Consider the following 57501-nt stretch of genomic DNA (forward strand, 5'->3'; position numbering starts at 1 on the left):
CATTGTTCCATCAGACCTAGCCAGAAGATCGGCATCGATACCCCCACCAAAGCAATGACCATACAGCAATAATCAAACCAGGAGTTGTGCTTCCATGCACTGACAATCCCGGCATTCACCCCAATAATGACAGCAAACAACATACTTGCCATCGTTAATTCAAGGGTTGCTGTCAGATAAGGCACAATTTCCTGGGCAATAGGCACCTTGGTGCGGATGGATGTTCCCAGGTCGCCTTTGAGCAAATCGCCCAAGTAGGCGAAATATTGCTGGGACCAGGGTTTATCTAGTCCGAGCTGATCACGAAGCGCTTGCTTGGATTGTTCGGTTGCCTTTTGCCCAAGTATGGTCTCGGCCGGGTCACCCGGAATGGCGTGGATGATGGAAAAGACAATCAGGGTCATGCCCAGCAGTACGGGCAGCAACACAAGCACACGTTTGACAATATAGCTGTTCAATCCTGTTCACCTGCCTTCGACATATCGTGCAAAATAAAAAGCGCCGGCAGAAACGCATGCTTTGGATAGTTACGTCCGGATGTGGGTTCTGCCAAGCATTGCGTCTCACCAGCGCTTTGAGAGAAAGAATTAAAACGTAATCACTCCGAACTGTAGTGCCATCTTCAGATCGCAGTTATCCTGATATGGATAAGTTCAGCTTACAGCTTACTCGAAATAAGCACCGGCATAGGATTCGGTGCCCAGTGGAGAAGGGACGAACCCTTTCAGGTTGGCTTTCCCCGCCAGAATTGGCGTCGTGTGTACCAGAGGAATCCATGGTGCGTCTTCCTTGATCATCGCCTGCGCTTGTTTGTACAGTTCAGCACGCTTCTCCTGATCGGTTTCTTTCTGTGCACCCGTCAGCAAAGTGTGTAATTCTTCGTTTACATAATAACTGCGGTTGTTGCTTGGAATGGCATCTTTATCCAGCAGTGTATACAGGAAGTTATCTGGGTCACCATTGTCACCTGTCCAGCCGAGCATGTAAATGTCGTCCTTCTCCCCGGCCTTTGTATCTTCGAGATACGTTGCCCACTCCGGTGATTCGATGGTGACGGTCACTCCGATTTTCTCAAAATCGGCCTGGATTGCTTCCGCTACCTTCTTGCCATCAGGCATATACGGACGGGATACTGGCATCGCATAGAAGGTTACCGGATCAGGCAAACCGTCAGGGAAGCCAGCTTCGGCTAGTAAAGCTTTTGCTTTTTCCAAATCATATGGGTAATCCTCAATGGTATCGTTGTATCCCCACAGCGTTGGTGGCATCGGGTTCACAGCAGGTTCAGCTTGTCCAGCAAAGAACGCATCAATGAGGGCCTGTTTGTTCACCGCATGGTTGAGGGCTTGTCTGACTTTGACATTATCAAATGGTTTCTTCTTGAAGTTAAAGCCGATATATGCCACGTTGAACGGTGGACGCTCGATCTTCTGTAGCTCGCTGTTGCCTTCAAGAATGGACAGATCGTCCGGGTTCAGGTCTTCCATGACATCAATCTCGCCGTTTTGCAAGGCATTGAAGCGAGCGGTATTATCCGGAATGGAACGCACGATTACTTTGTTCAGCTTCGGTAGTCCTTCTTTCCAGTAGTCCTCGTTTTTCTCTAGGGTGATGGAGTCGTTACGCTTCCACTCTTTGAATACAAATGGGCCGGTGCCCACAGGCTCGCTCTTGAAGTTTTCTTTTTTCTCCTGAATCGCGGTTGGGCTGGCAATGCCAAATGGCGTCATCGCAATATTTTGCAGGAAAGGCGCTTGTGGCTGGTTCAATGTGAACTCCACCGTAGTCTCGTCCGTCGCCTTCACTTCCTTGATCACACGTCCATCCTCTGGACCAAACATGGAATCGTAATAATCGAAGGAATCTCCCTCGAATTTATATTCACTCGCCGGATCGCCCCAGCGGTTGAAGTTGAACACAACAGCCTCCGCGTTGAAGTCAGTTCCATCATGGAATTTCACACCGGACTTCAGCTTAAACACATACTTGAGTCCATCCGCCGAAATCTCCCAGCTCTCTGCTAGTCCAGGAACGACCTCTGTTCCGCCTTCCTTGTAGTCCAGCAACGAATCAAATACCTGATGTCCAATCTTCAGTGACTCCCCATCTGTCACAATCGCCGGGTCGAGTGCAACGGAATCCCCACCACGTCCCATAATCATCGTATCCTGGGCTACCGTTTCGGTTGGAGGGTCGGTTCCTTCTGCCGGAGCAGGCGTAGTCTCCCCACTTTCATTACTGGAGCAACCGGACAACACCAATACGGTACTTAAGGCCATCGTTAGAACACCGGACATCCATTTTTTTCTCATTCGCATACGTACAACACCCTTCCCTGTCTCATAATGTGTGTGATGCTGGCATGAAAGATCTCCAATGTTGGCAATCGGTTTGGTGCTATGTATCATATAAAAGGCTTTAAATGCCTGTGATACCTGAATTAAAGTTCTGGGAAAAATAAAGCATGTATATGAAATGTAAACACAGCATGGGATACAGGTAAATAATGAGTATAAGTAAATATCAGATCATCGTGCACATGGATTAAGGATCTCGATTGATTACTTTTATAGAAAAAGAAAAAGGTTCAACAACGTATCTTGTGAGATGAATTTATGAAATTGAATGAGATTATTGCGTTTTATTTGAACTTAGGTCAATAAGCAACAGCGAGTGGGTATGGACTGGTAAGAGCAAGTTTAAATTGGTAGATTAAAAATACTGATGGGCATATGGATACTACGCTGCTGGCTATGCTATAAAGTCTGCTCCTTGAGCGGGTCGCGGATCATTTTGAGTATGGAATATGGAGTGTGGGAGCTGGACTAGGTATCGTTTGCAATACGGACGAAAGAAACTCAACATAGGCTAGGTTGTTTGATGAATCGTGTAAGTTGTTTAAGGTGGTGGCTTTCTCTTGCAGATTGGATGTGTAAAATGTATGAACGAGTCATCTTGAGATGTTGGATTGTACAACAGGGAGACATTACAATAACGTCATATGTTATGGTTTTGTCATGATGAGGAGGATTGTGTAAATAAACTGTGGTGAAAAACAATTTCGTGTAACTTACTTTACATCACATTAATCAATTAGACAAGAGATTTACAGACATAAGTCTTCAACTTTATTATATGCGTTAATATTACTTACACAAAACACAAAAAAGGAACACAGTTCGACAAAAGGCGTCTCGTGTTCCTTCTCCACTCAATCCACATTTATATAAAATCAACATTCTACTTTGCTAAGAATCAGCTCACTTTTTAAACAAACCTCTGCGATGCATCACGGTAATAAAACGGTAAAAATCATAACTCGCCCCATTATCGATGCTGAACAATGGATTTTTGGTGTCATATGCCAGTGCTGCATCCACAGCTGCTTTCGCCCATACTGGAACTTCCATCTGCTGACGCGCCTGCAGTTTGTCGACCTGGGATTTGAGCGCATCAAACGCTGCTTTCTCTTCGGCTGTCATCGGTTCGCCCCCTTTCGGTGGTTCAGTTGGTGGATTCGGATGACTTGGATTCGTCGGATTGGATGGCTCCGGTGGTTTCGGAGTTGCTGCTGCGTATCTTGCTCTGAGCTGTGCCGCTGTTCCCTCGAATTCATTCATATCCACGTTGCCACTAATGCCATTCACCTTGCCTGAATCCGTATACTGCCAGAACGTCCAACGCTTCCATGCCGGCTGGTCATCCGGTACACGGGTGTTGCTGTAACGCGCGATCCACAGATCGTATGAGCTGAGTGATGTGTCAAAATTCCTGGCAAATGAGTTGCCCGTGTATATAATCGGTTTTACACCTGTCAGACGTTGTAATTCGGTTAAAAAAGCTTTGGCAACTGTATTCATCTGCGCTTTGCTCAGGTTGCCGGGGTTGTTCTCGTAGTCCATAACGGGTGGCAGTTGTAAGGCCTTTGCGCCTCCAACTTTGTTAAGTGTGTTGGCATAATGTGCCGCTTCTGCCTTGGCACCATCGGTAGATGTCGCGCGGAAGAAATGGTACGTTCCCACCAGCATGCCCGCCGCCAGTGCACCTGTTACATTTTTCTGGTAATTTGGATCGGTATATGTCTGTCCCTCAGTTGCCTTGATGAATACAAATGTCATGCCACTTGCCTTCACTTTGGCCCAGTCAATATTGCCCTGATATCGGGAGACGTCAATGCCCTGTGTGTTGCCCGAACTTCTCGTTTGCATGTTTCTCACACCCTTTATGCGGCAATTTGCCGTTTGTATATATTTAATGCGGTTGAGTTAGGGGTTGCTTGTGTGCGTGTCCCTGATGTGTTGGATATGAACTGAGCCTTGTTCACACGGACACTCCGATGACAGAATAACCTTCCAATCGCTGTTATCCCCGGATTTTTTTGATTCTCTTTATAAAGGGGAAAATCCGGGGGATAAAGGCGACCGCTTCGCTTTTTCAGGTTTTTTCTGTCCTCTCCGTTATTGTGTGAAAATGTTAAGTTCAATCTGTATAGATGTATAGTTCAAAAAAACTACACTTGCGGTGTTCAGCAACGGTATAGTAAAGAAGACACTAAAAATATTTCAAACTATTTAACGTTATCTTGAGTTTCAGAAGGTTCAACATCCTCTGTTTCTGGATTGGAAAAAGAATTTTTGCCCTTCGGGGAGAAGTTACCGGGGAGTTCCCCGGTTCCCCCTTTGCCCTTGAGCACTTCAATGGCTTGCCGAATCACAGGCGGAATCGGAGCGCCCAACTTGCCCCCATTCTCGATAATGGACAACAATTCATTTGCGATATAAAAAAAGGCGACCGCATCCCTGAACAAATGTCCGTCTCCCAGAACACCGTCCACCAGATGAGCCACCGATACCATTGCAAATATAAATACCTTTCGTGCGATACCGAACATCCCAACATTACTTTCTAACTTGCCACTCATGCCCGCCGCCGCGATGCCAGTAAGGTAGTCGAGGATGACGAATACGAGCAATACGCCCAGCACGCCTGACCAACCTCCGAAGAAGTAGGTTACCGAGCTGCTCATGAGTGCAATTCCCCATTTCCATAGGGTATCCCATCGTTCCATGGTTTCACCTCCTTTGGTTTTTAAATACCAGCTGCTCCACAGGGCATAAAAATAGCGCACCACGTAGGTACGCTTGTTAAACTCCTTCGGTTTTTGACAAAATGTAATTCTCAACGGCTTGACGGTAATCGTCATTGGTGATGTCATCAAGCAGGTATACTTGGCTGGTCTTTGGATTAAGTCCTTTATTCAAGATTCTTTCTGCTGCAATACGTACCACAACTTCATTTACCATCACAAGATCCCTCCTGTATTTTCATTGGCTAACAACAAAATCTGTTCTTCCAATTCTTTTATTTTCTGCTGTTCTGGTGTTTCGACAATGGGAAGCTCCTCTAAAACTGGTTGTTTCGTAGCAGGATCGATACTGACAATTCGATGAGTGTGATAATCGATTGCCCCATACTCCAAATCGATGTAATGTAGTTCAGTGATTTCCTTCCTCGGAAGTACATCACCTTGTATTTCACCAGCTCGATAGATGATCTCACCGTCTTGATCGTATATAATTCTAATCCCAATATTCATTATTCGTATGCCCTCCAATAAAATGGACTTGATGTCAATTCAAAATATGGCAACGGTACCTGAAATCCACCGTTTGTGATATAAGTTCTGCCAGCGCTTTTGTCCTCTACTCGGAAATCAACCCACATTGTTCCTGTGCTTGTCCATCTATACCCGTTGTACACAGGATAGCCGTTATCTATTCTTTTGGAATTATAACCCAATATAAAATCCTCATCATCATGAAAAGTGATAATGATTTGCGATGGTAAAAAATCCAGATTGGTAACACTTATATATCCGCAGGTAAATGCAGTTCCATCTGAGTAAAGAAATCTTTTATTACCTAAGTTATATCCAAACCCTGAAGCAAACTTCCTTCCCTTATCTGGACCATCCAACCTATAATTATTCAATGAGTAACTATCAAGTGTCGGCATTATTACACATCCTTTGTTACAACATGGACCACAAGTTGTTGATTAGATGCTACTTGTGTAACGATTAACGTCTCGTTACTATCAATTACTGCATCCATGAACGGAACAATGATTGTTTGATACGGCAAGATTTTATAGAACGTTGCCAGGTCATTGTTGAAGGTGTATCCGCTCGAATAATCTCCGACCATAATCCGCACTTCCGGTGTTTCCCCGGACAAATTACAAATGACCATAGATTTAAGGATTCTCTTTTTTCCTGGACTTGAAAAAACTTTGTACGTGTTGTTTGTGAATTGTCTCGAAACCCTCAACCCCAAACCACTCAATAATCCTTCTGTTTCGATTCCGCTTATACGCATGGTTACATTGTTCACCAATCCGCTGTCGCATCTCACTTGTATTGTTTCTCCAGGCAAAACAACTTGGTCAACTACCGGAATTACTAAAGAACCAGAACCGGGGATAGTAGCAGCCCAAGTGATAGGGTAATTTCCACTGTAAATGGTGAACTTCATCGGACCGCTATTATTATTGGATACAATGATTGACTTGATAGTGAAGACCTTGCCTACCTTGCCTGTATAGACGGTGGTTAAACTAGTGGTTAGTCCCCCGGCGAATGCTACGACTGGTGTTCCCTTCATCTATAACGCCCCCCATAGGTTAGATTCATCCACATAAGCTACTATTGCGTTGTAGTCATCCACATCAAGAACTCGTTCGAACGGTTGCCATGATGTGTTGCTGTCACGTTTGTTACGCTTGTAATGCTTGTTGTTAGTCTGATTAGCCGGATCGGTGCCAGAATACATCTCTGTATATGTCTGATAGCCCCCTGTGCCTACCTTTACAGTTTCGACATACCCAAAAGATTCGTTTGCCCCCGTTGCTGTCTTCCAAGCCAACCCTTGCCCACCTGCACCTCCACCAACATAAAATACAGATATCCCCTCAGGGTATAATGTAATTGCTGCCTCAGGTGTAGCAAAGTTATTGACAAGCTTAATAGCGTTTTGTTTCTCATTTGCCAAATCATAAGCTTGCTTAATTGCATTTGGTGTGGCGGCTTTATCTGTCGAAGTATCATTAATTGCATCGGATAGTTGAACCTTACCTTTTACCGTAAGGGATGCATCCGGTATGTCCATCTCGCTCATCATTTGGCGTAACGCTTCGACTTCATCATGTGTCGCCACACCTGCATCAATCTTTTCAAAAATCCCGTTAATACTCTCCCGGGTCACATTCTCGTTCCCCAAGGGAAGAGGTAATTTCAGTCGATCTGTTTCTTTTGGCATTACGCCCACACCTCCAGTTCATTCCACGTCAAGGACGCGGCGTCGAGTTCGTCCCATGTCATCTGTTTGTCGTCCAGATCATCCCAGACCAGATAACGATATTTATATTCCACGGTCATATGGGCCGGTTTCAATTCTTCAATCGCCCGTTTGAGATCATCGATATTGGGCGGGATGCCCATCGTATCCACAAAGCTCACCGTAAAACTCCACGCTTCCGGCTGAAAAGTTACATCCACCTTGCCCCCGGCATACGCCTCAGCCACGTTCGCCACCAGCCTGCCAGAAAACTTCCCGGCCCCACGTAGCTTTGACTCCACCACGGCACGCCTCTGCTCCACAGGTTTGAGACGATCCGTCTCAATGCCGAGCTCCTGCTCCCAGAAGTCCAGCCCCCACGTCGCCGTCCGCACAAAAAACTGCTCCAACGTCTCATCTAACGCCTGATACAGCAGATCCATCTCGGTTCCTTTGGTCTGCATATCGGCCTGCATCACACGCGAAGTCTCGTAATACCTTGGCAAATACGAGAACAACTCCCGCCCTTTCTCACTCGTCAGTCCAACATCTACAATAGAAGGAGCAATCATGCCCTGTCCCCTCCCTTCCTTGCACATCGTCTTGGAGCATCTCGCTCACCAGCTTCAATCCGGATCGGCGTTCTCCCGATTTTCCTTGGTCTCCGCACTCCAAAATCGCTTGCTCGTCCACCATGTGCCCAACACTACTCATGCACATCCACCGTCCCCAGCACGGCCACCTGACTCGCGGTCATCTCAATATTCTGGTCACTTACACCGTTCACGGTAAGCTCCGAATAGTCGATAATGGGCGGAATGTCCAGCAGAATCGCGGCAATGCGAGTGTAACGAACGAGTGGATCGGCAAAAGCCAACTGTTTCAGATACGCGGTCACTCCGCGTTCGATCAACGCTCGTACATCGGCGAGTGTCGCATCACTTGCCAGCGTCAACTTCACCTGAATGTTCATTGGCACTTCCTCGGCGGGCATCACGGATACCACTGGCCCCGCAGGCGCAACACCTTCACCTTGCCCATCTTGCGTGGGATCAACGTATTTTTGTACCGCTGCCACCAGATCAGTACCTGCGGCACGTTTGTCCGTGTCCAGCAAATACATTCCCACCGTGCCTGGCCCCTGCCATAACGGAATGACACGCGTTGCACCTACACCTGGTACTTCACTGGCCCATTGCACATATTGTGATTTGTTGCCGCTTGTCCCTTGGTTGCGGACTTTGGCATAAAAGCGTTCCAGCAACGCCGTATCGGCCTCAATATCTGCACCGCCTTTGATCACATCAACGTTCGTGACAGAAGTCACGCCACTTACAGGTGTAGACAGCACAGTTACCGTGCCCGCAGGCACATTACTCTCTTTTCCGGCAACAAGCGCTCGCACGCCTACCACCCCGGAACCATCTGCATCCAGTTCCAAACGTCCCACTGTCTCATATTCGAGCGAAGCTTCAGCAGATACTTCATCCGCGAGTGTAGCCACGACCGTGCCCACAGGCACAACTTTCCCCGGCGTACCCATGAACCTCACTGCACCTTGTGCCGCCACAGCAGCCCGCCGCGTGATGCCGTGCTCTCCTGCCCGCAGATCGAGCTCTTCCGAACGAAAATTCGGATCACTGCTCGCCGCAGTACTAGCAAACCCTCGCCGAAGTAATTCCTGCGCCCACAATGCCGCTTCAGACAGCATAAACGCAACCGGAGCCTCCGCATCCCACAGAAACGATCCTTCCGACTTATCCAGATCCGCGGGCAGACGATCCAGCATACGCTGCATAATCTGTTCCTCCGTCTGGTCCTCCAAATAACGCGGAATCTCAGCCATCCCGTCAGATCACCTCACTTTCCAGAATAAACATCTCTTCCTGCACACTCGCCACCCGACACGAGAACATGCACTGTTCCCGATTCCAATCGAACGCAAATTGGTCTACCGAATCCGTGCGTGGATCAGCCAGCAACGTCTCCGTCACCATCCGAGTAATCTCACTTTCCATCACACCCCGGCTGTCACCCTGACCCACCAGATCCTCCAGCTCCGAACCGTAGTTTCGGGAATAGATCACATGTCTGTATCTTGGCGTTTTGACGGCCTTAATGCACCACTGTACCCAGGCTTCATGCCCACCAGCCGCAGCTACTTTGCCACTTGGGGTCAATACAAAATCCCCTGCATCATAATCGAATCGCCAGCTCCGCCCAAAGCGCACCTCTTCCGAAGCCGCCCCCGACAGATCCTCCTCATCCCCCCATACCACTCCCGTTTCCGGGAATAAACTAGGCATGCGCACTCACCACCTTACACAGCACCACAATGTCGTTACCGCCATTCACTCGCATCGCTAGTACGCGATCTCCGGCTTTCAGACCTTTGCCAAGAGACAACACCGTTTCTTCCACTTCCTCTTCTTGCAAAAGAAACCGTCCCGTGCCCGTCGTCCCGCCGTATGCCACGTCAGATATACCCGAGATCGCGCCAGCAGCCTCGCGCTCCGGCAGTCCAAGCGTGCCCGGTAACTCGGCCACGAGATAATCCTGCACTTCGTGCTTGAAATCATCCAGCTTCACGCCGGACGAGGTCATCGTCCCCAATACCGCGCCCATCCCGCTCACAGCCTGACGAGAATGGGTGCTCATCGCACCCCGCATGACGTCGGCAAAATGCCCATACGGATCATCTTTATTCAAGGTAATACCTCCTTTTCACCATCTCAGCTGTACCCAGTTCCAACGTCATCGTTCCAGGCCCAGCGGACAGATCACGGCTGACCGACATGACGATTAGCTTCAGTCCTTTTAACAACACCGCGTCCCCAGCACGAATCGTATTCACATCCGGTGCTGATATCGTAAAGGTCTCCTGAATACCCGTCAGATGACTTTTCGCCAGTTTTTTCGCGGCAGTTGTCGATTTCACCTGATCGTCCTCGACCAGTTTTTGCAATGTACCCAGTTCTTCCACATTATCCTGCTCAATCGCGAGCACTTTGGAAGGAACTTCTTTGCCATTGCCAGACTCCGACGCTGCCATCACTTTAACTTTGGTGACCGCTCCTTCGAGCGTACGCATCTGGGTCAGATCAATCAGTCGATCCAGCTCATACACCTTTGCATTACTTCCGACCTTGAAGAGCTGCAACCCGCCGGGTGTCATCCTTGGATGGTACATGTCCCCGCCGGACTTCGCCGTTTCTTTCAGATCGGCAAACATCATCGAGAAGATCGTCTGTGACCGATACACGGCTTTGCCCAGCTTTGTCTTGGTATCCGGCAGTGTAGCGTAAGGAATCTTCCACTCTTTGGCGTAGGTTTTAAGTCGTTGCGTAGCAGTCTGATCCTTCGGCAGCAGGAACTCGTCCTCCGATTTTTCCAGATAAATCATCCGGTCGTACACCGTGAGAGACAGCCGCTTGGTGCCGCTGTTCGAGCTTTCCACCTCCCAGATGACCGCAGGATGCAACAGATGAACCATGGATTTTTCGCCAAAAGGAACCCCGCTAATCCGCACTACCATGCCCGGTGAGATCGAAGGCAGACCGGAAGACGCAGACACCGCCAGCCGGATGTTGGCCTGATAAGAAATCTGGTCGAGCGAGTCCTTCAGTGTAATCGTCTCCACCAGCTTGGTGATGTCATATTTGTCGTCGACAATGACCTTGTAGGTCATGGCATCACCAGCTTTTGCCCGGGCTTGATCCGGTTTGGATCACTCCCGATGATCCTTGCGTTGAGCTTGTAGATCTCGTTCCATTTGGAACTGCTACCCAGCTCCAGCTTTGCTATTTTGGACAGGGAGTCGCCAGATTTGACGGTGTAGGTCTTGCTACTCTTTTTCAAATCGGTACGAGAACCTGACTTGCCCCCGGATGCCGCAGAACCGACCTTCTCCACTTTGGAATCCCGCCAGGTTCGCAGGGTAAGGTCGAAATAAATATCTCCCGTCTCCCCGCCGCGAAAGCTCGAATTAAGCGAAACAAGAAATACAGGAACGTTCACTCCGGTTTCGGAGATGATGAAACGCAGTGGCTTTTTGGAGATGAGAAAAGTGTTCAACACATTCATCGCCACGCGTGGATCCAGAAAATATTTTTCATCCATGCAATAGGACGGATCATATCGTTTCGGAAAAAAAGAAGAGAAGGTGATCTCCTTCACCTTCTCCCCTTGTGCAAAATCAAACTCGCCATGCTCCAACATATTGACCGTTTCATATCCCTTAGACCTGGAAATATTAACTTCTTCAGGGTTCACTGGGAATTGAAATGGAGTGTTGCCGTCCTTCAACGTAAATGACATTTTGTTAGGACCAACTTTATCTTCAAGTACTGACATATCTGCGGCCTCCTTTCTGCTTAGGCCATAATTGTTTTGCGATTTTGCATCGCACGGCGGAACTCGTTAGAGATACGTTGCCCCACCTGGTGAGAAACTGCGTCATAATCAATAGCGTTCTCCCGAACGGTCACTTGTACCGTACCCGGTGCAATATTCACAGCAATCTGGTTCGTCGTTTCCGTTTTGAAATCCTTAAGGTAACCTGCCAGACTGCTCATCTGTTCTTCGGAAATACGCACTGTGAGCGGCGAAGCTTTCTCATTGGGTTGACCCGCGTTATTCATTGCTACCGCTTGGGATTGCATCACACTTGTTCCCATAAGACCCGCAGCCGTCGGTGAACCAAATCGATTGTTCATGTAGGCTTCTGGACCGGTGATCGATAGAACTGCCGGCCTGTATGGAGGCGGCATCTGAGGTGCTATCGGTGGAGGGGGTGTTGTCTGCGTTGCTACAGGTGTTGAGGGTGACGTTATGACCGCTGCGGCTGGGGCGGTCTGCTCTTCCTTTTTAGAACCGAAACCAAAAAAACCTGCAACCCCATTGAACAAATTCGTCGTTTTCTCCGCCACGTAACTCGCTCCCTCAGAAGCAAATTTTGCTACTTTTGAGATGTCTTCCGCGTTGTTTTTTAGGAATCCACCTACCTTGTCACCCAGCCAACCGCCTGCCTTTTCACCCAGCCAACCGCCTATTGAACCGCCCAGCATGTTCCCAACTACCGGAATCGGAATCACACTGCCAAGAATACCACCAATCGTAGTCCCTACTGCATTACCAGCAACAGAACCGATCGCACGAGCACGATCCTCAGGTGGGGCGCTTGCAAGTTCTTTAATATTGTTATACATACGGAGTGGTGCGAACAATTTTCCCGCTCCTTTAACGAGGTTGCCACCAAGCTTGCTTATGATGCCAGACCCACCACTGCCTCCTGCCCCACTTCCGCTTCCGCTTCCACCAAAGAGACCTTTTACATCGCCCCACAATCCGTCGAATCCACCGATCAAATCGGACCCTGCGGACGAGAAATCATTCACAAACTTTGCCCCACGTTTTGTAACCTTGAACGCCTTTTTCAATTTATTCCCCGGTGTGGCAGGTGTTGTGATTTCTTTCCATAGCTTCTTCCCACTATTTCTTGCATCAAAGACTTTCCCCACACCAGATGAGATTGATTTCCCACGATCAAACATACCTTTCATCTTCTGCAAAAAAGTTTTCGGTTTCGCTTCGGCCGCTGGTGCCGCTCCAATATTGATAGAGTCTAGCTTGGTACTCAGCATATTAATAGATTGGGTATTTGTATTCAAAGCATCGATCAATGGCTGAGAATTTACATTAACGGATACTCCTGAGATTTGATGTCTGACTTTAAACTGTACTTTGGCTGTAGCGTGCAACAGCTTAGAACGAATCTGTTTCATTTTCCCAATCAAACCATGGAGTACTGGAGTAGCTTGATCATTAAGACCAATCGTTGGTGTGATTCTCAATCGACTCAAGCGTACAGCGGTACTATAGATACTTTCCAGTCTGCGCCCAGTCATTCTCAGTTCATTGTTCACCTTAATCAGGCTCTGATAACGAACTCTGCCCAGACGTTCGGTTGAGCGTTGGATCTGATCCAGATAACGAAGGGTTGTCCGCATTTCCGCATTGGACTTGGATAAACCTACAATCATTTCTGCCATTTTTTCACCTCCTGCCTTATATCGTTATCGATTCATTTGCGAGGTTATCGCTGTCATTTCCTCTTCAGAAAATGCAATCAACAGCGAGCGCTCCCCGCGTGGCAAAGACCAGAACTCTCCGGGCCGGAGATGATGACGCACCCACATGTGATACAGGAACGTGGTCATCCCGCCGGAGTGAATCAGTTTTTTAGGTCTTCAATCTCCACACCGAAGCCGGACAGCTCCAGTACTTTATCACCTACAGCATCCAATTCACCAGCCAGCAACATACGACGTACCGCCTGTTCGCCACCAGATAGCTTCATACGGCCAGTAATACGGGTATCCCCCCAGCCGGACAATTCCAGGCTGCGGACTTTTAATTTCACCGTTGCTTCAGAAATGAGCAGCGCGTTAAACGTTTCGGTATCCACCTTTTCCTCGGTGCGGCCTTTGGTCGTTTTTCGAATCGTACAGCGTTCGCGAATGTGATCCACTTTGGAAGACGTCAGTCCACGCAAGGTCAACAGCAGATCCAGACGCTGAATGCGCACATTCTCCTCGGGCAAACGTTCTGCTGCTTCAAACAACTGATCCAAAATCTGTTCTTCGGACATATTTTCATTCATACTCATCGGGCGTTATCTCCTTCTTGTTCACATTTGGTAATCATAATGTTACACTAGCCACTCCGATGACAGAATAACCTTCCGATCGCTGTTATCCCCAGATTTTTTTGATTCCCCTCTTCAAGGGAAAATCCGGGGATAAAGGCGAACGCTCCGCTTCTTCACGTTATTTCTGTCCTCTCCGTTATCGTGTAGATACTAAATTTGCTTTAAGTAGACAACAAAGAGACCGAGATCATCTCGGCCTCCATTAAAGTCCTTTTTAGTTCGCCACAATCGGATTCAGCAATTCAAATCCTTCAAACGTAAAGCCCGTTTCCTCCGGTACTTCCTCACCCGCTGTCCAGTTGGCAAGCTGAATTTTATCCACCATGCAACCTTTCAGCAATACACTCTCATGTCCATACGATTCAGGGTCGTTCAGCTTGGAAATAATCTCGAATTTGGTGAAGCCGCGCTGGATCATATCCGAAGTGACTTTGTAGCCCGTCATCGTGCCTGTTCCTTTTTTTGCGCCGTTTTTGTGCACCTTCCAGTCGTTACCGACCAGGTTCAACTCACGCTTTTCAATCTCTACACTCGCTTCCAACTTGTTAATGTTTGTCTGCCACACACCATCGATATGCAACTGACCATGGGTACCGAGAATTACTCTTGACGCATCCAACATATATTTTCCTCCTTGGGTTCGTTGAACTAATAAGTATTACACCGTATAACTCCGAAGCCAGAACAATCTTCCGATCGCTGTTATCCCCAGATTTTTTTGATTCCTTTTCATAATAAAGGGAAAATCCGGTGGATAAAGGCGAGCGCTTCGCTTCTTCAGATTTTTTCTGCCCTCTCCGTTATCGTGTAAACCATCAGTTCAACGTATAGTATTTATTCAAGAAAACGCTTCTTTCCTTTCACACAACCTTATTGCACGTAAAATGTACCAAACAACTGCTCCATCACATCCGTCAGCTTTACATTCCATTGCAGGAATACCTGATCTGCTTCCGGTTTGAGAACTGGTGCAGCACCATAATAAGCCGGGTCGAGAATGACATCATAACCGTCAGCTTCAATCACATTGCTCTGCGCGAGCAATGCCAAATAGGCCTTCATGGCACTAATCAGTGCCTGACGACCCTCTTCGGTATTGTTTACTTTACCGATATACGTATCTTCCGCGGAACGTTGCAGATCCGTGTTGATCGCGTCCAACACACGAATGGATCGGATTTTTTTCCACGCATTATTCTGTCCAGCTTCCGGAGTTACAAGTGTATTTACACCGCGAAGTGCTTTCACCTGACGTCCATCATGGAAGAAAATAAATACGCCATTTTGTACCGCCTGCTCCTGTTCTGCGCGCGTCCAGCGACGTGTCACATCATCGAACGGAGTAGCTGCATAGGTTGTGGATTGGTTCAGACGTTGTCCGGCGATCAGTCCTGCAACATAAGCAGACGTTTCCGCCGAGGTGTAGAATGCATCTCCAAGGCGCACGCCTGTACCAACATTAATCACACCTTCATGGTTGAGCGTAAGCGAACGTGCTGCCGCTTTTTGTGCTGCTGTAGCAGAAGTGTCATCCGCTGCGGAACCGCCAAATACAGCCACCACCGGTTTACCTTCACTACGTACACGTTTCACCCATGCCGCAAAACTCGCAAGCAGAGGTGCATCTGCCGCCTGATCCAAAGCCAAGACGTCGAATTGCTCCCCTTCCAGCGCGCCCTGTACAGCAATGTATTCTGCATTGGTCAGGTCATCGTTGCCACTTACGCCACCTTTGAATGCCGCACCCGCAATTGTTGCAACTACACCTGCACCATCGCCAATCGCCTGAGCCGTTACCCAGACATTTTGTTCATCCGCATTAATCTCTTTTGCCAGAGAAGCTGCTGAAATATTCGCAGTCAGGAGCGCATACAACATCCGGTTACCTTCAAAAAGGCGCACTTCATGTTTCGTATTGTCAATCACACCTGGCTGGATGGTGACGTAGAATCCATTTGCACGATCCCCCGGATACTTCGCATCCAGTTGCAGCACATTGGCATCACTGCTGTCCTTCAAAGTAAGCGTAGCGGCTTTGGCGGTAGCACTTGCTACCCGATAAGCGAGTAACTTCTTCGGCCCACCCAACAGGGCGAGCTTCAAAGACGTATAAGCCGTACCGTTGTCCAGCACATTCGCCGCATAGATACGTTCAATCGCCGCTTCGCTCCCTACTTCAACAAAAGTTCCTACCGGTCCCCAGTTGGCCTTAATTGGCACAACGACCGTTCCCCGTGTACCTGCCTGAATGGCTGAGGATGCTGCCGCCTGAAAATTCATATATAAGCCCGGAAGGACCGGACGATTTGTTTGCTCCCAAGTTCCACCTGCCATTATCCCTTCACCTTCGCTTTCATAAATTGGTTAATTCGTTCTTGCGTTTCTTCAATGGAAAACGTCTCTTGCGCCGCTTCGTACAGCGCACCGTACAGTACCTCTGCCTTAACGGCAAAGAGGGCTTCTGCATGATTCATCAGTTCTGCCCTTGTATACCGCGGGGCTGTCTGTTTGCTTTTTTTCACTGAGCTTGCCATTGCCATCTCACCTCATTTGTTGGACTACTAATTTCGTGAAACGATGATCTTTAAGCTTGATCTATGAATTTTTGATCCTATGAACCTATGAATTTGAAGCTATAATGTTGAAGCTACATCTATCATTTCAAAGCTATAATCTGGAACCACTCTTAAAAGTGCATGTTCAAAAAGATCGGTTTTCAGTACCGAGAAGATGGGATGAAGTTAGAAATGGAGTAGCAGAGCGTAGGGAAAACTACGTGAGCAACTACATGTTTCCGAAGGAAACAATCATCGTAAGCATATGCTTATTCGGCTGAATTCCATATTCGATGCTGATGATGCCGTTAGGCATCCTTTGTAATCAAAAGCGGGCTTTTTGAACAACCTCTAATAGAAAGTTCCTCTGGACTAACGTTTACTCCATCCCTTTGCTATGGTAAATCTCACGGATCAAAGGTACATTTGTACCCGGACGACGAATCCGCTGTTGCAACGTCAGGTGAATCTGTCCGTTCAGATAGGCATCTGCCTGTAAATCTGCTGTGACTTCATCCACTGTGATATATCGCGTGTTACCTTCGTGCTCTTCGCCACCCGTTTCAGTGACGGCAAGACGAGATTGCACTGCAAGTTGCTCTACCAACCGAGTAACGGTCTGGCGTGTTAGCACCGAATGATCGGTGAGCACATGCCCAATCCACTGTTGTCGAACCTCCAATGCTGAAGTCCCCGCCACAGACGTGCTGCATCCAGCCAATCGCCATAACACAGACGGCATCTCATATCCTCCGGGCCAGGCATCCCCATATACCGACCAGTTAGAGCCAAGCTCCTGCAGTGTCCAGCCTTGAAGCGCAGCTAACCACGCGTCCTCTGTTTCAACGAGAGCAGTTCCCGAGTCTTCGGGAACATACACTCCGAATCGCAGACTGCGTGTAAGCATTCCAGACCCTGCATCCACCCGGTCACTATCTGAAGAACCCAAATAGATGCAAGCGAAGGCCTCACTTGCTTCATCCACCAGTCTTACCTGGTGTAACCCTTCAATTAGAAGGGCTGACCAAGATTCCACTTGTTCAGCGCCACCATCTTCCGGACGAGCGTATGGTGAGATTTTAATAATCCTTCGATATCCCGCCCAAGCAGACTTCGGCACCTCTTCGGCAAACGCAACGACTGCACAAGGCCCAGCCAACACTTCGCCTGGCCCAGGTACATCCAGCACACGACCGTCCCAATCTGGAACAAGTACCGCGAGCTTCTGTTTCAGCGTTTTTTTAATGAGCTTACTCATTTTACCGGTGCTCATGACAGTACTAATTTCATTTCTCATAGACACATTCATTTCGCCCCCTTTGGCTGCAAGTTTGAGATCTGCCCACACCATGCAGCGACAATGCAGCAGCAGTAGACTCCCCCTTTTAACTCAGAGTCTGTATTGCTATCGAACCAGTACCGGGACTACATTCACCGCATCAAAAAGACCGGCCACCTGGCCGGTCTGTACATTAGCGTATGTGCTTTCGGTGCGTCCCTTGTTATTGATCCGATAATACAATCTTACACCCTTTCATTCCTAGCGCGGATGGTGTTCCGTACGACTTAGGTGCGATTAAGGGCGTCGTTCGGGTGGAAAAAAGACGATTCTGGAATCATCATCTTAAAGAATATATAAGCAAGCTTTAAGTTCAAAAAATTGATAAATTTATCCAAATATATTAATATTTCATTATCTAATTCATTGTGGCTTACGTAAAAGAAGGAGAAATAACTATGAGTAAAACATTCAAGATCACTTCACTTGTCATCTTAGCATTTATACTCGAGATATCCTGCTGGGCTTACTTCGGACTGCTTGGTAATCCGCTCAAGAAAAATGATGCTGAACAACAGGTAACCACTTACCTACTTGAACAGAAAGGTTACTCACCCGAACAGCTTATCGAAGTACAAGGTACCTACTCTTCAAAAAGCTCTGAAGCACCTTACGGTGCCTCCGTAACATTCGCGGATGAACTCGAAGCGAAGTATCAATATATCATTTTTAACAATGGCGAAATTAAGCAGTACAGTCATACCAGTGATGATCCCAAACATGAGGAGCCCATGGTGAGATAACCGTTTAGTTCAGCGTAACCTGCGGGTTCAACGTAATCTCAAATGCACGGCCCCAGATGAAATCAGGATTCGTATATTCCAGCAGCGCATTGCTATACGTCGCATAGGACAATTCGTCATTACAGATCTGCTTAATCGCCACATTGCCTGTCTGGAAGGCTGTTTTATTCGCAAGCGCCGTGGTATAAGTCTGCATCAAATCACGGAGCAATGTTTGCAAATGGGCATAGTCTTCCTCTGAGTTGAACAGCAACATATTTTGATCCGAAAGGGTAGCCACGTTGGTATACAGCGCATGAGCTCGGGAATACGTGCGAATCTCTGCAATCGCTACCGCTTTGTAGTAGTAATCCTTCAGGAAACGCTTAAACAACAGCGAGCCATGCGCATTCATAGCATCTCGCAACTTATGCTCATGCTTCTCTGTTGTGATCAATGCGTACCTCGACTGCCCCATACCTACAGCAATACCGATCTTGTTACCTGGCGTATTCCATGCACTATAACCGAGAACCCGTCCGGTATATGGACTGTTGAGCAATGCTTCAGCAACATCAACATTGGCTGGTCCTTTACCCACAAAATCAATCAATACCGAAGGCAGACCTTGCTCACTATTCAGCGTCAATTGCTCCAACGCAGCCTGCACCTGATCCAGAGCCGTAATGGCGATAATCTCAATGTCGATGCCCGTGTTCTCCCCGGAATTACCTGGGTGACCCTTCGTCATACGATCCAGTTCGGAGGTCATGTCAAACGGGACAACTTGATCGGCTGCTACAGCCACTAGCTGTTCATTTTCCAAGCCAGCACCCGCATCCGTCACCACCTCCGGTTCAGGATATGCCGAATCCGCTACAAGCACACCACCTACAATATCCACATGACGAACCACATTCTCGTGTACATCCATGTATTCATACGTGTTAATGATGGTATTGCCGTGAGGACCAAAATATTTCACTCCATAACGTGTCCTCGCCCCGCCTCGGAACAACTGGTTCGCCATGCGAGCAACCAAAGCGTGCCCCAGACCATCCGCATCAGGTAAGACGATAGCACGATCCGGATTTTGTCCATTGGTTCCACCCAGCCATTCATTGATCCGCGCTTCTACATATTTGATTTCATTGATCTGAACACCCTGCGTGTTAGCATCGTCGACTCCAACTGCGAGGAAATCGATATAACCTGTGCGAGCCAGCTGATCCAGAATGTATAGATTTGTTTTGAATTTATGCTGTCTTGTATTGTAATACTGTTCTTTATCAAAATAGGTCGTTGTCCCATATTCCACTCCATCCGGGGACAGGTTATAACCTTCGATAATATCCTCAAACTCAGTGTATGTCTGACGTGGCTGCTGCATCAACGCACGGGACTCATTATATGCATCAAGCGCCAAGCCATCTGCAAACGAGGTCGTAGCCAAACGCATGATGGTATCCATTACAAATACGGGTTTGCGTGGATATTTCTGCTTGATCACGCGAATCACATCCAGCAACCTCGTCGTCTCATCATCGTACTCAGGATAGGTGCCTCCTCCATCTTCGCGGAGCTGACGACTGCCAATCAGACCGCCATAGGCGAGCATATCGGATGAGATAATGAATCCGTCGACCTTGGCAGCATGTTTCAGAATAAAGTCGTGAATCTTGGAAGGTTTGCCATAAACCGGCGTGGAGGTGCCGAGCAGCGTTGTTCCATCTACGGTTTTCTCCGAGTCCAGACGATTCTTAATATCACTCAGGTTCGGTGTAACGATATGGATACCGGCTGCTTTCCCTTGCACAATCACATCATCCAGATTCGCTGGACGATCATCCAGTGGAACATACAATACTGTTTTCATATCACGTAGCCTCCTGTTATCTATATAAGTTGAACTACAGAATATTTACACTTGCCACTTCGATGACAGAACAACCTTCCGATCGCTGTTATCCCCAGATTTTCTTGATCCACTTATATAAAGGTAGAAATCCGTGGATAAAGGCGCACGCTCCGCTTCTTCAGGTTATTTCTGTCCTCTTCGTTCTCGTGTAAATCGTTAGTTCAACTTATATATCTAGTCTTTAATACCCGATCAGGGCAAGGATGCAATCACCGAATTAAAAAACCGGCTCCATGGCCGGTCCGTACTTTAGCGTATGAGCTGTCGGTGTGTCTTCCTTGCTGCTGATCCGATAATACCATTTTACCGCCTTTTCCCACTCGCGCTGACGGTAATCCGTACGGATAAAGTCTATTTGCTGACGCCTTCACAGCGGTTAAAAGTCGGTTTCTTGCGAGAAACTCCTACCGGATAATCCAACCAAACCATTCCTGATGATGTTTATATGATATAAGCAGCTTTTCCAATCCTATGTACAATAAAGGATGGGTATGATCATGAAAAAAAGGCATTTCTTCTATCTTTGGATTGCTGTGACCAGTTATATGGCGGGTCCCTCTATGTATGCTTTAACAATGTACATCTTATATCAGGAAACAGATGTTGTAACAACATCTCTCATTGGATGGACCGCGGCAACATTCTTATCCGTTGGTATCCTGTTCATCCTGATCACAGTCATCATGCTACGAGTGTTCAACATCTATTATTTCTGGCTGCAAACCCTGCTCTTCGAGTTGTTTTTCCTTGCCCTCGTCTATATGACCACTGTTCTTCTTGGGGCTGGCAACAGGGGACTGCCCAAGCTGTCCTTTCTATTTACGCCCGAAGGCATCTCCTTATGGATGTTCTGGGGGAGTATTGCACTTATGAGTTCCTGGGGAATATGGGCAGCGCGTCAGCCCGTACAAAAATCACCATACATGCTGGTATCCAGAGTCATGCTGATCCTTTTTATCCTTGAAATTTGGCCCCGTTAAAAAGGTACAGGTTGCCCACAATTCGGTAAACCCAGAATAATGCCTACAAGGGGTGTCCGTCATGACGGACACCCCTTCTGAAATGTATGTTTTATCTCACGCGATGATATAACGAAAGTTCTCCCATGTTTCAGGTACGGGCTCCCCGTTCTTGGCATGATGATAGAAGCTGAACGGGAATTTGAATATATGACCTCCGTTCCAGTCACGGGAACGTCTGTCGGTGAGCCAGTATTCCAGTTCATGAGGGAGCGCCACTGATCGTTCCGCTCGTTCCAGTGGCAGCAGGTCTACGGGTGATTGCAATGTCGGCATCTCCTGTTCAATATCCACATCTCGGCTTAAGCGTAGTGCCTTCACCATGGTAAGGAAAGGCGGAATGCCTTTGTGGAATAATGCCGGATAACCCAATTCATATAATATGTTAAGCGCATGTCCATAGGTCAGCATATGACCAATCAGATCATGATGCGCTTCCGCGTGATATATGGTCTGGAACGCACCAAGCTCATCCAGAATCAGACGTGACAACTGAACTGGATCTTCGATCTCAGGAAAACCGTCGCTTTTTTCCGGCTTCAGACTGCGAATTTCTTTCAGCGTTGTGTTCATCCAAGATCTTCCCGGGATGGTTCGATCGAATGAATCGATCAGTTCAACCAGCCGACCAATGTCCTCCGCAGTGCCCCATCCATCCAGTTCGCGAATAGCTTTCAGACTGATTGCCCCGTAGATGGCCTGGTGTCCAACCCAGTGCAGCTCTCCAATCGTTCGATCCAATGCGTCCGTAATACGCGCTTCGGCATCTTCCCTAGGCATCATCTCACCAATCGGAGAGGTCTGACCAGGGCTGATTCCATGCTGGCGAAGCATGGCTTTTGCTTCGGCGGTAACACTGCCGGCGGCAAGGGCAGTGAGACGATTTTCCCGTACCCAAAAATATGCCGCAATCGCACCCGCCCCATAATGGGCGTGCCACAGATCTCCTGTACGTTCCCGACTGGAAACGATAATCGATAGTCCCTCTTCCAACAAACGTCGATCCAAGCTTGCCACCACCCTTCATCATATGTAAGTCCATCAGAGAAACTATATAAGTTGAACTAAGATCTGTCCTCTCATTTATCGTGTAAATTTAGTTCAACTTATATATCCTAATTAATAAATAAAGCGTTTACTTCTATAACATGATGGAAATGCTCCACATATGCCCGTTTTGCCCCGGAATGCAAAGTTTAGCCAATTCGAAGCTTGCCCACGCCATGGATGGATACTTCCAGCGGATAGATCTGTGCTTTTTGCGTAGAGAAAAACCATGTTCGATCCTTCTTCACCACAATAAATAAACCATGTACATCTCCTACAGGAGCAAAGGTATCACTAACCTCACCCCATCGCGTGAGTCCAATCTGCTGAAGCTCATTCACCACAGACAAAACATCATCCGTCACCAGGCCAATCTCACACACCTGTAATATATCTTCAGTGGAGAAGTCATGGTCACTCTCGTTCTGAATACGATGATGAGCAATCAGCTCAATAATATTGCCTGCTGGATCTTCAAAGTAGAGAGAATGAGAGTTCCAGTTAGTAGAGTACGTTTCATCCCGATCTCCTTCTCTGCTTAAAACAACACGTGATGCAGCCCACTGCTTCGCTTGCTTGAACCGATTCGTCGGAATCGACCAGGCCACATGATAAAAGGGCTCATGATCTGTTTCACACGGTTTGAAAATCATCTTTGTCCCTCCAACCTCCAGGTTGAAAGCCTGATCTGTCGCATTGGACACCTCCATTCCCAACGTATCACGATAAAAATGCTTGAGGTCCTCCAGCCGTGTTGTATATAACTGTAATTCTTCAATCCTCATACGGTCTTCTCCTGCATCTCCTCCCACTGACTCCACGGCACCATGCCAAGTTCAGGCTTCGCTTCATCCGGGAGCATAGCAATGAATTCAAGCGAATGACCATCCGGATCGTTAAAATATACAGATACCGCAGGCATCCAGCCGAAGACGTACAGTTCACCGATATCATCATTCAGGAAGTTCTGTGTCTTGATTCCTTTGTTCTCCAAGTGAGCCACCGCATGTTTCATATCCTCCAGAGATACATGAAAAGCAAAGTGCTGACGTTTCACCTCGGAAGGTTCCTTTTGCCACAATCCCAGCATGGCATTGCCTTTTCCACCAATCCAGTAGAAAGAGTTCCCACGTTCTTTCTGCCCGTAGGCATGAGGTAAACCAAGGACCGTTTCATAGAAATGATGGGATTTCTCCAGATCCGTCACGTTCAAATGTGTTTCAAATATGCCTGTAATCATAATGCTCAACCTCTTTTCCTTTTCCGATTTTTCATCTTCCTTGGTTCTCAACTCATGGTAGAATTCCGCGCATTCGTTAACGTCTGGGCCAGATTTAAAAACGATCCAATAACCCGCTGCACCCGGTCCTCTATATCCTGACTGCCTTCGTACTCTTCATATCCGTCAAATGTCACTTCGAATCGTCTTCGCTGCGCACCACCAATCGAAATCCACTCTTGGGCATTAATGCCATGCAGATTGCGGACAATCGCTTGCAGTTGTAAAAGCGAACTTACCCCCACCGCTCCGCCAGAAGAGCTGATGGACAGGACGGGCTTGCCGCTGAAATGAGCCTGACTCAGGTGATCCAGTGCATTTTTGAGCACACCGCTAATACTGCCGTGATACTCTGGTGTAGACAGGATGATTGCATCAGCCGCGAGCATACGTGTATTCAGGTCTGCCAGATGTTCATGATCCGCTTGTTTTTCATCTGGTGCGTAGAATGGAAGTGGCGTCTGATACAGATCAAACAGGCTGGCCTGATGTCCCTGATTGCGAATAATCTCCACAGCATACTCTCCCAGACGTGTACTGGTTGCATTGTTCCGATTGCTGCCTGCCAAAATAACGATATTCATCAAAGTCACTCTCCTTGGATTTTTTATAATTCAAACTCTCATGTTTCAACCGATCTGTTATTTCTATTCTTATCTTACCTTTCTTTTGCATCCAAATCGTCAGCAGATAGACTTAACTTGAAATACCAAAAAACTCAACCTTTAGGTTGAGTTTATACGACTTAAGTATGAACATATGTCGGAATTGGTCAGACGACCCAGCCATTTCTTACGGCATGAAGAGCTGCTTGTGTCCGATCCGCCAGCCCCAGTTTGTCGAGCAGATGACTGACATGGGTTTTGACCGTTTTTTCGGTGATGACCAATTGAACCGCAATTTCCTTGTTACTCAATCCTTGAGCAATCAGCCCCAAAACCTCTTGTTCACGGCGAGTGAGCCTATCCAGACCACCTAGGGATGCTTCAGTGGATTTCTTCGTCTGCTTAAGCTCTTGGAATTGACCGTCTGCTGATCGATCTGTCGGTATATGCTGTGGTTGCTGTTCATTTATAGACCAATCGGATGAAGCCATCACATGCATCAATTGACCTGCTGCGGCAGGATGCAATTCCACCTGACCTGCATGCACATTGCGAATGGCTACAGCCAGATCCTCCGGTTCAATATCCTTGAGCAGATATCCTTTAACTCCTGCGCGAACAGCAGGAACGACATGATCCTGATCCGAAAACGAGGTGAGCACAATGATTCGCGTTGCTGGCAATAACGTGCGCAGCCTTCTGGCTGTTTCAATTCCGTCCATGACCGGCATATGCAGATCCATTAGTACCACGTCAGGTTTTAACGCTTCCGCCTGAGCCAGTGCTTCCTGTCCGTTCGATGCTTCGCCCACAACCTTCATGTCTTGCTGTGTCGTCAAAAAAACGTGCAGCCCCCGTCTCACCATCGCATGATCATCTGCGAGCAAAATCGTAATCGGCATCTCTTCTTCCCCCTGACTTTATACAGATTCGAACGGAAGTGGAATGACTGCCGTTATTGTCGTTCCCTTGAGGGAATAACTCACTATTTCTAAGTTGCCCCCGAGCGATTGAGCCCGTTCCTTCATAATGGACAGGCCAAGGGAGCTTCCAGACGACGCTTTTGGCCTGTTCGCACCACCTTTTCCCTGATCTGTGACGGTGAACACCACTTCATGATTACTTAACTTGAGGGTGACCTCAGCAGAAGGAACATCCGCGTGTTTCCGTACATTATTCAGCGCTTCCTGTCCGATTCGCCACAATGCTTCTTCTATATTACGTGGTAAAGACCGCATTCCCGTCCGATTCATCACCACTTGAAGACCCTGGCTGGTGCCATATTCCTGTAGCGCATGGAGCAGCCCTGCTTCCAGCCCCGCGGGACGGAGCTGCATAATCAATGCGCGCATTTCCTTGAGAGCCTCCTGAGACAAAGCCCGAATATCCTTCATCGCTTCCGCTGCCGGGTGCAACTGCTCGGAGCCGGATAACATACTTTCCGCGCCTTTAGCCGTTAACGATAGTGAAAATAAAATCTGATTAACCGAATCATGCAGATCGCGAGCCAACCGGTTTCTCTCTTCCATTCGTGCAAGTTCGCGGCGATTCTCCGCCAGCTTCAGACTCTCCCATGAGGCAGCGATATGTTCGGCCAATGCCTCCAACACTTCACGGTCCGCCTGTGCAGGACCTGATGTTCCTATTCCGATCACCAGAATTCCCGTTTCCCCTGGCGTATGGTACGGAAGGGGAGCAGCAATTCCCGAGGCAATGGAATTCATAGTCTGGTCAGGCTTGCACAAGGTAAGTATCTCAGCGATCTGTGTCCCAGACAGAGATGTTACACGATGACTATTGATTACATGGTTCATATGGCTTGCCACTTCTGAAGATAACGGAGCACTTGATAACGTTCGAACCTTATCATCTGCATAGGCTGCCTGCAAAACGAACATTCCATTTTTCTGCTGAATAATGGTAGCAAAAGGCCAATCATAATGCTGCCCAAGCAGCTGTACAACTTTTAAAGAAAAAGCCTCAGAATTGCTGCATTCGTTCACTGCAAGACCCAAAGCCGTGCTGAACTCCCCCAGCTTGGCATACAGATCAGCTCGTCGCTGCTCCGCGCGATACAATCTCATCCGTTCTACCGCACTCCCAATCTGGTACGCCACACCCTGTAACAGTGCAAGTTCACTGTCGCTGAAATGTTCCTTGGCTGGCGCAGCCACATTGAGCAGACCGAGCATCTTTTCACCTGACCTTAACGGGACGGTTGCATGATGGGTAATATCATGGGTATCTCCCCATTGGAATTCCACCGCATCCTCCAGACGTTTACAGTTAATGATGTTGACTGCATGATTGAGCTGACCATCCTTAAAGCGGTTCACACACCAGCAGGTACCCGTTCGCATGGGCTCTTTATTTTTACGCAGTAATGCCGGGGGCAGATTGTAATCCGAAACACAGGTATATTCTCCACGTTCATTAATCAGAAACATCCAGCCTGCCGTTAATCCGGTCAACTCCAGTAATTTGCCGACCACGGTATCCAGCATTAAGTTCAGATCATTGGACGTATTGAGCGTTTCTGCGATTGTCTTCAACGTGACCATTTCCTGCATTCCGACTTCTTCCGACATGGCAGACTTCTCTCCTTTGGCGATACCAACTGTGGTTTGTTCAACTATTGTAACCAATCCACCTTGGATATTAAAGGATCAACTTCTTCAATCGCTCACTCAGCCCAGCTTCTGTCGCTCTTTGCGGGACACAGACAAAGGCTCCATATTAATCAGACCTCGATCTGACAGAGCCAGTGCCATTTTGTAGAAAGCACGTGTACGAATCTTCGTATACGTATCCTTGCTGACAGGTGGATCAAACACATGGTTATACACTTTATAGTCAAACACATCATCGTCTTTCAGATATCGTTCACAGACGAGTACACGTTCCTTTTCACTCAGCCGGGACACAACAAAATCAATCGTATCGCAGTATGCCTGACGTGCGCGTTGCACGTCCACATTGTAGATTGCCGTTCTCGCCGTGGAATCCCCCGTCACATTGGTTGCACCGTGGAAACGCTCGGCATAACTTGCCGTCACCATAACCTCTCTTTCTTCAAATGCAATGGTTTTATAGATTCGGTATTTTTCCAGCGCAGCTTCAACAGCTGTTTGCGTTTTGCGTCGGTCCAATTCGGGCAGCATCAATTCCATATTTATCTTCCTCCTTCAGTATTCGCTATAGAATGAAAGTCTAGTAGCTTCGCATATTCACTCTGATGATAGAACAAGCTTCCGATGCAGCTTTCTTTCAGAAAACTTTCAACTCCGCTTCTTCAGGTTATTTCTATCCTCTACGTTTCCGTTCAACTATACAGTTAAACATGCAACCATCTCATCTCCCGCACTTCTTCTCATTAATCAATTAAGTCACTCTATCGTTCACATGATATTGCTTTGCCATCGTTTTTTGAACGATAGCAAAAGACTCTTATTCATAGAGTTGTCCAGTTCTCCAAAAAAGTAACGACAATTCTTCAATTTTCCTCTGTTGCCTTTTGGAATCAATCCAAATCACTATATTTCGCAGAATTCCATTGTTCGGAAGGTACTCCTCCAAACTCTAACCTGTATCAAGTTTACATTTTGTTCGTATACTGTTCGTGTTTCTATTTGAGGATACCACTTTCTGGAGATCAGAGTAAACCTCCATTTTGGTTCGTTTTGACGATAAAATAAAACCTTCGCTCTCATTTCCTATGCCTTTTGGCATAATTGTTTCATATCTCTTTACCTAATGGTATATATACGTTATAGTACTGTTTAATTAATGAACTTCCGTATAAGTCATTTGATTTTTATAAAGAAGCCACTGAGATTTTTAGGGATGGGACTTAGGTGTGTATCACGCGCATACGCAGTGAAGGAGACGGAATCGATTCTGAAGAAGCGAAGCGTTCGCCTTTATCCCCGGATTTCTCCCTTTAGAGAGGGAAATAGGAAATCTGGGGATAACAGCGATCAAAAGAACGATCCGAATCCGAAACGGGCATTGAACGCACACCTACCTCCCCCATCCAACTGTCTTCTTTATAACTCAAGCACTTGTACGAATCGAAGGAGTTGGCATAATTGTGGAGCACGCTTTTGGTCCTTATATGAAACAACTGCGCGAGCAACAGGGATACAGCATCAATCAGCTCGCCGAAGCAGCCGGAATAAGCAACTCACAGATTTCACGTATTGAGAACGGGGTCCGGGGTGTACCGAAACCAGCCACCATCCGCAAGATTTCAGATGCACTCTCGGTGCCCTATACAGAGATGATGAAGCAGGCTGGTTATATTGAACCAGGGAGTGCTGCTGAACTTCAGGACGTACCGGAATGGGCTACATACAAAGACCGTCGTGATTTCAAAAAGATGCTTGAGGACGATGATGATCTGATGTTTGACGGCATTCCACTCGATGAAGAGGACAAGAAACGAATCAAGGATGTGCTGACAGGTCTGTTCTGGGAAGCCAAACAGATGAACAAACGCAAAAAGACAGACGAATCGGACAATCGCCCATGAGGCATGACCCACTGAATTTAATGAGGCAGCAGGTGAGATCATATGGATGACATCGTAACAAAGCTGATTCGAAAACACCGGACCAACTGCCCTTTCAGCATTGCCCGCGCGGTTGGAATACAGATTCGTTTCACCAATTTGGGGAAGTCCACCAAGGGACTGTACTTTCGCAAGCTCCGGCGCAGGTTTATCGTCATACACAATGATTTGCCGCCGGAATGGCAGCGGTTCGTGTGCGCACATGAGCTTGGTCATGATCGGCTTCATAAAGGAATCAATCGATTCTTTCTGGAGGAACATTCCTATTTTGCTCCAGGCAAGCTGGAAAGACAGGCCAATCGTTTTGCCATTCAATTGCTAACCTCCGGAGTGATGCCTGAACCGGAAGAATCTTTGGAGAAATTTTGTTTACGTACCGGACTGCCGCGTGAAGCGCAGCATTTTTTTTACACTCTTTAAGAACATATGTTCTCTACGAAGATTATATTATCCAATAGCAGATTTACATGTCACTTTCAGGTTACCTATTTTTACGTAATTCGCGAGATTTCCTAATAATAGTCTGTTAAAATACTACGTGAGCTGTGTAAACGCTCAAGTAGATTATTAATTGGGGAGGTTTCGGTTCATATGAAAATCTGGAAGAATTACGTTTCACTTCTGCTAACGGTCTGTTTGCTGTTTGGCAGTGTAGGTATTGCCGCGGCTGCAACGGATACTACTCCGGGCACAGGCAAACACATTACCATTCTACATACGAATGATACGCATGCCCGTGCAGTTGAATCTTCACCTGCTATGGGTTTTGCCAAAGTAGCTGGAATCGCTGATAAATATCGTAGCGAAAACCCGAACACACTCCTGCTTGATGCTGGAGATGCTGTACATGGTACAACTTTTGCCACTCTAGTGAATGGTGAGAGCATCGTGAAAGTCATGAATGAAATGGGCTACCAAGCTATCGTACCGGGTAACCATGAGTTCAACTATGGCTCGGATCGCCTGATCGAACTGGCCGAAATGATGAATTTCCCAATGATTAGTGCCAACGTGAAGAAAAAAGACGGAACTCGTCTCTTCGATCCTTACCTGATTGAAGAAATTGATGGTGTAAAGGTTGGAATCATTGCCCTGTCCACACCTGAAACGATGTACAAAACGAATCCGAAAAACGTAGAAGGTCTAGATATTACAGACCCATCTGCAGAGGCTAAAGTTCTGGTGAACGAGATCCGCAGCAAAGTAGATGTTGTTGTGGTATTGGGACACCTTGGACAAGATGCGTCCAGCACAGATACTAGTTTAAAAGTCGTTAAAGAAGTTCCTGGCATCGATGTATTCATTGATGGTCACAGCCACACAATACTGCAGGATGGCCTTGTATCCGATAACGGAACATTGATTGCAAGTGCAGGAGAATACACTAACTACGTCGGTGTCGTCGATTTGTGGGTAGATGGTGGTAAAGTAACGAAGAAACAAGCAACATTAATTGATGAAACTGAAACAAAAGACATCAAACCAAATGAGAAAGTCGCAGCTCTCGTGAACTCCATTCAAAAAGAACAAGAGCCTATTCTGAAAGAAGAAGTAGCCAATACAGCCATTCTGTTGGATGGTAAACGTGAACAGGTACGTGCAGGTGAAACCAACCTGGGTGACCTGCTTGCAGATGCAATTCGTGATGTAAGCAATGCCGATATTGCCCTGACTAACGGTGGTGGTATCCGTGCTTCCATTGAAAAGGGTATCGTAACCAAAGGTGATGTTATCACAGTGCTTCCTTTTGGTAATCAAGTGGTAACCCTTGAGGTGAAAGGGTCTGATATTCTGGCAGCCCTTGAAGTTGGTGTAGCTTCCTACCCGGAACCAAGCGGTGGATTCCCGCAAGTATCTGGAATCAAGTTCAAAATTGACACTTCCGCTGCAGAAGGTAGCCGTGTACATTCCGTAACCGTGGGAGATAAAGCCCTTGATCCGGAAGCAACATACACGCTGGCAACCAATGATTTCACAGCTGTTGGCGGTGACGAGTACACCATGTTCACCAAATATGCTACAACAGGTATGTACGGCGCATTGGATGAAGCATTGATCAATTACATGCAGAAGCTTGGGGCTGTAGACATCAAAACAGATGGTCGAATCAGTGAAGCGAAAAAAACAGCAGTAGAGCCGGAAACCCCGGTAACAGAAACACCAGCTCCAACCAAGCCAAAACCAGAAACACCAAAACCGGAAAAACCGTCTAAACCAACACCAAGCAAACCAGCTCCAGCCAAACTGCATGTTGTGAAATCCGGAGATTCCCTGTACTCTATCTCCAAACAATACGGCACAACTTGGCAGGCATTGCAGAAGCTGAACAATATCAAAAATCCACACTGGATTTATCCAGGTCAACAATTGAAATTGCCTGCCGCTTCTTAAGCTCAGCAAAGCAAAGTGCATATAGGCATGATCGCTTATATGGCGCAACAACATAACGAATCAATCTTGTCATAACCAAAAGGGTGTCCCCAAAGCCAGATTACTGGTTAAGGGGACACCCTTTTGTATCTCCGTTCTTAAACATCCATCCACATCAGACACTTCAACATTTCCTGTGGACATATCCTGCTGATCCTGACAATCATCTGAGGCAAAAATAAATCCCAGCCAGGCCTTTACGGACCAACTTTATCATGTACCTTCAACACTGAACTATATAAAAACTCTCCGGAATTACCGTGTTCATGCGGTTTTGTATATTTAATTTCGACATCTCTATCTTCTCAAAATTGCATACTTGCACATAGATCCACCTGAGTATGATCATCTTCAAATCCTTAATCATAAAACCATTTGTGTACTAAATACATAGATCCAAATATAGTTATTTCGTATGATATCACTCATAAAATCCTGCCAAATTGCATGCCTATAGCCCTCTTTTTCATGCTCACATTGGAATTTCAGCAATCAAAATCAGCTACCGCATCATATTCGGTACTATTATATGAACTCATATAATTAACGAATCCCCTTGATCTATATAAGTTGAACTAAAGATATGTCCACACGGACACTCCGATGACAGAATAACCTTCCAATCGCTGTTATCCCTAGATTTTTTTGATTCCCTTTGCTGAAGGGAAAAATCCGGAGATAAAGGCGAACGCTTCGCTTTTTCAGTTTTTTTCTGTCCTCTCCGTTTCTGTGTATATGATTAGTTCAACTTATCTAGGAAGTGAGCTGTTCTTTCACATAAAGCACAGCCTCCTGTGCCGTCATCCCCATTCGTTTCGACTCGCCTGATGCTGCAAGTGCGTGTGATCCCAGTTCGACCTGTGCTTCTGCTGCTCCTCGGCCAATAACGATCTGCACAGGCAATCCGATCAGCTCTGCATCCTTGAATTTCACACCTGGACGTTCATCCCGGTCATCAACCAGTACAGAGTAACCGCCATCGATCAATTGTTGTTCCAGTTCAAGAGTAAGCTGGCGTTGCTGCTCATCCTTCCAACTTACTGTAATCAGATGCACATCATAAGGCGCAACAGCCGCAGGCCATCTTATGCCTTCATCTCCTGCATACTGTTCGGCTATCGCAGCCATCAGGCGGGATACGCCAATGCCGTAACATCCCATGACTGGCACACACTGGCGACCGTTACGATCCAGGAAGGAAGCACCCATGGCATCACTATATTTCGTTCCCAATTTGAAAATATGTCCAACCTCAATACCTTTAGTAAACACAAGTGGTGATCCACATGTTGGACAAGTATCCCCTTCCGCAGCAAAGCGAATTCGTTCAACTCGCTCCAATGCAAAATCAACCCCTGGGCGTACGCCGGAAACATGCACATCCACTTCATTGGCTCCTGTAATTGCACTCTTCATCACTGCCACGTCAGCGTCCACCACCATCGGCAGATTTAGTCCAATCGGACCCAGGAATCCTACCTTCAGATTTGGATGTGCCGCAATGGCTGCATCGTCTGCAAGGATCAGTTCCTCTGCCCCCAACACCTGTTTCAATGCGATGTCATTTAATTCATGATCTCCACGCACAAGCGCAGCGACGAGCTGACCATCCGCCACATAAAGCAGCGTTTTGATCATATGTTCAGCACCTTTGCCCACAAAAGTGGTTAACTCTGCGATCGTACGAACGCCAGGCGTCGAGATGCGTACTACGTTTTCCGCTCCTGAATGTTCATCCGTTTGAAGCGCGGAGTCTGCACTCGCAGAATTGGCTGGAACTTCCAAGTTTCCTTCTTTTTTCTCAATATCCCCAGAAGTCTGATAATCCGCTTTCTCCAGATTCGCAGCATATCCACAATGTTTGCAGGTTACAATTGTGTCCTCACCCACATCAGCAAGAGCCATGAACTCATGTGTTTCCCCTTGACCGCCAATCGTTCCCGCGTCCGCCTCAACACGGATATAGTCCAGACCACAACGCTCCAGAATGCGACTATACGCCGTGTTCATCGCCTGATAAGTACGATCAAGCTCTTCCCAGTCCGAAGCAAAAGAGTACGCATCCTTCATGATGAACTCACGTCCACGCAGCAATCCAAATCGAGGACGGCGCTCATCCCGGAACTTGGTTCCGATCTGGTACAGGGTGAATGGCAGCTTACGATACGAACTCACCTCGTCCCGCGCTAAAGCGGTTACGACTTCCTCATGTGTTGGTCCAAGAGCAAATTCCCGTGCATGACGATCCTTCAGACGCATCAATTCGGGACCATACTGTGTGTATCTTCCGGATTCTTCCCACAACTCCGCAGGCTGCATAATCGGCAGCAACACTTCCTGACATCCCGCACGATCCATCTCTTCACGAACGATCCGTTCAACATTTAACAATATACGCCGTCCAAGGGGCAGGTAACTGTAAATCCCCGCAGCAAGTTGGCGAATCATACCGGAACGCAGTAACCAGCGATGTCCCGCTGCATCTGCCTCCGCTGGCGCTTCACGTAATGTTGGGACAAGCATTTCACTTTGACGCATCATAACACACTCCTAATCTTCCTTTTTGTTATTAAATACGGCTTATAAACAGCAAAAAGACACATCCGTCAAGGGACGAATGTGTCGTGGTACCACCCTTATTTAACTGCAAATTAATCCGTTCGCAACCTATGCGATCTGTAGCATGCAGTCCTACGGGGCATAACGGGCCCTGCCGGCGGAGATTGCAACCCTGTCTGGGCATTCTCTTCCGCAGCTCGCGAGGTAGGAATTTATGAAGCAGCTACAGGAACCTTGCACCACACTGTTCCCTCTCTGTTGAAGCTGGCTTGCACAATCATGTCCTCGTTATGACGCTGTTATCATTTTTGACCACATTAGTTCATTTACAAGTAATTGTCAACCATACCACGTTAACATAAAGTACAATGAATTCTCTAGCGATGGCTGACATGGCCGCACGTTCCCTGTAATATAGAGAAATAGAAATCTATCACAGGTATTAATCGATAAAGGAGCTTGTCCTATGCCATATATCATATATGATCTTGAATTCACGGTAAGCCGCAATACTCGCTATTCTTCTGAAATTATTGATATCGGTGCCGTCAAAGTTACGGAAAGTGCCGATGGATTGGTCGTAACGGATACGTTCCATACGTATGTTCGTCCTTCCAACAAGTCCGTGCTGTCCACTGACACGATTCAATTTACAGGTATCACGCAGAAAGATATTGATGCAGCCCCCCTTTTTCCGGCAGCACTGAATCAATTCATTGCCTGGATGGGAAGTGACCCCTATTACATGTGTTCCTGGGGACCCGATGACCGCAGCAAACTGATCTCTCATTGTCGCACCCATCAACTTGATGTGGCCTGGATCACCAATCATAACGATCTCCAGCAACAATGGTCCCGCACCGTCCGCAAAGAAGGCAAATTCCGTCAACTCGGACTCGCTCAGGCTCTTGAGATCTGCGGAATTGAATTTGATGGTACCCAGCACCGTGCCTTGGATGATGCCATCAATACAGCCAAGGTGTTTATGCATCAATTTGACCGATTCACTCTGGAAAACAACTGTGCAGCCGATGATGAGGGCATTACATCCAAGGTTGTCTATTCCAGCTCCACAGAAGATGAAGAGAAAGAATCACCTTTTGGCAATCTGGCAAGCCTTTTCAAAACCAAAGAGTAACTGTCCAAAGCACAGTACTTAATCGTGTTTTGCCTTAGAATGGATGGCATTCTAATCTCAACTTTTATTGTACATTTGTTGCCAATCATTCAGACGTTCTTTCATCTTGATGCGGCAGATCTCCGGTTCGAGGATTTCCGCATCAGGTCCATATTTAGAAATCCATACGAGAAATTCGTCAACATCACTTAATATGGCTTCAAATAACAGGCTACCTTCCGGTTCAATGGTTAGGATCGGTCGCATAAAAAATTGCTCCTGCATCACACGCTCCACAGCATGGGGGGCAAATCGAATTTTGAACGCTGTCCACTCCGTACTTCCCTCGTATGCCCAAGGAATGCGGAAATGCGATTGTATGAGATGATCCTCTTTGCGAAACGTGCGTGGCAATATTCGTATCCTCTGCAGCCGACTTACCTGAAAGATTCGAAGTTTCTCCGACAGGTGACAATATGCTAACAGCTCAAATCTGTACTCGCGAGGGATAAGACAGTAAGGATCTATGCGTACGATCCCTTTTTTACCTTGAGACAGATATTCCCCTTCAATGGTGTTCTGTGAAATGCCAGCATGAAGCAAGGGAATTAGAGATTGATTCTGTGGATCATTTCTCTCATTTTGCCATGCAGGCAACCCCAGTTTAAACAAGCTACTAATATGCTCCGACCATTCCACTCGTTCTGTTTTGTTTTTCTGACTCGCAGCAACCACTTTCTCATAAGCGCTCTCAAAAGCAGGTTTCAGCAAAGGACGAATATTCTCCATAACTTCAGCAAGATGCATGAAAGCTTGGGCTTCTTCATCAGACCAATTTAGCGGATACATAGCAAACTGGCTGATAAACATGTACCCTTGCCCGTGTCCCATATTGGCGATCGGGATATGCATTGCACTGAGGGCCTCCATGTCGCGGTATATCGTCCTTTCCGTCGTCTCGCATCGCTCGGCAAGCTCACGTGCCAGAATACCCGGCTTGGCCTGTACCAGCGTTATAATGCGCATTAATCGGATTAGTCGGTCTGTCATTTTGCCGGACCCTCCACGATGTTGTTTCAATAAATTTGATACAACTCCATCCATTGTTTAATATGATATTGATACATACATTCGACCTTCTCCTAAACTTCACCTTCAAATATGTAGACTCACTCTAACCGTTACCATTTGAAATCAACCCTATTCCCCTAGTATCTTTTTTTCACGATCATGATATCCTGTTGTAAATGTGATCTCGTAGTGATAACGCAGCTTTTCGACGATCTCGGCTTCCGCGTAATAGTCCAGATCCTGTTTCCGTGCAGCTTCAATTAACAATGCATCTGCATGACGACGCAACATATTGTTTCCCTCTTGAACCCGTCCTCTTTCGTAAGCGCGCAGGGCTTGTTTGATCAAGGGCACCGTTTCACTTAATTTGATCGTTTTCTCCACCTTGGGATCTTCGGGCTGTCGCAACATGCCCAGATGACTGGTGTACTGAATATACAACTGTTCTCTTCGTAACAATACACGTTGACTCTGTTTCAACTTCCTTGTGCTCCAATAGGCTGAACATACGGCAGCTTTTCCTGATGCACGGGGTCCCATGACGAATTCAAGCAAAATTTGCTTGCTTTCCCCCTTGTACATATCGCCAAGCCTCAGTACCCAGCCAATATCCGTTTCTTTGGAACGACATCCATAGATACCTTTTAGCTGTACTCCATATTCCGGTTTGAGCAAAAGTTCCAAATCTCTTGATACAATTTTGGGTGCTATTTTCCTAAGTCTTTTGGCAGGGGCACCGTTACGCCACTCTACCATCATATATACGGGGTCGGCTCCCCCTGTCGGTATGGCCTCTTTATTCCACGAATAAGATACTTCAAAGACTGAGTTCACTGGTAGTCTCTCCCCCGATTTATATGTATTATCTTCTAAGTTATCAGGGTGAATGGACACTATATTGTCACGGAACACATGTTCTCATTAAATTTTTCCAATATATTAGTTTTATCTCCCTAAATCCGTCTCAATACGACAATAAACGACGAAAAAGCCTGGCGCTATGCCAAGCTTTTCAATCACTTATCTATGACAAGTCCCAAATTAAACAGTAGGATGATCGATTCCCATTTTGTGTAAATATTGTGTACTATCTGCTTCGGTTACCGGAGCATAGGTGACACTGTCAATGACCAGCTTACGTCCTACTGGCTCTCCATTAACAGTGATCATGATTGTTTTGGTTGATGTGTTCTGATCTGTTGTGTACATATCTTTCTACTCCTTCATGTTCACGATCTTATATTCAATCGGATATATTGGCATCGTTCATTAAATTGCGCATTTGTGAATAGCATGCACCCGGAACTGAAGTAAAAGATCTGTAAAACGGTCCGGTGTGCTTGCCTATCGTTCTATTACCCCACAGAACTGTAAGTTAAACAGCCGTGTTCCTAAATCATTTTAAATATTTCGGGTAATAAAACGATATCATCTTGAACCCATCGTCCCGGTTTTGACGTATAATGTAAGAGCCGTATTTCAACAATAGACGACGAATTCGGCGATTGATCTATCTAACCGAAGAAAGAGGTGTTAACGATGCCAAAATCCATTCAGGGTTATTTCATTCGGGTGTTATTCACCACATGCATTCTATTTACCGTTTCGATCGCTTCGACAGTAAGTGCAGCCAGTGCCAATATTTTCACGGATATATATAGCGGATGGGAGCGAGTCTCCGAATTGCCCGGAGAAGTGAACGCTCTGCAGGAAAGTTATAAGCAAACGATGGAGCAATTAAATCAAACGTCTGCTCAGTTGGGACAAGCCCAGGCCAATGTCGAAGCATTTAAGACCCAGAACGAACAACTACTGGCTCAGAACCAGAAACTCACTGAAATGGTAAGTAAATTACAGGACGACCAGAATGCCAAAGCAGCTACCACCAAACGAATTCAGACGACGATCATCACTGTCGTTTCTCTCATATTGGGTTACTTTGTTCTGATTCGTGTGATGCGCTGGGGAATGCGTCGCCGTTCGGGCCGAGTATAAAAGAACAGGAGCAACTGCATGAACATACACCTGAACAATGCTGAAGCAGGCGGAGCTGGACAAGTCGTCACATTTTCACTGATTAAAGATGACCGCCTTCATATTTTGCATCCGCAGCAAATTGTGGCCTTCCGCGGTCCAAGTGGGAGCCGCAATGACAAATTCATGAATATCACGGGCATATATCGCAAAAAAAAGCTGATTAAATCCGAAATTACCGGACCTTGCCAATTTGTAGCTGCCCTGCCTCCCGGATTCACGATGAAGGAAGTGGAGCTCACGGAGGACAGTGATCTGCTCTATGACTTCCGCCACCTGTTCTTCTACTCTGATGGTGTAACCATGCATACCAAAATCCAGAAAATCAAAAACATGCTGATCACCCGTGATGCAGTGAAAATGAAATTTTCCGGCAAAGGCAAAATCGGATTGCTCACTCAAGGTCAGGTCTGCCAACAGGAACTTCATCCAACAGCGCCGCTCTATGTGGATGCTGGTAGTATTATTGCCTATCCCGAAAATGCACATCTGGAACTCACCGTATATGGTAACAACCTTGCCAGTCAGCATATGAATTATCATTGGAAGATGACAGGACATGGATCTGTACTCTTTCAGGCTGGACGTGAGAATCACCGCTTGGAACAGGATCTTAACGATGAGGGACTGTTCAAACGAATTCTGAAAGAAGTGATCCCTTTCGGCAATGTATTGATCAAATAAACTGATCAAATAAGCTTTTAGTTGATGGAGCCGACCGATGAGCTGCCACTATGCTCCAGTGGGGTGGTCACCACACCGTTTCATGTTATAATGGTTTAGACAATTGAAGAAGAAAATCCATGCCTACGGCATGGGAGAGGTTCGCGAACTCCCTCTATAAGACTTGACTATCTGATGGTCAGTATAAGTCTTGCGTACACATTGCGGTCACCATGCAATTATGTACGTAAAAAACTAAGGACACTTACTCTTACCTGCTTTTTTGAAGCGGTTATCGAGAAGGTGTGTTTTTTGATGGATGCCAGTTCATGAACTTCTCTGTTCTTCCGACACTCTATGCCTATGTGCATGGTTTGATCTCAAGAAGATAGAGAGGTTTTTTTATGTTGAACGAAGAAAAAGCAGTCGTTGTATTCAGCGGCGGTCAGGATAGTACCACGTGTCTGTTCTGGGCCAAACAACAGTTTGCCGAAGTCGAGGTTGTTACGTTCGATTATGGTCAGCGCCACAAGCTGGAGATAGAATGTGCAGCCGAGATCGCTCGTGATCTCGGTGTACAGCAAACGGTACTCGATATGAGCCTGTTAAATCAGCTTGCCCCCAATGCGCTCACTCGCACGGATGTCGAGATTACGCATGAAGAAGGAGAACTGCCAAGTACATTTGTAGATGGACGGAATCTGCTGTTCCTCAGTTTTGCGGCCATTATGGCAAAGCAAAAAGGAGCACGTCACCTGGTTACAGGTGTATGCGAGACGGATTTCAGCGGATACCCGGATTGCCGGGATTCATTTGTAAAGTCGATGAATGTGACGCTTAACCTGTCGATGGACTACCCATTTGTCATTCATACCCCACTCATGTGGCTGGACAAAGCCCAAACGTGGAAGATGGCCGATGACCTCGGTGCTTTTGATTATGTCCGTGAGCGTACTCTGACCTGTTATAACGGCGTGATCGGCGATGGATGCGGAGATTGCCCTGCTTGCAAACTGCGCAAAGCCGGATTGGATCGTTATGTACAGCAACGTACTGCTGCTGAATCGGCGGGAGTGGATGTACGATGAGAGAGCCGGGAACATTCCGTATTGTAGAGCATCTGCAACGCATCGGAGAAGATATTCTGCCCACCCAGCTGCGCTATCACCGCAAACGTGTGCTTGTAAGCAAAGAATTCACCTTTGACGCAGCACATCACCTGCATTGTTATGAAGGCAAGTGCAAGAACCTGCACGGTCATACGTATAAAGTTATTTTTGGTATCAGCGGTTATCCGGGTGAAACCGGGCTGACAGTTGATTTTGGACATATCAAAGATATATGGAAAACTCAAATTGAGGGATATCTGGATCATCAGTACCTCAACGAGACACTTCCTTTAATGAACACAACGGCTGAAAATATGGTCGTTTGGCTGTTCGAACAGATGGAACATGCGCTCCAGACGGAACCCTATGCCGGGCTGACCGATGGTGGGCGGACAGAGTTTGTCCGACTCTTCGAGACACCCACCAGTTACGCGGAAGCGAGACGGGAGTGGATGATCGATGAGTAGTGTGACACACCAGGTGAATGAGACGGGATCTCGCAAAGAGGCTCGTATTCCCGTGATGGAGATTTTTGGTCCGACGGTTCAAGGCGAAGGCATGGTCATCGGGCAAAAAACGATGTTTGTTCGCACCGCGGGCTGCGATTATCGCTGCTCCTGGTGCGACTCGGCCTTTACCTGGGACGGTAGTGGCAAGGACCAGATTCGAATGATTACGCCAGAGGATGTATGGGAAGAATTGCGCCGCGTTGGCGGCACCCGTTTCTCCCATGTCACCATCTCTGGCGGTAATCCCGCCCTGCTCGCTTCGCTGGGCGGGTTGGTTGCCCTGCTGCGGGAGAACGGCATCCGCACCGCGGTGGAGACGCAGGGCTCCCGCTGGCAGCCTTGGCTGGTGGACATTGACGAAGTCACCGTCTCGCCCAAGCCACCCAGCTCCGGCATGGACACCGATTGGGCCGTGCTGGATGAACTGATCGGACGGCTGGCCGCTGGCCCGGTAGAACGAAGTCACAGTCTGAAGATCGTGATCTTTGATGAGACAGACTTGGACTATGCCCGCCGTGTACATGCACGGTATCCGGGCACGGATTTATTTTTACAAACCGGGAACCCGGATGTGACTTCCGCCGATACGCCAGATCTGGCGTCCTCGCTGCTTGCTCGTTATGAGTGGCTGATCGACCAAGTCAGTGCCTCCGATGACCTGAATGATGTTCGTGTGCTTCCACAGCTTCATACGCTGGTATGGGGCAACAAACGCGGCGTTTGATGGGCAGTATGGGTGGAATGGGCGGCATGATGTAAGGATGAGGACGAAATGTCCTCAGACAAAAAAGAGAATTATACAGGCAAAATTGCCTATTCATATATACCGCGAGGCTTCGGCTTTGACGGAAACAAGGAGCGTTTAATAACCGATGAGACAACCTGATGAGATGCAAGATGTGACGTTGCTGGGCAACCAGAACGTAAAATATACGTTTGAATACGATCCGGACATCCTGGAGAACTTTGATAACAAACATCCGTACCGCGATTATTTTGTAAAATTCAACTGCCCGGAGTTCACCAGCCTGTGCCCGATTACGGGTCAGCCGGACTTTGCAACGATCTATATCAGTTACATTCCTGATATCAAAATGGTGGAGAGCAAATCGCTCAAGCTGTACCTGTTCAGCTTCCGTAACCATGGTGATTTCCACGAAGATTGTGTGAATATCATCATGAACGACCTGATCAAGCTGATGGACCCCCGCTACATCGAAATATGGGGCAAATTCACACCGCGTGGCGGCATTTCCATTGACCCGTATACGAACTACGGTAAGCCGGGAACGAAATACGAGCAGATGGCTGACCACCGCATGATGAATCATGATATGTATCCGGAGACGATTGATAATCGTTAAATCTTTAGGTTCATCCATTCTGTATACAATAGAGTCATAGAATGCCAAAAGCCGAACTTCTTAAGCTATATAAGCTGAATTAATCATTTACACGATAACGGAGAGGACAGAAAAAACCTGAAAAAGCGAAGCGTTCGCCTTTATCCCCGGATTTTTCCCTTTAGGAAAGGGAATGGAAAAAATCTAGGGATAACAGCGATTGGAAGGTTGTTCTGTCATCGTAGTGCCAGTGTAAATAATCTTTAGTTCAACTTATATAACAGAGTTCGGCTTTTTAGTATAAACCTTTAGAACCTCAGTCTCTCGATACAATGGGATCGCAGTGCATTCAAGTAGATTGATCTTCCTTTAGTGCTTTGACTTTTTTGTCGTAATGTCTCAACATCAGCACACCAATTGATTGAAAAATGATAAATATGACGATGGCAGCAGCTAGAGATTTTGGTGCAACATAGACAGCCTGAAACGTTATTACAGCCATATACAAAATAGTCATCACCAACTCACGTTTGGCGGATTCATAAGGTGATAAGGATTTCATATCCATCCCTCCTCTATCCTTCTTACACATAAATATGGGTCTTCTTACAGTAGATGCTAAAGTAATACGTTTATTTTGTAAATGTAATGCTATTAATAAACACCTCAGAAATAGGGTTGAATTCATCAACGTTTTCCCTTGTTCCCCTTGTCGGTCCAATCAATCTATCCTATTATGTAACAATATGCTTACACGCATATATTACAACATCAGGCGCTGATCCCTCGTGACCGCGACCAAAGGAGAATTGTACATGTCTACTCAATCCACTTTAACCAAGGACGCCACAGCGCGTTCGAAAGCCCCACCCGGATCGGATGCCCAAAGCACCGTTTACCGGATACTCATTGCCATCAGTTTGGTTCATCTTTTCAATGATTCGATCCAGTCGGTTATTCCAGCCATTTTTCCGATTCTGAAAGATTCCATGCATCTCACGTATACTCAGATCGGATGGATCTCATTTGCTATTAACTTTACCGCATCCATCATGCAGCCTGTCGTAGGCTGGTTTGCTGATAAAAAACCGACACCATCCATCCTGCCCATTGGCATGGGTTTTACATTTACCGGCATGTTGCTGTTGGCTTTCGCTGACAGTTATATGGCTGTCCTGATTTCCGTTATCTTTGTCGGTCTGGGTTCCGCTGCTTTCCATCCGGAAGGTTCACGGGTATCCCATATGGCTGCTGGTCAACGCCGTGGACTGGCACAGTCCATCTTCCAAGTTGGTGGTAACGCCGGGCAATCCCTTGCCCCATTGCTTACACGCTGGATCTTTATCCCGTTTGGACTGTTCGGTGCCATTGGATTTACAGGTATTGCCGCCATGGGGATTGCAGTTCAAATCTACATAGCCCGCTGGTATGGACGTATGCTGCAATCGGGAGGATATCTGCGTAGACAGGCTGCTGCACGTCGTGCACCCAATCCTGCTTTGCGCAAAAAGATTACTGCCGCCATTACGATATTAATCTTACTTGTCTTTGTTCGTTCCTGGTATATCGCTTCCATCGGCAGCTTCTATGCGTTTAATCTGAAAGATACTTTTGGATTGTCCACAGAAGACGCGCAGATCTATATCTTCTTGTTCCTGGCTGCTGGAGCACTTGGTACGTTCTTCGGAGGCCCCTTGGCGGACCGATTCGGCAAACGTAACCTGATCTTCCTGTCCATGGCTGGAGCTGCTCCACTGGCTCTGTTACTGCCCTATGCGAATCTGTTCTGGACAGGTGTACTGCTAACCATTATTGGTTTTATCATGTTATCCAGCTTCTCGGTTACGGTTGTATACGCACAAATGCTGATTCCAGGCAAAATCGGAACGGTTTCCGGTCTAATTACTGGTCTGGCATTTGGTATGGGAGGCCTGGGCGCACTCGTGCTGGGCAACTGGATTGACGTCTTCGGCGTATCACCGGTAATGCAGATGTGCAGCTTCCTGCCACTGCTCGGGATTTTCACATTCCTGCTTCCATCCGATAAATTACTGAATATCTGGGCGAAAGAAAATGGTAGTGAAGAGTAACCTACATCTGCAGTCTAAATAAAATGTTTGAATCGCAAGAAAAAGGTTCCTGCCATCTCTGTATATACAGAACGGCAGGAACCTTTTTTTGTTATATATGTTTTTCTCGTATTTAGCATCAAACGTATTATTCAACGTCACACATGACAACGTTGCTGCCATGAGCTGTAATCAGTTCCTTCACATCTTCAAATTCAAGAAATACCGTCGCCGTATTTTCCATGGGATGAATTCCAATTTTCTGACCAACTAGATCCTTGTCAAAAACTACGGTCACGTTTTTCTGTATATTATTGAGCACTCCCATTGGATTTACATGGCCCTTTTCCAATCCGAGTAACTCCAACAAATCCTTTTCACTAGCAAAACTTAATTTGCGGCTAGGTATCTTTTCGCTTAAACTTCTCAAATCAACGGACTTCGTTCCAGCAATCGTCACCAGATAATAGTTGCGCTTCTTGTCATCACGCAGAAACAGATTTTTAACGATACGTTCTGTATGTGGAATCTGATAAGAGAATATTTCCTCCATCGTGTATACTGCGGGATGTTCAATACTTTCGTAAACGATATTATTGCGATCTAAAAGATCATAGAACCCCTGTTTGTTTAACATATCAAATTCAACTCTTTCAATATAAATATTCTACTCTATATAAATTGAACTAAAGAATATTTACACTGCACACTCCGATGACAGAACAACCTTCCGATCGCTGTTACCCCCAGATTTTTTTGATTCCTTTTATAAAGGGGAAATCCGGGGATAAAGGCGAACGCTCCGCTTCTTCAGGTCCTTCCTGTCCTCTCCGTTTTGTGTAAATGTTTAGTTCAATTTATATAGTATTACTTCTTCTGTAAGATTACTTCAAACGCTGAAGGATCAGCCGTTTTTTGTACAACATTTTACCTGCTTCGGCTACATCTCGAATTGTATTTTTGTTGCTCACCGAACCAAACACCATCCCTGCAATCGGCACAAGTTGGAACAGCTTCTTCCAGCCAAAAGATTCACTATAGGAGTTAAACACTTCCCGCCACCCCTGCATCTGCGATACTACTTCAATCGGCTTGTCGGGATCATCATAAGCGGCCAGTTCTTCAATGATCGCTTTCTTGCCTACAATATCGGCCGAAGAGAATTGCAGACATTTGACAATAAAAATACGCTCCAACGGTTCATCCGGATCATAACCGTAACATAGAGCCATCTCTTGCAGTACCTTCAAGGAAAGCCCCATCACCATCGGAATATCTGCTGCAATGGTTACAATGCCACCAAAACCTGTAGCTGCTCCCTGAGCCGCGGCAAACTTGGTTCGACTCTCGGTGATGTTATCAGCCACCTGGTCCAGCACCTGAAGTGGCAGATTCTCTACACTATGAATCTTCGCTGTCCCCTCCGCTTCAGCATCCTGCTCCAGACGATAGGTCGTGTCCATCATGGAATAACCGGACCTCCCGGCTTCCTCTTGCAACAGCTTGGCTACTTTTTTCTTCTGTACGAGGAACTTGCCCCCATTCTGCACATACTGACCCACGTCGTTCAGGGAATCTCCGATCTTCTGTTTCAGCGCTTTAGGCATCACTTTATCCAACATCGCAAAGGGCAAACGCCCGATTTTGTCCCAAATAAACAAGTCTTTCTGTTGTTTTTCCCACTTCAAAATCTGTTCAAGTTCCTTGTCCAACGTCTCGCGTGAATCCATATGTGATCCTCCTAATAAGTTCTGCATCGTAATCTGTATCTTTCTCATACGCAGAAAACATCGTTGTGGTTGCTTTGTTTTGTGTCCAGGACTCATATGTTCAGGCCGCTCTATCTTATCGTTCACATACAGAAGAGCCCTTAATCAGCATCACTCGCTAACTAAGGACTCTCGTATTTAAGGTTTCATTACCTCTTATTTTGCTTCAGCTACTGCGCTGCCATCTGGAACAGGAACACCGAAATCAGGTGTGCCATCTTTACGCCAATGAATCACTTGAGCACGGGCGTGACGGTTCGGATCATACAAGGGATCACCCTCGATGTCTTTGTAATTACGCGCATGATAAATCAGAATATCGGTCTTGCCATCCGGCGACACCGTAAAGCTATTATGACCCGGGCCGTATTGGCCGTTCGCTTCACAAGTCTGGAATACCGGCTCGGGTGATTTCACCCAGCTGGCCGGATCAAGCAAATCGGCATTTTCATCTGCGGTGAGCAGACCCATGCAATAATTGTAATCGGTCGCGCTTGCCGAGTAGCCGATAAACAACCGCCCATTCCGATGCATCACGGCTGGGCCTTCATTCACCTTAAAGCCGATGATTTCCCAATCGTACTCAGGCGTAGAGATCATAACCTGTTCGCCGCGTAGCGTCCATGGGTTTTCCATTTCGGCAATGTACAGATTGGAGTTGCCCACAATATCAGGATCTTTCTGCGCCCAGACCAGATAGCGAATCCCCTTATGTTCAAAGGTTGTTGCATCCAGCGCGAATGATTCCCACCGTGTGTGTATCTGTCCCTTTTCTACCCACTCTCCTTCGAGTGGATTCGCGGAATCGTTCTCCAGGACATACATACGGTGATCGAACAGACCTTCGTTGGTCTCACTGGTGTGAGCCGCAGCGTAATGTATGTACCATTTTCCATCGATAAAATGAATCTCCGGTGCCCAGATGTTGGCACTCATCGGCCCTGTGTCACGCTTGGTCCAAGCCGTTACCGGCTCAGCATCTCTTAACTCTTCCAACGTCTCTGCTCGCCGGATTTCGATCCGGTCAAAGGCTGGTACGGAAGCGGAGAAATAATAGTAACCGTCTGTATGACGGTACACCCATGGATCAGCTCGCTGCTCCAGAATGGGATTAGTAAAGGTAATAGAATCAGTCATGGGAATGCTCCCCTTTCAAATGTTGTTTGGCTCGAAGTTGGGGAATGTAACCCAATTGCGAAAAAAGCGAAAACCTTTTTGGGTGGTGCACAGCGGACGTTCCGGGGTGGTAGGGCCTTGGTGCTCTCTTGTCCTCCGATTTCTTTTTTCACCGCTCCTGGCGGTTGAAATCGGATGCCAAACTCGCTCCTGCGGCTCCTTCCTCCCCCTCACTGCTTGTGCACCCTCGGAGCGGCAGCTCGCTCTTACCGCGCTCGCTGGGTTACAACCTCACTTCGAGCCTTTTTTGTTGGCTCGGTCTTATGGGGTTGACCTCTGTGCTTGGTCGACTCTCCCCATGTAATGCTGGGACTGGCCGCAGAGCTATTGGCTAGCTTTGTCATGCACAGCGGACGTTCGGGGGTGGTAGGGCCTTGGCGCTCTCTTGTCCTCCGATTTCTTTTTCCCACCGCTCCTGGCGGTTGAAATCGGATGCCAAACTCGTTCCTGCGGCTCCTTCCTCCCCCTCACTGCTTGTGCACCCTTGGAGCGGCAGCTCGCTCTCACCGCGCTCGCTGGGTTACAACCTCACTTCGAGCCTTTTTGTGGCTCGGTCTTAGGGGGTCGACCGCCTTGCTTGGTCGACTCTCCCTATATTTAGTGCATGATTGGCCTCAGACATAGGCCAGCACAGATGAATCTTGAGTGTCTATCTGTGTTAGCGCGCCTTAACATGCCAGCTTTGTCGCCATGCACAGCGGACGTTCGGAGGTGGTAGGGCCTTGGTGCTCTCTTGTCCTCCGATTTCTTTTCCCCACCGCTCTCTGCGGTTGAAATCGGATGCCAAACTCGCTCCTGCGGCTCCTTCCTCCCCCTCACTGCTTGTGCACCTTGGCGCAGCAGCTCGCTCTTACCGCACTCGCTGCTCGCCCCCTTACTCCTCAGCTGCGCTGATCTGCTTGCCCCAGACCGCCACGCCGTGGTCATTGAGGCCTGTTACCACCAGCGCGGGCTGGCTTCGCTCCCAGTCCCAAGACGGGAGCAGCTTCAGCTCTTCCGTGGAAGCTCCGCCCCATGGGCTTTCTTTCCACTTCAGTGTCAGTGTTTGTTTGTCATCAAATGTCCAGGTTCCTGAACCTTTTTCGCTTTTAATTTTACCCTTGCTTGTTAGGGTATAAGGCACGGCTTGAATCTGCCCGTCCACGGACGGATCAAGCGCCATACCTTCCCACTCCCCGGCAATCATGGATTTCGGAATATCCTGTGCAGTCTCACCTGCGTAACGCTCCGGTGAAACGACAGGCCAGCCGTCCTTGGTCCATAACATTTTGCGTACATGCAGATAGGGCCAGTTTTTATCCGTCTCACCCCGTGCATGATGCACGATGTAATAATCGTCTCCGTCCTTCAGAACGGAGTTATGTCCGGGCGCAACCCAGCCCTCACCTTCTGTGAAGCGGTAACCGCCGAGAATTTTGGTGCCGATCTCATATTGCGGCAGATGCTCCGTATCCAGCATGTTATTGCCGTTTATGTCCGTGTACGGTCCTGTGATTGAATCAGCACGCGCAACCCGCACGTTATAATCTTCGAACAAGGAATCATAGGAGACAAACAGATAATACTTTTCGAACTCCGGGTTATACACAATGTATGGACCTTCCACGGCGCCCTCTTCAGTTGCACGATCCCGAGCTGCAATGCGAGTACCATAACCCTCGTCCTTGAATTTCCCGGTGTCGGGGTCAAGTGGCGCAATATAGATGCCGTCAAAGAATGAACCATATACCATCCACGAATTGCCCTCGGCATCCACAATCGGATTGGCATCAATGGCATTTAATTTGTCCTGTTCATTCGCAGAGGTTTTCACAACCAGTCCTTCATCTGTCCATGGACCTTCTGGGGATGAGGATGTCTGAAGACCAATAGCCGACTGGGTACTGCCAAAAGAAGAAGCCGAATAATACATCCGATAGGTATCACCAGCCTGAATCACATCCGGTGCCCACAGATTGACCGCACCTGTCCAGTCCAGCGCTTCTTGCGGAATGCCCGGCAGAGCCTGACCTACCCAGTTCCAGTGGATCAGATCATCCGATTTGCGTACCATGACGCCGGGTTTCGCTTCTCCTGCTACACGAACGTCTGTAGAATAGACGTAGTATCCCTGGTCTGTTTTGATAATGGCCGGATCATGCGCATTGTTCACCGTCCAGCGTGATTCATCGTCCAAAATGGAAGTGTCATACAACTGAGTATCTTGAGGAGCTTCAGGGAAGAGCGGACGGGACACCGTTTCTCCTGCTCCTTCTCCGGAACAACCCGTAGCTCCAACAACTAACAATAACAACATGGAAGCAACCACTCCTTTTCCTGAATTCGACCACCGTCGGAATTTCTTCCGCTGGTTCATCCCTTCACTCCCGAAATGGCAACTGATTCAATAATCTGTTTCTGGAAGATCAGGAAGATGATTAATACCGGTAACAGAGCTACAATCGACGCCGCCATAATAAGCGGGTAATCGGTTTGAATCGCATACGTAGCATTGAAGTTCGCTATAACCAGCTGTAACGTCTGCTTCTCCGGTGAATTCAGATAGATAATCGGTGCCAGATAATCGTTCCAGATGCCCATGAACCAGAGAATCAGCTGTGCAGCAATCGCCGGTTTGATGAGCGGAAACGTAATACTGGAGTACAGCCGGAAGTAGGAACTTCCATCGATTTTGGCCGCCTCAATAATTGCATCAGGTACACTAAGCAGGTATTGGCGCAGGAAAAAGATCATGATTACGTTACCGAACAGGCCAGGAACAATCAGTGGTAACAGCGTATCCACCCAGCCCAGCTTGGCAAACATGATGAATTGCGGGATCATGACTGTTGGATAAGGAATCATCATGGATGCCAGCAACGCGAGAAACAGTTTGTTTTTGTGCGGGAATCTTAATTTGGCAAAAGCAAAGGCTGCGATACTGGACGTAAACGTACCCACCACCGTTACACTCACCGCAACGATGAGGCTGTTTTTGATCCCGCTGAGCAGCGGTCCTGCTTCCCAGATTTCTTTATACTTTCCAAATTGGAACACTTCAGGTATCCATACAGGCGGAAGCGCGAACACATCCTGCTTCTCCTTCAATGACGTGGACAACATCCAGATCAGTGGTGCAATCATCGCAATCGCCCCAATCGCGAGTACGATAAAGATGATCGAGTTTGTTAATTTCCTCTTTTGACTGTAAGACATCTCCGGTTCACTCCTTTCCTTGACAATCAATCCCCATCATAGGCTGATTTTTCGTTCATTTTGAATTGCACCAGGGTAATGACAAAAATGAAAATACCAAGAATCATGGCCATCGCTGAGGCATAACCCATCTGCAAGTTACTGAAGGCTTTCTGCCAGATGTAGAAAACGATCGATGCCGAAGAATATTCAGGACCACCCGTAGGTGTCATAATGTTCATCTCGGTGAAGATTTGGGAACCGCCAATGATATTTGTAACAATGAGGAAAAAGGTAACCGGCTTCACCATAGGCCAGGTGATATTGCGGAATATTTGGAACCCGTTCGCTCCATCCAGCTCAGCCGCTTCGTAGTATGTACGTGATACACTTTGCAGTGCCGCCAAGTACAATAACATTGTGTATCCAAGACCCTTCCACACCGTCATAATAATCAGAGCCGGTTTGACCGTGTCTTTGTTCGCGAGCCAGTTAGGCCCTTTAATCCCAAACAGATCAAGGAACTGGTTCACCAGACCGTAATCTCCGTTATACGCCCAGTTCCACATGATGGACACCGCAGCGAGGGAAGAAATAACTGGAATGTAATAGATCACACGGAATGTCGTGGTGCCGGGAATTTTACGATTCAGACCCATTGCCAGCAACAATGCGAGCAACAATCCAATCGGAATACCAAGCATCAGGAAGAATGTATTAAACATCGCTTTGTAGAAGAGGTCATCCGTAAGCAAATCCTTGAAGTTGGCCAAACCGATAAAGTTCATCTGTCCCAGTCCGTCCCAATCCGTAAAGGAACCATAAAGGGAGTAGAGGAACGGGAACATGACAAAGATCAGCAATCCAAGAATCGGAGGTAAAATAAACAGATATCCGTACAGCATCTCTTTGCGATACAAACTCGATTTCGTAATCACGACGTTCACCCCTGTTTCTAGTATCAGCATGTGGCATTCTTCGATTGAACCTTGTCGATCAACGAATGCCACATGCCCGTATGGAATCCAATAAGTTCCAATACGAATGATGCCAGCAGCATGATTGCAGGCTGCCGGCATCACCCTTTCCTATCTACTATTTCTGAGATTTCTTTTCTTGTTCAACCGCTTTGTCGAGCAGTTTTTGCATTTTCGGTTGTTGCTGCTTCACATAGTCTGCGGCTGTAATCTTGCCATCCAATACCGGCTGGATGTCCGTGAAGAACAGGTCATACCATTCCGCATTGTACGTGTAGTTACCTGGCAGAGCCCGGCCGTAATCTTCAACAATATCAATGAATTCCTGTTTGTTGGCTGGTTTCGTGGATGTATCTTTGGCCCACTCGTCTGCCATATCAAGCAAGTTCGGAATTTGTACCTTGGCATCTACCAGTTGCTGCATGCCTTCCTTCGAAGCCGTAAGGTAGTTCACCAATGCTGCTGCTTCTTCTGGATGTTTCGTTTTCGCGGATACTCCGATTCCCAGAGATCCGATCCACGTTGCCGATTTACCAGTAGATCCCGCAGGGAATGGCAGCAAATCATAATCGAAAGGTAATTTCTCAAATGTACTCATATCCCATGGTCCTACAGGGAAGAAAGCCATTTCACCTTTCATCCAGCGTTGATACGTATCCAATGTTTGCGCTTCCTCAATGGAAGGTGTAATTTTGTATACGTTCTGCATATCCGCGAAGAATTGCAGGGCTTCCGCGAATTTTGGATCATCAATCGTTACCTTTGTTTTGGTCTCATCCAACCAATCCCCACCGTTGCTCCATACAAAGGATTGCAGGGCCCACTGTACGTTGAATCCAGTACCGTATACATCCGGTTTACCATCTCCATTGGTATCCTTGGTCGCTTGCTGGTTCACCTTGATGAACTCTTCCCATGTGTATGGTTTATCCTTGTCAGGGAGAGGGATGCCCTCTTTTTCAAACAACGTTTTGTTGTAGCCCAGTGCAAATGGCCCCAGATCCTTCGGCATACCATAGATATCACCCTGTCCTGCCATTTTGCCGTCATAACGATACAGGTCCACGCCGTATTTCCAGATATTATCAAGCTCAACATCCGGATTGTTTTCAATATACGAAGTGAGGTTCATCAGCACATTGCTGTTCACATACGCTTTCACGTCGCCCGGATTGATATAAAATACGTCAGGCAAGCTGTTGCCTGTAATTGCCGCTCTGAGCTTGGTTGCATATTGATCCGCAGCCGTTACGATAATTTTGACTTTCACACCCGGATGATCTTCTTCGAATTTCTTGACTACCGCCTGGTATGCTTTCTGCTCGTCTGTACCACCGCGGAACATAAATGTTAATTCCTTGTCCCCACTTGCACCGCTGCTTCCTCCGCAACCTGCAAGTACCAGCGCACTTACCAGCATAAGAAGCATAAATGTGACCCAACTCTTTTTCTTTACCATCTGAACCCCTCCTGATCTGGACTTGTAACCGTATTCAATTGGATGAAATAAGATTTCTGTTGTTAAATTTATCAAATCCAGATCACTTTAGTCAACACTTTTATAAAACATTTTATATTTATATAAAACAAATTAGTATTTCGGCCAGCCATTCGAGTCCCAAAGCAAGTCATTAATCAGCAATTTTGGATTGCCATTATCCTCTGCATCATAGGCATGTCTTGCGATGACATTACCGTTGTAAACGTCCTGACCACCTGGACCTTTCCATTTCACATTGCCTGTATCCAATATCGTTCCGCCGCCATTCAGCATATTAACTCCGTTTTTGTCCACATAAGGGCCAGTTATACTGGTCGAACGTCCATAGACCATTTTGTAGGTACTGTTCACCCCTTGGCAGCAAGAATCAATGGAAGCAAACAGGTAATAATAACCGCCACGATATACAATACTTGGTCCTTCAATAGCACCTCCGTTATTCGGGCGCGCAGCAATGGAAGTTATACTTCCCGTTGGTTTCATCGTATTTTTGTCCAGCTTGACAATCTTCAGACCGCTCCAGAAAGAACCAAAGGCCAGCCATGGATTACCTGAAGCATCAATGACCAGATTCGGATCAATGGCATTATAATTATTGGCGGTCGTGGTCTGAAGCACCAATCCTTCGTCCTTCCATTGCCCTGCTCCAATGCTGTTCGCAGAAGCAAGACCAATCGCAGACCGATTGGAGCCAAAGGTGGAGATCGAATAATAGAGCCATACTTTTCCGTTATACTGCTCTACATCCGGTGCCCATACATCCAATCCGCTTTGTCCCGGAACGGCAGAAGCCCACCAGGATGGCTTACTTAAGAAGATTTGTGGAACACGATACCAGGACGATCCATTATCGGATTTCAATACTTGAATGCCCGGGCCGGTTGAAAAGGTGTACCATGAACTGCCCTCTTTGATAATCGACGGATCATGAACAGCGGTATCTCCGGTCAGATTCCAGAATGCTGCCAAAGCTTTTGACTGACCTGCCAGCAGTAATACCATCACAAGTAATGCCGGTAACGCCAACCGTTTCCACTTAAACCTCTTCACATTGCTTAACTTTTCCAAACCAAACTCCACCTTTCCTGTTCAAATGGTTAATTAGGTTCATGAAGTAATGAATCAATTTAGGTATAATAGGATTATAAAAGCGGTTACATTACATTTCAATGGTATATTTCAAATATATGTGAACTGATTAACACTTATTTTAACCGGAATAGTGAACAAAATATAGATTATATTTTCGTATTTGCGCTATACACAAGGGTTTTGGCTTCTATTTCTCCACCCTTCCCTTCCATGAGGGAATGATTTATAATTATCTGAAATAAAACATATAAATGTGCAAATGTCTGTGTCGAAGACTTTGTTCAGAACGGGGAAAGGAAATCCACCTATGATTTATATTAAAGATCTGATGTCGGGTGTGAATATCTTCAAAGCGCTCAGTTCGGAAATCCGGATTCAGATCATCGAGCTGCTGGCCAAGAACCAAAGTCTTAATCTCAATGATCTTGCAACCAAGCTGGGACTGAGCAATGGCGCCATCACGATGCATATCAAGAAGCTTGAAGAGAGCGGATTGATCGAGATCAACACCGCCGTTGGCAAACATGGAATTCAGAAGATATGTTATCTCAATGAGGAAAAATTGATGGTTGATCTGCGTTCACAAGAGATTAACAATCGTTATGAGGTGGAAATTCAGGTCGGTCATTACAGCGATTATCAGGCCGCACCTACATGTGGTCTCGCTACCCGGGACAGCATTGTTGGAGAGTTCGATGATCCGCGTTACTTTGCTGATCCACTGCGAATTGATGCAGAGATGATCTGGTTGGCTGAAGGTTATCTCGAGTATCGGATTCCCAACTATCTCAAACCTAATCAGTCCTTTAGCGAAATTCAGTTGTCGATGGAACTGGGATCGGAGGCCCCTGGCTTTTGTGACAATTACCCTTCGGATATTTACTTCTATGTCAATGGGATTGAGATTGGCTGCTGGACAAGTCCGGGGGATTTTGGCAATACACGCGGTACCTTTAACCCGGAATGGTGGCCTCCGCACTTGAATCAGTACGGCATGCTGAAGCTGATCCGGATTACACAGGAAGGTAGCTATATCGACGGATGCCGCATCTCGGACGTGACGTTGGACCAGATTGGGCTGGATTACAAAAGCGATATTCACTTCCGCATTGCGGTTACGGACGAACCTTTGAACAAACGGGGCTTAACGATCTTTGGTAAAAACTTTGGAAACTATGGACAGAATCTGCTCGCTCGGGTTCTCTATAACGTGCAAGAAGAGTAGAGCCGGCTCTGGCTATTCACTCAATATGAAGTCCGATCGATCTGCTAACGTAACTGTTCAACACAACAACAATCATGTGTCTGAGAAAGGGTGCTATCCAGCACTCTTTTTTCATGTGATATACTAATGGCCTGTAATGACAAAATGGAATAACGGGCGGGGATACCTTTTGAAATTGGAGCGATTAATCTCAATCATATACAAACTGCTGAACCACGAAGTATTGTCTGCTTCCACCTTGGCGGAAGAGTTTCAGGTGTCCCCAAGAACGATCTATCGGGATATTGATGTGATCTGTGCCGCCGGCTTCCCGGTTGTCTCCCATCAGGGACTCAAAGGCGGCTACGGCATGATGGACGGATACAAGATGGATAAAAGCTTGCTCGGTTCTTATGATGTGGATTCCCTGATAACTGTCCTGAGCAGTCTATCCACAGTGTTCGAAGATGCACGTGCACAAGGCACGATTGAACGTCTGCAAACGATTGGACCGGAGCATCAAACCTCAAGTCTATCGGTGGATCTGGAGACACGCCGAACAGAACCTGATGCCCTTCCTCATCTGCGTAAAGGGATTACGGATCATCAGGTTGTCCGTTTTGACTACATCAATACGAAAAATGAACATACCCCACGCCATCTGGAACCGGTAAAACTACATTTTAAATATCGTAATTGGTACGTTTATGGATTTTGCCAGACACGGCAGGATTATCGCGAGTTCCGACTGTCCCGGATGATGAACGTGCAACTGACATCGGAACACTTCCAACCCCACCTTGAGCTTCCCCAAGAGACGGTTGTGTCAGATCCGTCATGGCAAGATCAGGTAAGTGATGTGATATTTCGGGTGAACCCGGAAGCGCTCGCGGAAGCCATGGATCATTTTCAACAGGCAGATAAGCAATTTCACGAGGATGGAAGTATGACAATGCGGATCCAGGTTCCTCAACCGTTACAAGCCAAGTGGTTATGGTCGTTTCTGCTTAGTTTGGGTAGTGGCGCTGAGGTGCTTGAACCGATTGAATTACGAGACATTCTGAAAGAACAACTTCGAAACGCACTTAAGCTCTATGAAGAAGTATGACACGCTGTTGTCATACTTCTTTTTTTATAATCATCTCAGTAAGTTAACCCAATCTATCGCCAAATTAAAGGAGACGATCATCAATGAATCATCCGGAACAAATGTATAACTACCACGCATGGGCCAACCAAACGATCCTGGGCAGAATCAAGGAACTGCCCTCTTCTGTCCTGAGTCAGGAAGTGAACAGTTCATATCCAACCATTGCTCACGCACTCAGCCATATCTATACAGTGGATAAGATGTGGTATCTGGTGTTAACTGGCACCGGTATGCCCGAGGCACTGCAAGCATGTATACCACTCAATAGTGAAATTCACGGTTCTGTGAATGAGTACATCCAATGTTTTACCGACCTGTCGGCACAATACAGTGAGTGGTTACGAGGCCAAGCTGATCTGGAGCAAACCATTCTACTCGATAATCCATTTGCAGGAGTTCGGGAAACCAGCTTATCGGACATCGTCATCCATGTGGTTAACCACGGAACCTATCATCGAGGCAATGTTTCTACCATGCTGCGTCAATTGGGGCACGCCTCCATCATGAATGACTATTCACTCTTCTGGTATCAGGAACAGGCTCAAGTATAGTTGATAATCGGATGGAAAATGTACATTGTATCCCCGTGACGTCGAGGGATGAATTGAGAAATTGGTTGCGGACGCATGGAAAAGTTGAGCAATCTTGCTGGGTAATGATAAGCATAAAACCCGTGCCGAATACCCTGCTGTATTTGGACATGGTTGAGGAGTCGCTGTGCTATGGCTGGATCGATGGAGTCAAAAAGAAAATATCCGAGACTCAATTAGCACAGAGATTATCTCCTAGAAGTAAACGCAGCTCATGGACTGAATTGAACAAGGAACGTGTCCGTCGACTTGAAAAGTTGGGCTTCATGCATGACGAGGGTAGACAGGTTCTTCCTGTTATGGAGCCAAATGCTTTCATTATTGATGGTGTGATCGAACAAAGGCTGAAAGAAGACCATCAGGTTTATGCAAATTTCATGGCCTTCCCTGTCCTGTATCAAAACGTTCGGATCGATACGATCCAAAGTGTGAAGAATCAGCCAGCATTATTCCAGAGCAGATTGGATAAATTTATAACCAACACAAAGGAAAATAAAATGTACGGTCAGTGGCATGACAACGGACGGCTTTTGGACTATTGAATTTTCCCTTTTCCCTGAGACAGCAGACAGGACCTACCTATGAGGAGGCCCTGTTTTGCTTTTTTTATTCGGTCAGATATTAATGAGTCTGCCTGTATGTTTTGGGAGACTTGCCAAAGGCTTTCTTAAACTGGCGGGTGAAATAATTACTGTCGTTAAATCCACATTCATACGAAATTTCCGTGATGGACAGATTCCCGTTTTTCAACAAATGACACGCCTTCTCCAGACGCAACTTTTGCAGATAAGAGATCGGGGTCATCTGATAATAGGATCGGAAAATCCGATTCAGATGCCTTATTGAGATATTCGACTTCCCCGCAAT

General features: G+C 46.9%; 60 protein-coding genes (2 of these 60 cut by a window edge). 17 read left to right on the forward strand and 43 right to left on the reverse strand.

Going from position 1 to position 57501, the window contains the following annotated elements:
• The 21 genes from AC6CIF_RS10610 to AC6CIF_RS10710 form a co-directional block, all read right to left on the reverse strand.
• Positions 1-458 carry the start of an ABC transporter permease gene (locus AC6CIF_RS10610; protein ID WP_498199538.1) on the reverse strand. The gene continues 547 nt to the left of window position 1, outside the view, so only the first 458 of its 1005 coding nucleotides appear in the window; it begins with the start codon at positions 456-458; its stop codon lies beyond the left edge, outside the window.
• A gap of 207 nt (positions 459-665) precedes the next feature.
• Positions 666-2312, reverse strand: a complete 1647-nt coding sequence (locus AC6CIF_RS10615) for an ABC transporter substrate-binding protein (RefSeq protein WP_498199695.1) — start codon at positions 2310-2312, stop codon at positions 666-668.
• Positions 2313-3260: 948 nt separating this feature from the next.
• Positions 3261-4208 (reverse strand): glycoside hydrolase family 25 protein, encoded by a 948-nt coding sequence (locus tag AC6CIF_RS10620; RefSeq protein WP_498199540.1) that lies wholly within the window; start codon positions 4206-4208, stop codon positions 3261-3263.
• 359 nt (positions 4209-4567) lie between these two features.
• Entirely contained in the window at positions 4568-5068 is a 501-nt protein-coding gene (locus tag AC6CIF_RS10625) for a phage holin family protein (protein WP_498199542.1), read from the reverse strand.
• A gap of 76 nt (positions 5069-5144) precedes the next feature.
• Positions 5145-5303, reverse strand: coding sequence for a hypothetical protein (locus tag AC6CIF_RS10630; protein WP_091033896.1), 159 nt, complete (start codon positions 5301-5303; stop codon positions 5145-5147).
• Positions 5303-5596 (reverse strand): hypothetical protein, encoded by a 294-nt coding sequence (locus tag AC6CIF_RS10635; protein ID WP_091033898.1) that lies wholly within the window; start codon positions 5594-5596, stop codon positions 5303-5305. The genes AC6CIF_RS10630 and AC6CIF_RS10635 overlap by 1 nt, the downstream gene beginning before the upstream one ends.
• Positions 5596-6015 (reverse strand): hypothetical protein, encoded by a 420-nt coding sequence (locus AC6CIF_RS10640; protein WP_091033901.1) that lies wholly within the window; start codon positions 6013-6015, stop codon positions 5596-5598. The genes AC6CIF_RS10635 and AC6CIF_RS10640 overlap by 1 nt, the downstream gene beginning before the upstream one ends.
• 2 nt (positions 6016-6017) lie before the next feature.
• Positions 6018-6662, reverse strand: a complete 645-nt coding sequence (locus AC6CIF_RS10645) for a hypothetical protein (RefSeq protein WP_498199544.1) — start codon at positions 6660-6662, stop codon at positions 6018-6020.
• Complete coding sequence (locus AC6CIF_RS10650; RefSeq protein ID WP_498199545.1) at positions 6663-7316, reverse strand: phage tail protein; 654 nt, start codon at positions 7314-7316, stop codon at positions 6663-6665.
• Positions 7316-7906, reverse strand: a complete 591-nt coding sequence (locus AC6CIF_RS10655) for a YmfQ family protein (RefSeq protein ID WP_498199547.1) — start codon at positions 7904-7906, stop codon at positions 7316-7318. The genes AC6CIF_RS10650 and AC6CIF_RS10655 overlap by 1 nt, the downstream gene beginning before the upstream one ends.
• A 134-nt stretch (positions 7907-8040) precedes the next feature.
• On the reverse strand, positions 8041-9180 hold the full coding sequence (locus AC6CIF_RS10660; RefSeq protein WP_498199549.1) for a baseplate J/gp47 family protein: 1140 nt from the start codon (positions 9178-9180) through the stop codon (positions 8041-8043).
• Between the two features lie 4 nt (positions 9181-9184).
• The gene (locus tag AC6CIF_RS10665; protein ID WP_498199550.1) at positions 9185-9640 is read right to left on the reverse strand and encodes a DUF2634 domain-containing protein; all 456 of its coding nucleotides are present in this window, start codon (positions 9638-9640) and stop codon (positions 9185-9187) included.
• A complete protein-coding gene (locus AC6CIF_RS10670; protein ID WP_498199552.1) occupies positions 9633-10043 on the reverse strand; it encodes a hypothetical protein in 411 nt (136 codons plus the stop codon). Before AC6CIF_RS10670 ends, AC6CIF_RS10665 begins: the two co-directional genes overlap by 8 nt.
• Positions 10036-11022, reverse strand: a complete 987-nt coding sequence (locus tag AC6CIF_RS10675) for an XkdQ/YqbQ family protein (RefSeq protein WP_498199554.1) — start codon at positions 11020-11022, stop codon at positions 10036-10038. The genes AC6CIF_RS10670 and AC6CIF_RS10675 overlap by 8 nt, the downstream gene beginning before the upstream one ends.
• Positions 11019-11651, reverse strand: coding sequence for a LysM peptidoglycan-binding domain-containing protein (locus tag AC6CIF_RS10680; RefSeq protein WP_498199696.1), 633 nt, complete (start codon positions 11649-11651; stop codon positions 11019-11021). Before AC6CIF_RS10680 ends, AC6CIF_RS10675 begins: the two co-directional genes overlap by 4 nt.
• A 56-nt stretch (positions 11652-11707) precedes the next feature.
• Positions 11708-13384 carry a hypothetical protein gene (locus tag AC6CIF_RS10685; RefSeq protein WP_498199555.1) on the reverse strand — a complete coding sequence of 559 codons (1677 nt, stop codon included), beginning with the start codon at positions 13382-13384 and terminating at the stop codon, positions 11708-11710.
• Between the two features lie 182 nt (positions 13385-13566).
• Entirely contained in the window at positions 13567-14001 is a 435-nt protein-coding gene (locus AC6CIF_RS10690) for a phage tail assembly chaperone (protein ID WP_017690174.1), read from the reverse strand.
• 256 nt (positions 14002-14257) lie between these two features.
• Positions 14258-14665: a phage tail tube protein gene (locus tag AC6CIF_RS10695; RefSeq protein WP_124117078.1), complete on the reverse strand. Its 408-nt coding sequence runs from the start codon at positions 14663-14665 to the stop codon at positions 14258-14260.
• Positions 14666-14913: 248 nt separating this feature from the next.
• On the reverse strand, positions 14914-16377 hold the full coding sequence (locus tag AC6CIF_RS10700) for a phage tail sheath subtilisin-like domain-containing protein (protein ID WP_498199557.1): 1464 nt from the start codon (positions 16375-16377) through the stop codon (positions 14914-14916).
• A complete protein-coding gene (locus AC6CIF_RS10705; RefSeq protein ID WP_017690177.1) occupies positions 16377-16577 on the reverse strand; it encodes a YqzN/YkzM domain-containing protein in 201 nt (66 codons plus the stop codon). Before AC6CIF_RS10705 ends, AC6CIF_RS10700 begins: the two co-directional genes overlap by 1 nt.
• 400 nt (positions 16578-16977) lie before the next feature.
• A complete protein-coding gene (locus AC6CIF_RS10710; protein WP_498199559.1) occupies positions 16978-17901 on the reverse strand; it encodes a hypothetical protein in 924 nt (307 codons plus the stop codon).
• 434 nt (positions 17902-18335) lie between these two features.
• Here AC6CIF_RS10710 and AC6CIF_RS10715 point away from each other — a divergent pair, with 434 nt between their 5' ends.
• Positions 18336-18680 (forward strand): YfjL-like protein, encoded by a 345-nt coding sequence (locus tag AC6CIF_RS10715; RefSeq protein ID WP_498199560.1) that lies wholly within the window; start codon positions 18336-18338, stop codon positions 18678-18680.
• A 4-nt stretch (positions 18681-18684) separates the two neighbouring features.
• Here the strand turns inward: AC6CIF_RS10715 and AC6CIF_RS10720 are convergent, their stop codons facing one another.
• On the reverse strand, positions 18685-20535 hold the full coding sequence (locus AC6CIF_RS10720; RefSeq protein WP_498199562.1) for a DUF4127 family protein: 1851 nt from the start codon (positions 20533-20535) through the stop codon (positions 18685-18687).
• 539 nt (positions 20536-21074) lie between these two features.
• Here AC6CIF_RS10720 and AC6CIF_RS10725 point away from each other — a divergent pair.
• On the forward strand, positions 21075-21557 hold the full coding sequence (locus tag AC6CIF_RS10725; protein WP_498199563.1) for a hypothetical protein: 483 nt from the start codon (positions 21075-21077) through the stop codon (positions 21555-21557).
• Positions 21558-21653: 96 nt separating this feature from the next.
• Here AC6CIF_RS10725 and AC6CIF_RS10730 read toward each other — a convergent pair whose 3' ends face one another.
• The 7 genes from AC6CIF_RS10730 to AC6CIF_RS10760 all read right to left on the reverse strand — a co-directional run bounded on the left by AC6CIF_RS10730 (position 21654) and on the right by AC6CIF_RS10760 (position 27697).
• Positions 21654-22613 (reverse strand): hypothetical protein, encoded by a 960-nt coding sequence (locus AC6CIF_RS10730; protein ID WP_498199564.1) that lies wholly within the window; start codon positions 22611-22613, stop codon positions 21654-21656.
• 179 nt (positions 22614-22792) lie between these two features.
• Complete coding sequence (locus AC6CIF_RS10735; protein WP_498199565.1) at positions 22793-23428, reverse strand: VOC family protein; 636 nt, start codon at positions 23426-23428, stop codon at positions 22793-22795.
• A complete protein-coding gene (locus tag AC6CIF_RS10740) occupies positions 23425-23883 on the reverse strand; it encodes a VOC family protein (protein WP_498199567.1) in 459 nt (152 codons plus the stop codon). The genes AC6CIF_RS10735 and AC6CIF_RS10740 overlap by 4 nt, the downstream gene beginning before the upstream one ends.
• A 47-nt stretch (positions 23884-23930) precedes the next feature.
• Positions 23931-24506, reverse strand: a complete 576-nt coding sequence (locus AC6CIF_RS10745) for an NADPH-dependent FMN reductase (RefSeq protein WP_498199568.1) — start codon at positions 24504-24506, stop codon at positions 23931-23933.
• A gap of 188 nt (positions 24507-24694) precedes the next feature.
• A complete protein-coding gene (locus AC6CIF_RS10750; RefSeq protein ID WP_498199569.1) occupies positions 24695-25429 on the reverse strand; it encodes a response regulator in 735 nt (244 codons plus the stop codon).
• An 18-nt stretch (positions 25430-25447) separates the two neighbouring features.
• Positions 25448-27115 carry a GAF domain-containing sensor histidine kinase gene (locus tag AC6CIF_RS10755; protein ID WP_498199571.1) on the reverse strand — a complete coding sequence of 556 codons (1668 nt, stop codon included), beginning with the start codon at positions 27113-27115 and terminating at the stop codon, positions 25448-25450.
• Between the two features lie 99 nt (positions 27116-27214).
• Complete coding sequence (locus AC6CIF_RS10760) at positions 27215-27697, reverse strand: ArpU family phage packaging/lysis transcriptional regulator (protein ID WP_017690187.1); 483 nt, start codon at positions 27695-27697, stop codon at positions 27215-27217.
• A gap of 917 nt (positions 27698-28614) precedes the next feature.
• Between AC6CIF_RS10760 and AC6CIF_RS10765 the strand changes: the two genes are divergently transcribed.
• The 3 genes from AC6CIF_RS10765 to AC6CIF_RS10775 all read left to right on the forward strand — a co-directional run bounded on the left by AC6CIF_RS10765 (position 28615) and on the right by AC6CIF_RS10775 (position 31488).
• Positions 28615-29058 carry a helix-turn-helix domain-containing protein gene (locus AC6CIF_RS10765; protein WP_082219000.1) on the forward strand — a complete coding sequence of 148 codons (444 nt, stop codon included), beginning with the start codon at positions 28615-28617 and terminating at the stop codon, positions 29056-29058.
• Between the two features lie 42 nt (positions 29059-29100).
• Positions 29101-29517, forward strand: a complete 417-nt coding sequence (locus AC6CIF_RS10770; protein WP_133386683.1) for an ImmA/IrrE family metallo-endopeptidase — start codon at positions 29101-29103, stop codon at positions 29515-29517.
• Between the two features lie 171 nt (positions 29518-29688).
• Complete coding sequence (locus AC6CIF_RS10775; RefSeq protein ID WP_498199573.1) at positions 29689-31488, forward strand: 5'-nucleotidase C-terminal domain-containing protein; 1800 nt, start codon at positions 29689-29691, stop codon at positions 31486-31488.
• A gap of 792 nt (positions 31489-32280) precedes the next feature.
• On the opposite strand, the gene AC6CIF_RS10780 is transcribed toward AC6CIF_RS10775, so the two are convergent.
• A complete protein-coding gene (locus AC6CIF_RS10780; protein WP_498199697.1) occupies positions 32281-34065 on the reverse strand; it encodes a proline--tRNA ligase in 1785 nt (594 codons plus the stop codon).
• A gap of 487 nt (positions 34066-34552) precedes the next feature.
• Between AC6CIF_RS10780 and AC6CIF_RS10785 the strand changes: the two genes are divergently transcribed.
• Positions 34553-35224: a 3'-5' exonuclease gene (locus tag AC6CIF_RS10785; protein WP_017690193.1), complete on the forward strand. Its 672-nt coding sequence runs from the start codon at positions 34553-34555 to the stop codon at positions 35222-35224.
• A gap of 57 nt (positions 35225-35281) precedes the next feature.
• Here the strand turns inward: AC6CIF_RS10785 and AC6CIF_RS10790 are convergent, their stop codons facing one another.
• The 3 genes from AC6CIF_RS10790 to AC6CIF_RS10800 form a co-directional block, all read right to left on the reverse strand.
• A complete protein-coding gene (locus AC6CIF_RS10790; RefSeq protein WP_498199575.1) occupies positions 35282-36253 on the reverse strand; it encodes a helix-turn-helix transcriptional regulator in 972 nt (323 codons plus the stop codon).
• 150 nt (positions 36254-36403) lie between these two features.
• Positions 36404-37108: a hypothetical protein gene (locus AC6CIF_RS10795; protein WP_221819066.1), complete on the reverse strand. Its 705-nt coding sequence runs from the start codon at positions 37106-37108 to the stop codon at positions 36404-36406.
• A 207-nt stretch (positions 37109-37315) separates the two neighbouring features.
• Entirely contained in the window at positions 37316-37483 is a 168-nt protein-coding gene (locus AC6CIF_RS10800; RefSeq protein WP_179088496.1) for a hypothetical protein, read from the reverse strand.
• A gap of 330 nt (positions 37484-37813) precedes the next feature.
• On the opposite strand from AC6CIF_RS10800, the gene AC6CIF_RS10805 reads away from it, so the two are divergent.
• The 6 genes from AC6CIF_RS10805 (at position 37814) to queF (ending at position 41953) form a co-directional block, all read left to right on the forward strand.
• Positions 37814-38269 carry a hypothetical protein gene (locus AC6CIF_RS10805; protein ID WP_036611459.1) on the forward strand — a complete coding sequence of 152 codons (456 nt, stop codon included), beginning with the start codon at positions 37814-37816 and terminating at the stop codon, positions 38267-38269.
• An 18-nt stretch (positions 38270-38287) separates the two neighbouring features.
• Positions 38288-38992, forward strand: coding sequence for an AIM24 family protein (locus AC6CIF_RS10810; RefSeq protein WP_036668803.1), 705 nt, complete (start codon positions 38288-38290; stop codon positions 38990-38992).
• Positions 38993-39378: 386 nt separating this feature from the next.
• On the forward strand, positions 39379-40059 hold the full coding sequence (gene queC, locus AC6CIF_RS10815; RefSeq protein WP_076209865.1) for a 7-cyano-7-deazaguanine synthase QueC: 681 nt from the start codon (positions 39379-39381) through the stop codon (positions 40057-40059).
• Positions 40056-40547 carry a 6-carboxytetrahydropterin synthase QueD gene (gene queD, locus AC6CIF_RS10820; protein WP_036611465.1) on the forward strand — a complete coding sequence of 164 codons (492 nt, stop codon included), beginning with the start codon at positions 40056-40058 and terminating at the stop codon, positions 40545-40547. The genes queC and queD overlap by 4 nt, the downstream gene beginning before the upstream one ends.
• On the forward strand, positions 40540-41313 hold the full coding sequence (queE, locus tag AC6CIF_RS10825) for a 7-carboxy-7-deazaguanine synthase QueE (RefSeq protein WP_498199578.1): 774 nt from the start codon (positions 40540-40542) through the stop codon (positions 41311-41313). The genes queD and queE overlap by 8 nt, the downstream gene beginning before the upstream one ends.
• A 148-nt stretch (positions 41314-41461) precedes the next feature.
• Positions 41462-41953: a preQ(1) synthase gene (queF, locus tag AC6CIF_RS10830; RefSeq protein WP_498199580.1), complete on the forward strand. Its 492-nt coding sequence runs from the start codon at positions 41462-41464 to the stop codon at positions 41951-41953.
• 328 nt (positions 41954-42281) lie between these two features.
• Here the strand turns inward: queF and AC6CIF_RS10835 are convergent, their stop codons facing one another.
• Positions 42282-42494, reverse strand: coding sequence for a hypothetical protein (locus AC6CIF_RS10835; protein ID WP_498199582.1), 213 nt, complete (start codon positions 42492-42494; stop codon positions 42282-42284).
• Positions 42495-42747: 253 nt separating this feature from the next.
• On the opposite strand from AC6CIF_RS10835, the gene AC6CIF_RS10840 reads away from it, so the two are divergent.
• Positions 42748-44022, forward strand: a complete 1275-nt coding sequence (locus AC6CIF_RS10840) for an MFS transporter (protein WP_347388278.1) — start codon at positions 42748-42750, stop codon at positions 44020-44022.
• Positions 44023-44149: 127 nt separating this feature from the next.
• On the opposite strand, the gene AC6CIF_RS10845 is transcribed toward AC6CIF_RS10840, so the two are convergent.
• The 8 genes from AC6CIF_RS10845 to abnA all read right to left on the reverse strand — a co-directional run bounded on the left by AC6CIF_RS10845 (position 44150) and on the right by abnA (position 53600).
• Positions 44150-44638, reverse strand: coding sequence for a YbaK/EbsC family protein (locus AC6CIF_RS10845; protein ID WP_498199584.1), 489 nt, complete (start codon positions 44636-44638; stop codon positions 44150-44152).
• Between the two features lie 247 nt (positions 44639-44885).
• Positions 44886-45731 (reverse strand): EcsC family protein, encoded by an 846-nt coding sequence (locus AC6CIF_RS10850; protein ID WP_498199586.1) that lies wholly within the window; start codon positions 45729-45731, stop codon positions 44886-44888.
• 195 nt (positions 45732-45926) lie between these two features.
• Positions 45927-46907, reverse strand: a complete 981-nt coding sequence (locus AC6CIF_RS10855) for a glycoside hydrolase family 43 protein (protein ID WP_498199587.1) — start codon at positions 46905-46907, stop codon at positions 45927-45929.
• 913 nt (positions 46908-47820) lie between these two features.
• The gene (locus AC6CIF_RS10860; RefSeq protein ID WP_498199698.1) at positions 47821-49242 is read right to left on the reverse strand and encodes an arabinan endo-1,5-alpha-L-arabinosidase; all 1422 of its coding nucleotides are present in this window, start codon (positions 49240-49242) and stop codon (positions 47821-47823) included.
• A gap of 56 nt (positions 49243-49298) precedes the next feature.
• Positions 49299-50141, reverse strand: a complete 843-nt coding sequence (locus AC6CIF_RS10865) for a carbohydrate ABC transporter permease (RefSeq protein ID WP_036611483.1) — start codon at positions 50139-50141, stop codon at positions 49299-49301.
• 26 nt (positions 50142-50167) lie between these two features.
• The gene (locus AC6CIF_RS10870; RefSeq protein WP_036611613.1) at positions 50168-51058 is read right to left on the reverse strand and encodes a carbohydrate ABC transporter permease; all 891 of its coding nucleotides are present in this window, start codon (positions 51056-51058) and stop codon (positions 50168-50170) included.
• Between the two features lie 157 nt (positions 51059-51215).
• Positions 51216-52556 (reverse strand): ABC transporter substrate-binding protein, encoded by a 1341-nt coding sequence (locus AC6CIF_RS10875; RefSeq protein WP_498199590.1) that lies wholly within the window; start codon positions 52554-52556, stop codon positions 51216-51218.
• 132 nt (positions 52557-52688) lie between these two features.
• Positions 52689-53600, reverse strand: coding sequence for an arabinan endo-1,5-alpha-L-arabinosidase AbnA (gene abnA / locus AC6CIF_RS10880; RefSeq protein ID WP_053061664.1), 912 nt, complete (start codon positions 53598-53600; stop codon positions 52689-52691).
• Between the two features lie 397 nt (positions 53601-53997).
• Here abnA and AC6CIF_RS10885 point away from each other — a divergent pair, with 397 nt between their 5' ends.
• From AC6CIF_RS10885 to AC6CIF_RS10900, 4 genes are all read left to right on the forward strand, one after another.
• Positions 53998-54915, forward strand: coding sequence for an ArsR/SmtB family transcription factor (locus tag AC6CIF_RS10885; protein ID WP_036668788.1), 918 nt, complete (start codon positions 53998-54000; stop codon positions 54913-54915).
• A 169-nt stretch (positions 54916-55084) separates the two neighbouring features.
• Entirely contained in the window at positions 55085-56002 is a 918-nt protein-coding gene (locus AC6CIF_RS10890; RefSeq protein ID WP_498199592.1) for a helix-turn-helix transcriptional regulator, read from the forward strand.
• An 83-nt stretch (positions 56003-56085) separates the two neighbouring features.
• The gene (locus tag AC6CIF_RS10895) at positions 56086-56595 is read left to right on the forward strand and encodes a DinB family protein (RefSeq protein WP_498199594.1); all 510 of its coding nucleotides are present in this window, start codon (positions 56086-56088) and stop codon (positions 56593-56595) included.
• A gap of 11 nt (positions 56596-56606) precedes the next feature.
• Positions 56607-57176 (forward strand): YdeI/OmpD-associated family protein, encoded by a 570-nt coding sequence (locus AC6CIF_RS10900; protein WP_498199595.1) that lies wholly within the window; start codon positions 56607-56609, stop codon positions 57174-57176.
• A gap of 79 nt (positions 57177-57255) precedes the next feature.
• Here the strand turns inward: AC6CIF_RS10900 and AC6CIF_RS10905 are convergent, their stop codons facing one another.
• Positions 57256-57501, reverse strand: the end of a protein-coding gene (locus tag AC6CIF_RS10905; RefSeq protein ID WP_339189318.1) for a helix-turn-helix domain-containing protein. 621 nt of this gene lie beyond the right edge of the window; only the last 246 of its 867 coding nucleotides appear in the window; its start codon lies beyond the right edge, outside the window; it ends in the stop codon at positions 57256-57258.

This window comes from Paenibacillus sp. GQ49, from assembly GCF_059759055.1.

What these genes read in the sequence shown, in the direction of transcription:
- AC6CIF_RS10720 (WP_498199562.1), bottom strand. Translation starts at nt 20,535, where the DNA reads ATGAAAACAGTATTGTATGTTCCACTGGATGATCGTCCAGCGAATCTG.
- AC6CIF_RS10665 (WP_498199550.1), bottom strand. Translation starts at nt 9,640, where the DNA reads ATGCCTAGTTTATTCCCGGAAACGGGAGTGGTATGGGGGGATGAGGAG.
- AC6CIF_RS10785 (WP_017690193.1), top strand. Translation starts at nt 34,553, where the DNA reads ATGCCATATATCATATATGATCTTGAATTCACGGTAAGCCGCAATACT.
- AC6CIF_RS10655 (WP_498199547.1), bottom strand. Translation starts at nt 7,906, where the DNA reads ATGATTGCTCCTTCTATTGTAGATGTTGGACTGACGAGTGAGAAAGGG.
- AC6CIF_RS10800 (WP_179088496.1), bottom strand. Translation starts at nt 37,483, where the DNA reads ATGTACACAACAGATCAGAACACATCAACCAAAACAATCATGATCACT.
- AC6CIF_RS10840 (WP_347388278.1), top strand. Translation starts at nt 42,748, where the DNA reads ATGTCTACTCAATCCACTTTAACCAAGGACGCCACAGCGCGTTCGAAA.
- AC6CIF_RS10810 (WP_036668803.1), top strand. Translation starts at nt 38,288, where the DNA reads ATGAACATACACCTGAACAATGCTGAAGCAGGCGGAGCTGGACAAGTC.
- queD (WP_036611465.1), top strand. Translation starts at nt 40,056, where the DNA reads ATGAGAGAGCCGGGAACATTCCGTATTGTAGAGCATCTGCAACGCATC.
- AC6CIF_RS10645 (WP_498199544.1), bottom strand. Translation starts at nt 6,662, where the DNA reads ATGAAGGGAACACCAGTCGTAGCATTCGCCGGGGGACTAACCACTAGT.
- AC6CIF_RS10885 (WP_036668788.1), top strand. Translation starts at nt 53,998, where the DNA reads ATGATTTATATTAAAGATCTGATGTCGGGTGTGAATATCTTCAAAGCG.
- AC6CIF_RS10725 (WP_498199563.1), top strand. Translation starts at nt 21,075, where the DNA reads ATGAAAAAAAGGCATTTCTTCTATCTTTGGATTGCTGTGACCAGTTAT.
- AC6CIF_RS10650 (WP_498199545.1), bottom strand. Translation starts at nt 7,316, where the DNA reads ATGCCAAAAGAAACAGATCGACTGAAATTACCTCTTCCCTTGGGGAAC.
- AC6CIF_RS10900 (WP_498199595.1), top strand. Translation starts at nt 56,607, where the DNA reads ATGGAAAATGTACATTGTATCCCCGTGACGTCGAGGGATGAATTGAGA.
- AC6CIF_RS10635 (WP_091033898.1), bottom strand. Translation starts at nt 5,596, where the DNA reads ATGAATATTGGGATTAGAATTATATACGATCAAGACGGTGAGATCATC.
- AC6CIF_RS10615 (WP_498199695.1), bottom strand. Translation starts at nt 2,312, where the DNA reads ATGAGAAAAAAATGGATGTCCGGTGTTCTAACGATGGCCTTAAGTACC.
- AC6CIF_RS10755 (WP_498199571.1), bottom strand. Translation starts at nt 27,115, where the DNA reads ATGTCGGAAGAAGTCGGAATGCAGGAAATGGTCACGTTGAAGACAATC.
- AC6CIF_RS10630 (WP_091033896.1), bottom strand. Translation starts at nt 5,303, where the DNA reads ATGGTAAATGAAGTTGTGGTACGTATTGCAGCAGAAAGAATCTTGAAT.
- AC6CIF_RS10845 (WP_498199584.1), bottom strand. Translation starts at nt 44,638, where the DNA reads ATGTTAAACAAACAGGGGTTCTATGATCTTTTAGATCGCAATAATATC.
- AC6CIF_RS10805 (WP_036611459.1), top strand. Translation starts at nt 37,814, where the DNA reads ATGCCAAAATCCATTCAGGGTTATTTCATTCGGGTGTTATTCACCACA.
- AC6CIF_RS10835 (WP_498199582.1), bottom strand. Translation starts at nt 42,494, where the DNA reads ATGAAATCCTTATCACCTTATGAATCCGCCAAACGTGAGTTGGTGATG.
- AC6CIF_RS10750 (WP_498199569.1), bottom strand. Translation starts at nt 25,429, where the DNA reads ATGCCGATTACGATTTTGCTCGCAGATGATCATGCGATGGTGAGACGG.
- AC6CIF_RS10675 (WP_498199554.1), bottom strand. Translation starts at nt 11,022, where the DNA reads ATGACCTACAAGGTCATTGTCGACGACAAATATGACATCACCAAGCTG.
- AC6CIF_RS10660 (WP_498199549.1), bottom strand. Translation starts at nt 9,180, where the DNA reads ATGGCTGAGATTCCGCGTTATTTGGAGGACCAGACGGAGGAACAGATT.
- AC6CIF_RS10620 (WP_498199540.1), bottom strand. Translation starts at nt 4,208, where the DNA reads ATGCAAACGAGAAGTTCGGGCAACACACAGGGCATTGACGTCTCCCGA.
- AC6CIF_RS10770 (WP_133386683.1), top strand. Translation starts at nt 29,101, where the DNA reads ATGGATGACATCGTAACAAAGCTGATTCGAAAACACCGGACCAACTGC.
- AC6CIF_RS10775 (WP_498199573.1), top strand. Translation starts at nt 29,689, where the DNA reads ATGAAAATCTGGAAGAATTACGTTTCACTTCTGCTAACGGTCTGTTTG.
- queE (WP_498199578.1), top strand. Translation starts at nt 40,540, where the DNA reads ATGAGTAGTGTGACACACCAGGTGAATGAGACGGGATCTCGCAAAGAG.
- AC6CIF_RS10625 (WP_498199542.1), bottom strand. Translation starts at nt 5,068, where the DNA reads ATGGAACGATGGGATACCCTATGGAAATGGGGAATTGCACTCATGAGC.
- AC6CIF_RS10715 (WP_498199560.1), top strand. Translation starts at nt 18,336, where the DNA reads ATGAGTAAAACATTCAAGATCACTTCACTTGTCATCTTAGCATTTATA.
- AC6CIF_RS10735 (WP_498199565.1), bottom strand. Translation starts at nt 23,428, where the DNA reads ATGAGGATTGAAGAATTACAGTTATATACAACACGGCTGGAGGACCTC.
- AC6CIF_RS10685 (WP_498199555.1), bottom strand. Translation starts at nt 13,384, where the DNA reads ATGGCAGAAATGATTGTAGGTTTATCCAAGTCCAATGCGGAAATGCGG.
- AC6CIF_RS10790 (WP_498199575.1), bottom strand. Translation starts at nt 36,253, where the DNA reads ATGACAGACCGACTAATCCGATTAATGCGCATTATAACGCTGGTACAG.
- AC6CIF_RS10690 (WP_017690174.1), bottom strand. Translation starts at nt 14,001, where the DNA reads ATGAGTATGAATGAAAATATGTCCGAAGAACAGATTTTGGATCAGTTG.
- AC6CIF_RS10780 (WP_498199697.1), bottom strand. Translation starts at nt 34,065, where the DNA reads ATGCGTCAAAGTGAAATGCTTGTCCCAACATTACGTGAAGCGCCAGCG.
- AC6CIF_RS10855 (WP_498199587.1), bottom strand. Translation starts at nt 46,907, where the DNA reads ATGACTGATTCTATTACCTTTACTAATCCCATTCTGGAGCAGCGAGCT.
- AC6CIF_RS10850 (WP_498199586.1), bottom strand. Translation starts at nt 45,731, where the DNA reads ATGGATTCACGCGAGACGTTGGACAAGGAACTTGAACAGATTTTGAAG.
- AC6CIF_RS10680 (WP_498199696.1), bottom strand. Translation starts at nt 11,651, where the DNA reads ATGTCATTTACGTTGAAGGACGGCAACACTCCATTTCAATTCCCAGTG.
- queF (WP_498199580.1), top strand. Translation starts at nt 41,462, where the DNA reads ATGAGACAACCTGATGAGATGCAAGATGTGACGTTGCTGGGCAACCAG.
- abnA (WP_053061664.1), bottom strand. Translation starts at nt 53,600, where the DNA reads ATGGTATTACTGCTGGCAGGTCAGTCAAAAGCTTTGGCAGCATTCTGG.
- AC6CIF_RS10865 (WP_036611483.1), bottom strand. Translation starts at nt 50,141, where the DNA reads ATGTCTTACAGTCAAAAGAGGAAATTAACAAACTCGATCATCTTTATC.
- AC6CIF_RS10705 (WP_017690177.1), bottom strand. Translation starts at nt 16,577, where the DNA reads ATGGCAAGCTCAGTGAAAAAAAGCAAACAGACAGCCCCGCGGTATACA.
- AC6CIF_RS10740 (WP_498199567.1), bottom strand. Translation starts at nt 23,883, where the DNA reads ATGATTACAGGCATATTTGAAACACATTTGAACGTGACGGATCTGGAG.
- AC6CIF_RS10875 (WP_498199590.1), bottom strand. Translation starts at nt 52,556, where the DNA reads ATGGTAAAGAAAAAGAGTTGGGTCACATTTATGCTTCTTATGCTGGTA.
- AC6CIF_RS10895 (WP_498199594.1), top strand. Translation starts at nt 56,086, where the DNA reads ATGAATCATCCGGAACAAATGTATAACTACCACGCATGGGCCAACCAA.
- AC6CIF_RS10745 (WP_498199568.1), bottom strand. Translation starts at nt 24,506, where the DNA reads ATGAATATCGTTATTTTGGCAGGCAGCAATCGGAACAATGCAACCAGT.
- AC6CIF_RS10700 (WP_498199557.1), bottom strand. Translation starts at nt 16,377, where the DNA reads ATGGCAGGTGGAACTTGGGAGCAAACAAATCGTCCGGTCCTTCCGGGC.
- AC6CIF_RS10860 (WP_498199698.1), bottom strand. Translation starts at nt 49,242, where the DNA reads ATGTTGTTATTGTTAGTTGTTGGAGCTACGGGTTGTTCCGGAGAAGGA.
- AC6CIF_RS10695 (WP_124117078.1), bottom strand. Translation starts at nt 14,665, where the DNA reads ATGTTGGATGCGTCAAGAGTAATTCTCGGTACCCATGGTCAGTTGCAT.
- AC6CIF_RS10640 (WP_091033901.1), bottom strand. Translation starts at nt 6,015, where the DNA reads ATGCCGACACTTGATAGTTACTCATTGAATAATTATAGGTTGGATGGT.
- AC6CIF_RS10760 (WP_017690187.1), bottom strand. Translation starts at nt 27,697, where the DNA reads ATGGAATTGATGCTGCCCGAATTGGACCGACGCAAAACGCAAACAGCT.